46 protein-coding genes and 1 tRNA gene (2 of these 47 cut by a window edge) are annotated in these 56799 nt (G+C 72.0%); 25 read left to right on the top strand and 22 right to left on the bottom strand.

Annotation, left to right across the window (positions count from 1 at the left end; genetic code table 11):
* On the bottom strand, window positions 1-836 hold the 5' portion of the coding sequence (locus ACZ4Z4_RS14025; protein ID WP_468326634.1) for a penicillin-binding transpeptidase domain-containing protein. 916 nt of this gene lie to the left of the window's left edge; only the first 836 of its 1752 coding nucleotides appear in the window; it begins with the start codon at window positions 834-836; its stop codon lies beyond the left edge, outside the window.
* Between the two features lie 296 nt (window positions 837-1132).
* On the opposite strand from ACZ4Z4_RS14025, the gene ACZ4Z4_RS14030 reads away from it, so the two are divergent.
* Entirely contained in the window at window positions 1133-2524 is a 1392-nt protein-coding gene (locus ACZ4Z4_RS14030) for an erythromycin esterase family protein (protein ID WP_468326636.1), read from the top strand.
* Window positions 2525-2597: 73 nt separating this feature from the next.
* Here the strand turns inward: ACZ4Z4_RS14030 and ACZ4Z4_RS14035 are convergent, their stop codons facing one another.
* Window positions 2598-4238, bottom strand: coding sequence for a penicillin-binding transpeptidase domain-containing protein (locus ACZ4Z4_RS14035; RefSeq protein ID WP_468326637.1), 1641 nt, complete (start codon window positions 4236-4238; stop codon window positions 2598-2600).
* An 82-nt stretch (window positions 4239-4320) separates the two neighbouring features.
* Window positions 4321-6060: a dolichyl-phosphate-mannose--protein mannosyltransferase gene (locus ACZ4Z4_RS14040; RefSeq protein ID WP_468326639.1), complete on the bottom strand. Its 1740-nt coding sequence runs from the start codon at window positions 6058-6060 to the stop codon at window positions 4321-4323.
* 62 nt (window positions 6061-6122) lie between these two features.
* Between ACZ4Z4_RS14040 and rsmI the strand changes: the two genes are divergently transcribed.
* The 7 genes from rsmI to ACZ4Z4_RS14075 all read left to right on the top strand — a co-directional run bounded on the left by rsmI (window position 6123) and on the right by ACZ4Z4_RS14075 (window position 13887).
* Window positions 6123-7019 carry a 16S rRNA (cytidine(1402)-2'-O)-methyltransferase gene (gene rsmI, locus ACZ4Z4_RS14045; protein WP_468326641.1) on the top strand — a complete coding sequence of 299 codons (897 nt, stop codon included), beginning with the start codon at window positions 6123-6125 and terminating at the stop codon, window positions 7017-7019.
* 166 nt (window positions 7020-7185) lie between these two features.
* Window positions 7186-7659 (top strand): hypothetical protein, encoded by a 474-nt coding sequence (locus tag ACZ4Z4_RS14050; protein WP_468326642.1) that lies wholly within the window; start codon window positions 7186-7188, stop codon window positions 7657-7659.
* Between the two features lie 78 nt (window positions 7660-7737).
* Window positions 7738-8613 (top strand): TatD family hydrolase, encoded by an 876-nt coding sequence (locus tag ACZ4Z4_RS14055; RefSeq protein ID WP_468326644.1) that lies wholly within the window; start codon window positions 7738-7740, stop codon window positions 8611-8613.
* 151 nt (window positions 8614-8764) lie between these two features.
* A complete protein-coding gene (locus tag ACZ4Z4_RS14060; protein WP_468326646.1) occupies window positions 8765-10159 on the top strand; it encodes a ubiquitin-like domain-containing protein in 1395 nt (464 codons plus the stop codon).
* A 565-nt stretch (window positions 10160-10724) separates the two neighbouring features.
* Complete coding sequence (gene rsmA, locus ACZ4Z4_RS14065; protein WP_468326648.1) at window positions 10725-11591, top strand: 16S rRNA (adenine(1518)-N(6)/adenine(1519)-N(6))-dimethyltransferase RsmA; 867 nt, start codon at window positions 10725-10727, stop codon at window positions 11589-11591.
* On the top strand, window positions 11588-12475 hold the full coding sequence (locus tag ACZ4Z4_RS14070; RefSeq protein ID WP_468326650.1) for a 4-(cytidine 5'-diphospho)-2-C-methyl-D-erythritol kinase: 888 nt from the start codon (window positions 11588-11590) through the stop codon (window positions 12473-12475). The genes rsmA and ACZ4Z4_RS14070 overlap by 4 nt, the downstream gene beginning before the upstream one ends.
* A 68-nt stretch (window positions 12476-12543) precedes the next feature.
* Complete coding sequence (locus tag ACZ4Z4_RS14075; protein WP_468326652.1) at window positions 12544-13887, top strand: acyltransferase family protein; 1344 nt, start codon at window positions 12544-12546, stop codon at window positions 13885-13887.
* Here the strand turns inward: ACZ4Z4_RS14075 and ACZ4Z4_RS14080 are convergent.
* A complete protein-coding gene (locus ACZ4Z4_RS14080) occupies window positions 13865-14470 on the bottom strand; it encodes a Uma2 family endonuclease (RefSeq protein WP_468326654.1) in 606 nt (201 codons plus the stop codon). The genes ACZ4Z4_RS14075 and ACZ4Z4_RS14080 overlap by 23 nt on opposite strands.
* Window positions 14471-14627: 157 nt before the next feature.
* Between ACZ4Z4_RS14080 and ACZ4Z4_RS14085 the strand changes: the two genes are divergently transcribed.
* From ACZ4Z4_RS14085 to ACZ4Z4_RS14100, 4 genes are all read left to right on the top strand, one after another.
* Complete coding sequence (locus ACZ4Z4_RS14085) at window positions 14628-16442, top strand: ABC-F family ATP-binding cassette domain-containing protein (RefSeq protein WP_468326656.1); 1815 nt, start codon at window positions 14628-14630, stop codon at window positions 16440-16442.
* A gap of 156 nt (window positions 16443-16598) precedes the next feature.
* On the top strand, window positions 16599-18392 hold the full coding sequence (locus ACZ4Z4_RS14090) for an outer membrane protein assembly factor BamB family protein (RefSeq protein ID WP_468326657.1): 1794 nt from the start codon (window positions 16599-16601) through the stop codon (window positions 18390-18392).
* 85 nt (window positions 18393-18477) lie between these two features.
* Window positions 18478-20325 (top strand): outer membrane protein assembly factor BamB family protein, encoded by a 1848-nt coding sequence (locus tag ACZ4Z4_RS14095; RefSeq protein ID WP_468326659.1) that lies wholly within the window; start codon window positions 18478-18480, stop codon window positions 20323-20325.
* A 223-nt stretch (window positions 20326-20548) separates the two neighbouring features.
* Window positions 20549-21271: a helix-turn-helix transcriptional regulator gene (locus tag ACZ4Z4_RS14100; protein WP_468326661.1), complete on the top strand. Its 723-nt coding sequence runs from the start codon at window positions 20549-20551 to the stop codon at window positions 21269-21271.
* 21 nt (window positions 21272-21292) lie between these two features.
* Here ACZ4Z4_RS14100 and ACZ4Z4_RS14105 read toward each other — a convergent pair whose 3' ends face one another.
* Both ACZ4Z4_RS14105 and ACZ4Z4_RS14110 read right to left on the bottom strand, forming a co-directional pair.
* The gene (locus ACZ4Z4_RS14105) at window positions 21293-21574 is read right to left on the bottom strand and encodes a hypothetical protein (RefSeq protein ID WP_468326663.1); all 282 of its coding nucleotides are present in this window, start codon (window positions 21572-21574) and stop codon (window positions 21293-21295) included.
* A 23-nt stretch (window positions 21575-21597) separates the two neighbouring features.
* Window positions 21598-23292, bottom strand: coding sequence for a sodium:solute symporter family protein (locus tag ACZ4Z4_RS14110; RefSeq protein ID WP_468326665.1), 1695 nt, complete (start codon window positions 23290-23292; stop codon window positions 21598-21600).
* Window positions 23293-23466: 174 nt separating this feature from the next.
* On the opposite strand from ACZ4Z4_RS14110, the gene galT reads away from it, so the two are divergent.
* The 3 genes from galT to galK are packed head-to-tail and all read left to right on the top strand — an operon-like array spanning window position 23467 to window position 26700.
* Entirely contained in the window at window positions 23467-24528 is a 1062-nt protein-coding gene (gene galT, locus ACZ4Z4_RS14115; RefSeq protein WP_468326667.1) for a galactose-1-phosphate uridylyltransferase, read from the top strand.
* On the top strand, window positions 24525-25478 hold the full coding sequence (galE, locus tag ACZ4Z4_RS14120) for a UDP-glucose 4-epimerase GalE (RefSeq protein WP_468326669.1): 954 nt from the start codon (window positions 24525-24527) through the stop codon (window positions 25476-25478). The genes galT and galE overlap by 4 nt, the downstream gene beginning before the upstream one ends.
* Window positions 25479-25503: 25 nt before the next feature.
* A complete protein-coding gene (galK, locus tag ACZ4Z4_RS14125) occupies window positions 25504-26700 on the top strand; it encodes a galactokinase (protein ID WP_468326671.1) in 1197 nt (398 codons plus the stop codon).
* On the opposite strand, the gene ACZ4Z4_RS14130 is transcribed toward galK, so the two are convergent.
* Window positions 26681-27136, bottom strand: a complete 456-nt coding sequence (locus ACZ4Z4_RS14130) for a GNAT family N-acetyltransferase (protein ID WP_468326673.1) — start codon at window positions 27134-27136, stop codon at window positions 26681-26683. The genes galK and ACZ4Z4_RS14130 overlap by 20 nt on opposite strands.
* A gap of 263 nt (window positions 27137-27399) precedes the next feature.
* On the opposite strand from ACZ4Z4_RS14130, the gene ACZ4Z4_RS14135 reads away from it, so the two are divergent.
* On the top strand, window positions 27400-28215 hold the full coding sequence (locus ACZ4Z4_RS14135; RefSeq protein WP_468326675.1) for a LuxR C-terminal-related transcriptional regulator: 816 nt from the start codon (window positions 27400-27402) through the stop codon (window positions 28213-28215).
* Here ACZ4Z4_RS14135 and tamR read toward each other — a convergent pair.
* Window positions 28174-28671 (bottom strand): MarR family transcriptional regulator TamR, encoded by a 498-nt coding sequence (tamR, locus tag ACZ4Z4_RS14140; RefSeq protein WP_358579554.1) that lies wholly within the window; start codon window positions 28669-28671, stop codon window positions 28174-28176. The genes ACZ4Z4_RS14135 and tamR overlap by 42 nt on opposite strands.
* A gap of 102 nt (window positions 28672-28773) precedes the next feature.
* Between tamR and ACZ4Z4_RS14145 the strand changes: the two genes are divergently transcribed.
* On the top strand, window positions 28774-29604 hold the full coding sequence (locus ACZ4Z4_RS14145; protein WP_468326677.1) for a trans-aconitate 2-methyltransferase: 831 nt from the start codon (window positions 28774-28776) through the stop codon (window positions 29602-29604).
* Entirely contained in the window at window positions 29604-29969 is a 366-nt protein-coding gene (locus ACZ4Z4_RS14150; protein ID WP_468326679.1) for a VOC family protein, read from the top strand. Before ACZ4Z4_RS14145 ends, ACZ4Z4_RS14150 begins: the two co-directional genes overlap by 1 nt.
* A 79-nt stretch (window positions 29970-30048) precedes the next feature.
* On the opposite strand, the gene ACZ4Z4_RS14155 is transcribed toward ACZ4Z4_RS14150, so the two are convergent.
* Both ACZ4Z4_RS14155 and ACZ4Z4_RS14160 read right to left on the bottom strand, forming a co-directional pair.
* Window positions 30049-30735: a TetR/AcrR family transcriptional regulator gene (locus ACZ4Z4_RS14155; protein WP_398303459.1), complete on the bottom strand. Its 687-nt coding sequence runs from the start codon at window positions 30733-30735 to the stop codon at window positions 30049-30051.
* A complete protein-coding gene (locus ACZ4Z4_RS14160) occupies window positions 30732-31745 on the bottom strand; it encodes an acyl-CoA desaturase (RefSeq protein ID WP_468326681.1) in 1014 nt (337 codons plus the stop codon). The genes ACZ4Z4_RS14155 and ACZ4Z4_RS14160 overlap by 4 nt, the downstream gene beginning before the upstream one ends.
* A 278-nt stretch (window positions 31746-32023) precedes the next feature.
* Here ACZ4Z4_RS14160 and ppc point away from each other — a divergent pair, with 278 nt between their 5' ends.
* Complete coding sequence (ppc, locus tag ACZ4Z4_RS14165) at window positions 32024-34768, top strand: phosphoenolpyruvate carboxylase (protein ID WP_468326683.1); 2745 nt, start codon at window positions 32024-32026, stop codon at window positions 34766-34768.
* Window positions 34769-34923: 155 nt separating this feature from the next.
* Here ppc and pth read toward each other — a convergent pair whose 3' ends face one another.
* The 5 genes from pth to ACZ4Z4_RS14190 all read right to left on the bottom strand — a co-directional run bounded on the left by pth (window position 34924) and on the right by ACZ4Z4_RS14190 (window position 39151).
* Window positions 34924-35526 carry an aminoacyl-tRNA hydrolase gene (gene pth, locus ACZ4Z4_RS14170; protein WP_468326685.1) on the bottom strand — a complete coding sequence of 201 codons (603 nt, stop codon included), beginning with the start codon at window positions 35524-35526 and terminating at the stop codon, window positions 34924-34926.
* Window positions 35527-35630: 104 nt separating this feature from the next.
* The gene (locus ACZ4Z4_RS14175) at window positions 35631-36224 is read right to left on the bottom strand and encodes a 50S ribosomal protein L25/general stress protein Ctc (protein WP_468326686.1); all 594 of its coding nucleotides are present in this window, start codon (window positions 36222-36224) and stop codon (window positions 35631-35633) included.
* Window positions 36225-36404: 180 nt separating this feature from the next.
* The gene (locus tag ACZ4Z4_RS14180) at window positions 36405-37379 is read right to left on the bottom strand and encodes a ribose-phosphate diphosphokinase (protein ID WP_150168841.1); all 975 of its coding nucleotides are present in this window, start codon (window positions 37377-37379) and stop codon (window positions 36405-36407) included.
* A 113-nt stretch (window positions 37380-37492) separates the two neighbouring features.
* Window positions 37493-38941 carry a bifunctional UDP-N-acetylglucosamine diphosphorylase/glucosamine-1-phosphate N-acetyltransferase GlmU gene (gene glmU / locus ACZ4Z4_RS14185; RefSeq protein WP_468326688.1) on the bottom strand — a complete coding sequence of 483 codons (1449 nt, stop codon included), beginning with the start codon at window positions 38939-38941 and terminating at the stop codon, window positions 37493-37495.
* Window positions 38942-39078: 137 nt separating this feature from the next.
* Window positions 39079-39151 (bottom strand) — tRNA-Gln (locus tag ACZ4Z4_RS14190).
* Window positions 39152-39411: 260 nt separating this feature from the next.
* On the opposite strand from ACZ4Z4_RS14190, the gene ACZ4Z4_RS14195 reads away from it, so the two are divergent.
* Window positions 39412-40734: a sensor histidine kinase gene (locus tag ACZ4Z4_RS14195; protein WP_468326689.1), complete on the top strand. Its 1323-nt coding sequence runs from the start codon at window positions 39412-39414 to the stop codon at window positions 40732-40734.
* Window positions 40735-40776: 42 nt separating this feature from the next.
* Here ACZ4Z4_RS14195 and ACZ4Z4_RS14200 read toward each other — a convergent pair whose 3' ends face one another.
* Together ACZ4Z4_RS14200 and ACZ4Z4_RS14205 are read right to left on the bottom strand one after the other, a co-directional pair.
* Complete coding sequence (locus ACZ4Z4_RS14200) at window positions 40777-41307, bottom strand: SUKH-3 domain-containing protein (RefSeq protein ID WP_468326691.1); 531 nt, start codon at window positions 41305-41307, stop codon at window positions 40777-40779.
* 58 nt (window positions 41308-41365) lie between these two features.
* Window positions 41366-42028: a YwqJ-related putative deaminase gene (locus tag ACZ4Z4_RS14205; protein ID WP_468326693.1), complete on the bottom strand. Its 663-nt coding sequence runs from the start codon at window positions 42026-42028 to the stop codon at window positions 41366-41368.
* Window positions 42029-42301: 273 nt separating this feature from the next.
* Here ACZ4Z4_RS14205 and ACZ4Z4_RS14210 point away from each other — a divergent pair, with 273 nt between their 5' ends.
* The 3 genes from ACZ4Z4_RS14210 (at window position 42302) to ACZ4Z4_RS14220 (ending at window position 47471) form a co-directional block, all read left to right on the top strand.
* Window positions 42302-43294, top strand: coding sequence for an SMI1/KNR4 family protein (locus ACZ4Z4_RS14210; protein ID WP_468326694.1), 993 nt, complete (start codon window positions 42302-42304; stop codon window positions 43292-43294).
* A 7-nt stretch (window positions 43295-43301) separates the two neighbouring features.
* Window positions 43302-46412, top strand: coding sequence for an SUKH-4 family immunity protein (locus ACZ4Z4_RS14215; protein WP_468326696.1), 3111 nt, complete (start codon window positions 43302-43304; stop codon window positions 46410-46412).
* 159 nt (window positions 46413-46571) lie between these two features.
* Window positions 46572-47471, top strand: a complete 900-nt coding sequence (locus ACZ4Z4_RS14220; RefSeq protein WP_468326697.1) for a cellulose-binding protein — start codon at window positions 46572-46574, stop codon at window positions 47469-47471.
* On the opposite strand, the gene ACZ4Z4_RS14225 is transcribed toward ACZ4Z4_RS14220, so the two are convergent.
* The 3 genes from ACZ4Z4_RS14225 to ACZ4Z4_RS14235 all read right to left on the bottom strand — a co-directional run bounded on the left by ACZ4Z4_RS14225 (window position 47468) and on the right by ACZ4Z4_RS14235 (window position 51103).
* Window positions 47468-49078, bottom strand: a complete 1611-nt coding sequence (locus tag ACZ4Z4_RS14225; RefSeq protein ID WP_468326699.1) for a sodium/solute symporter — start codon at window positions 49076-49078, stop codon at window positions 47468-47470. The genes ACZ4Z4_RS14220 and ACZ4Z4_RS14225 overlap by 4 nt on opposite strands.
* Window positions 49075-49521 (bottom strand): DUF485 domain-containing protein, encoded by a 447-nt coding sequence (locus tag ACZ4Z4_RS14230; RefSeq protein WP_468326701.1) that lies wholly within the window; start codon window positions 49519-49521, stop codon window positions 49075-49077. The genes ACZ4Z4_RS14225 and ACZ4Z4_RS14230 overlap by 4 nt, the downstream gene beginning before the upstream one ends.
* Window positions 49522-49630: 109 nt before the next feature.
* A complete protein-coding gene (locus ACZ4Z4_RS14235) occupies window positions 49631-51103 on the bottom strand; it encodes an MDR family MFS transporter (protein WP_468326890.1) in 1473 nt (490 codons plus the stop codon).
* A gap of 416 nt (window positions 51104-51519) precedes the next feature.
* Here ACZ4Z4_RS14235 and ACZ4Z4_RS14240 point away from each other — a divergent pair, with 416 nt between their 5' ends.
* Window positions 51520-52338 (top strand): ABC transporter ATP-binding protein, encoded by an 819-nt coding sequence (locus ACZ4Z4_RS14240; protein ID WP_468326703.1) that lies wholly within the window; start codon window positions 51520-51522, stop codon window positions 52336-52338.
* On the top strand, window positions 52335-54917 hold the full coding sequence (locus ACZ4Z4_RS14245) for an ABC transporter permease (protein ID WP_468326705.1): 2583 nt from the start codon (window positions 52335-52337) through the stop codon (window positions 54915-54917). The genes ACZ4Z4_RS14240 and ACZ4Z4_RS14245 overlap by 4 nt, the downstream gene beginning before the upstream one ends.
* Before the next feature lie 100 nt (window positions 54918-55017).
* Here the strand turns inward: ACZ4Z4_RS14245 and ACZ4Z4_RS14250 are convergent, their stop codons facing one another.
* Both ACZ4Z4_RS14250 and ACZ4Z4_RS14255 read right to left on the bottom strand, forming a co-directional pair.
* Window positions 55018-56502 carry a DUF2079 domain-containing protein gene (locus ACZ4Z4_RS14250; protein WP_468326707.1) on the bottom strand — a complete coding sequence of 495 codons (1485 nt, stop codon included), beginning with the start codon at window positions 56500-56502 and terminating at the stop codon, window positions 55018-55020.
* A gap of 7 nt (window positions 56503-56509) precedes the next feature.
* Window positions 56510-56799, bottom strand: partial view of a hypothetical protein gene (locus ACZ4Z4_RS14255; protein ID WP_468326709.1) — the 3' portion only. Its footprint extends 130 nt past the window's final position; the window shows 290 of its 420 coding nt (coding positions 131-420); the start codon falls outside the window, past its right edge; its stop codon occupies window positions 56510-56512.

Below are 56799 nucleotides of genomic sequence, written 5' to 3' on the forward strand. Positions count from 1 at the left end.
GTGCCGGGGGAGAGCGTGAGCAGCGTCTTGTCGGGCACCGACTTCGCGTCGTCCCCCTTCGAGGAGACCACTGAGGACTTCGACGACTTGGAGGGCTTTGTGCCGTCCGCCCGTACCACCCGCAGCTCCACCCCCGCCTTGCCGCCCGCCTCCTTGCCGTACTTCTCCCGCAGTCCGTCGAGAACCGTGCCCAGCGACGGGTACTTCGCCGCGGTCAGCTCCGCGCCGTCCCGGTCCACCGCCTTGATCGGCGGGTCGCCCGCCTCACCGGTGACCAGCCGGTCGCCCGGCTGCTTCAGCTCCGGGTGCAGCACCGAGGGGCGCCAGCCGACCAGCGTCCTGCCGTCGCTCTTCCTGCGGACGACGGTGAGTTCGGACTCGTACGACAAGGGCTTGCTCTTTCCCTTGTACGAGACGGTGGTGGCCGCCTTGAAGGGCACCTCGGCGCCCGACCGCTTGCCGGGCGTCAGGCGGGTCTCCGTGAGGTGGCCATCCTCGCGGTAGGACGTCAGGGCCTTCTTCGCCGCCGCGCGGTCGTCCGTGAGCGCCGCCGCCCGCGCCGCGTCGCCCTTCGCCCACGCGGTGAGGAAGGCCCGCGCGGTGGTGCGGACTTCGGCGGCCGTCGGCGGTCCCGAGGCCACCGGCTTCTCGTCCACGGTCGAGCCGTCACCACCGGAACCGGAGCCGCCGGACAGCGCGAACGCGGCGGCCCCCACGCCGCACACGACCACGGCCGCCGCTCCACCGAGCACACCCGGGTGCAGCTTCGTGCCGCCGATGCGCACGTTTCCGACGCCGACGCTCTTGCGCTCGGTGGCGCGCCTTCGCTTGCCCACAAACCCTCCGCAGTTCCCCAGAACCCCCGGCTCTTCACCAGAACCCCCGGCTCGTCACCGGAAGGCCACCATAGAGGCGTACGGAGACGCCCTTGACCACTTCCTCGCCCGACCGGGCGACTCGACCCGCCACCCACCACCCGACGCGTACTGGTACCGGGAGCGGCGTCGGTACCGGCGTCGGTACCAGTACCAGGGTCCCGGGTCCGCGCCCCGACAGGTGTAGCTAACTCCCGGGCCGATCAGGGGGCGCACCGGATGGTCCGGGGCACCCCCGCACGGCGAGAGTGAGGCCCATGAACACGCACAAGGCCCTGCTCGCCGCCCTCCTCGTCCCGCTCGGCGCCACCCTGGCCGTCGCCCCGGCCGCCTCCGCCGCAACCCCGCCCGCCCCCGCCGCACAGCTCTCCGCCGACGCCGCGCACACCGCGCCCGCCGCGTTCCGCTCCCCCGAAGCGGCCCTCAACCGCATGGCCCACCCGCTGCGCACCACCGAGCCCCGCGGCGGCCTGGCCGACCTGCGTCCGTTCGGCCGGATGGTCGGCGACGCCCGGGTGGTGGGGCTGGGCGAGGCCACCCACAATTCGCACGAGTTCTTCACCCTCAAGCACCGGACCTTCCAGTACCTGGTCGAGAAGAAGGGGTTCCGGGCCTTCGCCCTCGAAGCCTCCTGGAGCACCGGACTGCGGCTCGACGCCTATGTCCTGCGCGGCGAGGGCGACTTGAAGCAGATCATGGACGAGGAGTTCCAGGGCAGCTACCAGTTCTGGAACACCGCCGAGTACCGCGACCTGATCCAGTGGATGCGCGCGTACAACATCAAGCACCCGCACGACCCGGTCCGCTTCGTCGGCGACGACAACGGATTCGCCGGTGCCGAGCTGTACGACAAGGTGAGCGCCTACGCGGCCGCGGAACGTCCCGAACTCAGCGCGCGCCTCACCGAGCTGTACCGGGGCCTGCGGCCCACCACCGACTCCGGGAAGTACGTCGACGAATATTTGGCGAAGCCGCTGGCCGAGCGCAAGGAGCTCGCCGAGCGGACCGGCCGGGCCGTGGAGCTGCTCAAGCAGCGGACCGGCAGGGGCGGCGACACCGACGCGCACGCCTGGGCCGTCCAGCACGCCACCGCGATCCACCAGATGACCACGCTGTACGCCTTCGACTGGGACGACCCGAAGGCCGTCGCCGAAGGCATGCGGTACCGCGACAAGGTCATGGCGGAGAACGTCGCCTGGTGGCAGCGGCAGACCGGCGACAAGATCCTGCTCTCGGCCCACAACAGCCACGTCGCCCTCAAGACCTACGTCCCCAACACGCACCCCAAGGCCCAGGGCGACTTCCTCCGCGAGCAGCTGGGCCGCGACTACCTGAGCGTCGGCCTCACCTTCGACCAGGGCTCGTTCAACGCCTTCGGCCAGGACGGCGGCGTCCACCGCTTCAGCGTCGGCCCGGCCGCGCCCGGCACCACCGAGCACACCCTCGACCGGGTGCGGTACCGGGACTTCGTGGTCGACCTGCGCAACGCCCCGGACCCGGCCGGCGCCTGGCTCGCCGCGCCGCGCACCGTCAAGAACATCGGCGCCACCTACCCCTGGAACGGCAACGCCGCGAAGGTCCGGCTCGCGAAGACGCACGACGTCGTGATCCACCTCCAGCGGGTGAAGGCGGCGGACATGCTCAAGTAGCCCGGCATGTTCACGCAGCCCGGCATGTTCGAGTAGCGCCGCCACAGGCGCTCATCCCGCGCTCATCCCGCGCTCATCCCGCGCCCAGCACCGCCGCCACGATCGGCCCGGCCGCGTCTCCGCCGTGCCCGCCTCCCTGCGCCATCGCGGCGGCCGCGACATCGCCCCGGTAGCCGGTGAACCAGCTGTCCGACTTCTCCTGGCCGTCGACCTCGGCCGACCCGGTCTTCGCGCCGATGTCGCTGCCGAGGCCCGCCATGGCCCGCGCGCCGGTGCCGCTGACCGCCGTGCGGTGCATCATCTGGCGCAGCTGCTGGACGGTGGAGGCGCGCAGCCCCTGGGCGGTGGCCAGTTCGCGGTCGTCGAGGGACTTCGGCACGATCACCGGCTGCCGGAAGGCGCCGGTCATCGCCGTCGCCGTGACCGACGCCATGTTCAGGGGGTTCATCTCGACCTTGCCCTGGCCGATGGCGTTCGCCGCGCGGTCGGGTCCTGCCGACGCCGGGACGGAGCCGTCGAAGGAGGTGACACCGACCTGCCAGTCGTCCCCGCCGAGGCCGAAGTTGTTCCGCGCCTCCTCGGTGAGGGAGGAGTCGGTGATGCCGTCCTCGTCGATGAGCTTCACGAACGCCGTGTTGCAGGAGCGCGCGAAGCTCTCCGAGAACGTCGCGGACTCGTTCGGGACCATGCCCTTCAGGTTGCTGATGGTCTGGCTCTGCCAGGTCGCGGTGGCCGGGCACGGCGCGGGGCCGTTCGCCTTGGTGACGCCCTTGTCGAGGAACATCGCCGCCGTGAGGATCTTCATCGTCGAGCCGGGCATCACCCGGCCCTCGAACGCCGCGTTGAACGCGTCCTTACGGTTGTTGGCGACCGCGAGGATCTCACCGGTGCTCGGCTTCACCGCCACCACCGACGACTCGTCACTGCGCAGCACCGCCTGCTCGGCCGCCTTCTGCACGCCCGCGCTGAGCGTCGTGCGCAGCTTGCCCGGTCTGCCCTTGGCGAGGGTGAGCAGCGTGCGGGCCCCCGCGTCCGTGTCGCCGGGGTCCGCGTGCCGGACATACAGCTCCACGCCCGGCTTGCCGCCCGCGCTGTCGCCGTACTTCGCGCGCAGCTTGTCCAGGATCGGACCGAGCGAGGGGTAGTCCTTCGGGCGCAGCACGGTGCCCGCGCGGTCCACGGCCTGGATGGGCGGGGTCTTGGCCTCACCCGTCACGAGCGTGTCGCCCCTCTCCAGGGACGGGTGGACGACGGCCGCCGACCAGTCGACGAGGGCGCGCCCGGTGGTTTTGCCGCGGACGACGGTGAGCTGCGAGTCGTACGCGAAGGGCTTGCTCTTTCCCTTGTACGACACCGTTGTCGACACGGAGAACGGGACGCGGGCGCCCGACGCCCGCTTGGGCGTCAGCTTCACCTTCGTCAGGTGCGCGTCCTCACGGAAACCGGTCAGCGCGGCCGCGGCCGCCTCTCTGTTGTTCGTGTAGTCCGCGGCCTCCCGGGCGTCGCCGTCGGCCCACGCCGCGAGGAACTTCCGGGTGGTCTCCTTGACCTCGTCGCTCGTCGGCGGGCCGGTCTTCACCGCCACCGGACCGGATCCCGGCGAGCCGCCGTCCCCGGTGACGCCGGTGACGAGGTTGTACGCGCCATATCCGGCGCCCCCCACCATGGCGGTGAATACCCCGCCGACCAATGCGATCTTGACCCCTTTGCGCACGGTGCGCTCCCCTCCCCAGGTTCGCCATGAACCTTAAGCGGACGGAGTGGTGAAAGGGACTGCCGTTATCCGAAGGTGTCCATTACACCCAGGTATCCAGCCACATTCGGGAACGCCAGGAATCGATCGGGATCGCGGTGCCGGTGTAGATCGGCCAGAAGTAGATGAAATTCCAGAGAATGAGCAGGACGACGACTCCCGACGCGGCCGCCCCCACCGTCCGGCGCCGTTCGCTCGACCCCGTGGGGCCCAGCAGCGCGCCGATCATCATCGCCACCGCGAGACACAGGAACGGCACGAAGACGACCGCGTAGAAGTAGAAGATCGTCCGCTCCTGGTAGAAGAACCAGGGCAGATAGCCCGCGAGGACCCCGCAGAGGATCGCGCCCGCCCGCCAGTCGCGGCGGAACGCCCACCGCCACAGGACGTACACCAGCGCGAAGGCCGCCACCCACCACAGCATCGGCGTGCCGAGCGCGAGGACCTCGCGGGCGCACTTCTCCGTGGTGTCGGCCGGACAGCCGTCCTTGCCGGGCAGCGGCGACTCGTAGAAGTACGAGACGGGGCGGCCGTCGACGATCCAGCTCCACGGGTTGGACTGGTAGGTGTGCGGCGAGGAGAGCCCCACGTGGAACTCGTACACCGCGTGCTCGTAGTGCCACAGGCTGCGCACCCAGTCCGGCAGCCACGTCCAGTCGCCGCCCTTGCCCGCCGTCGCCGCCCAGTTGCGGTAGTAGCCGCCGGTGCCGTCCGTCGGCGAAAGGATCCAGCCGAGCCACGACACGACGTACGTGGCGAGCGCCACCGGCACCGTCGACACGAACGCCGGCAGCACGTCCCGCCGCAGCACCGCGCGGTAGGGCCGCGCCGCCCCCGCCACCCGGCGCGCGCCCACGTCCCAGAACACGGTCATCAGGCAGAGGAAGACCATGACGTACAGGCCGTTCCACTTCGTGCCGAAGGCGAGGCCCAGGCAGAGCCCGGCCGCCCACCGCCACGGCCGCCATCCCAGGCGCAGGGTTTCGGCGATGTGCGCGTCAGGGCGTACGACGCCGTCCTCGTCCGGAGGCAGCGCCGCCACCAGCCTCGCCCGCGCCTTGTCCCGGTCGATCAGGAAGCACCCGAACGCGGCGAGCACGAAGAACATCAGGACCTGGTCGAGCAGCGCGGTCCTGCTCATCACGTAGTGCAGGCCGTCGACCGCGAGCAGCGCGCCCGCCAGACACCCCAGGAACGTCGAGCGGAACAGCCGCCGCCCGATGCGGCAGAGCATCAGCACCGACAGCGTGCCGAGCACCGCCGTCATGAACCGCCAGCCGAACGGGTCGAAGCCGAACAGCCATTCGCCGGCCCCGATCACGTACTTGCCGACCGGCGGATGCACCACATACGCCGCGTCGTGCGGGATCGCGATGTCACCGCCCTGCCGCAGGACGTCGTCGTTGATCTTCTCCGGCCAGTTGACCTCGAAGCCGCGGTGGATGAGCGCCCAGGCGTCCTTCGCGTAGTACGTCTCGTCGAATATCACGGCCTTCGGGCTGCCGAGGTTCCAGAACCGGGTCACCCCGGCGACGAGTGTGATCAGCAGCGGACCGACCCAGCCGGACCAGCGCACCACCTGGTCGGCGGCCGTCCGCGACAGACCGAGCGTCAGCCACAGACGGGGGCTCGGCTCCGCGTACGGCGGCACGAGGCGCGCCCTGACGTCCGCTCTGGGCCGCGCCGCATGGCCGAATCTGCGCAGCCGCCGCTGCCACGGGGGCTGCTGCTCCTCGGCTGCCTGGCCCCCGCGGGTGTCCGGGGAAGACGCGGTACTGGTCACCGCGCCATCGTAGGGAACCAGACTGTGCGAGTCCCGTCCGTGGGCCCTGCGAGGATGGATCCGTGACAGGAAGCGCAGATTCCCCCGGAACCCTGGTCCTCGCGGGCACCCCCATCGGCGATGTCGCCGACGCCCCGCCGCGGCTCGCCGCCGAACTGGAGGCGGCCGACGTCGTCGCCGCCGAGGACACCCGGCGCCTCCGCAGGCTCACCCAGGCGCTCGGCGTGCAGGTCGGCGGCCGCGTCGTCTCGTACTTCGAGGGCAACGAGACCGCGCGCACGCCCGAGCTGGTCGAGGCGCTGACGGGCGGCGCGCGGGTGCTGCTCGTGACGGACGCGGGCATGCCGTCCGTCTCCGACCCCGGCTACCGCCTCGTCGCCGCGGCCGTGGAGCACGACGTGCGGGTGACGGCCGTGCCGGGCCCCTCCGCCGTGCTCACGGCACTCGCCCTGTCCGGGCTGCCCGTGGACCGCTTCTGCTTCGAGGGCTTCCTGCCGCGCAAGGCGGGCGAGCGCCTCTCGCGGCTGCGGGAGGTGGCCGAGGACCGGCGCACGCTCGTCTACTTCGAGGCCCCGCACCGCATCGACGACACGCTCGCCGCGATGGCCGAGGCGTTCGGCGAGGAGCGCAGGGCCGCGGTCTGCCGCGAGCTGACCAAGACGTACGAAGAGGTGAAGCGCGGCTCCCTGAAGGAGCTCGCCGAGTGGGCGGCGGACGGCGTGCGCGGCGAGATCACCGTCGTCGTCGAGGGCGCCCCGGAGAAGAGCGCCGCCGAACTCACCCCCGACGAGCTGGTGCGCAGGGTGCGGGTGCGCGAGGAGGCGGGCGAGCGGCGCAAGGAGGCGATCGCCGCGGTCGCCGCCGAAGCGGGCCTGCCCAAACGCGAGGTCTTCGATGCCGTCGTCGCGGCAAAGAATGCGGATCGGGGCAGCCCATCGGCAGGCAAAGGACTATCGTGAAAAGCAAAGCGCGGACCGCGCACCAGGCTGCTTTCGGGCCTCTTTCCTAAGAGGAGGCCAAATCGGCTCCAATGCTCGACAGGTCTGATGCGCTCGCTCCGGGAAAGGCGTCCACTGGTCGAAGGGACGCACAGTGCTTGTCCCTCGGGCAAGAGGAGCAGCTGGCATGAGTGAGATCGCAGACACCGGCCACCCGACGACCGCGACGAATGTCGCGCCCACGGCGACGAATGCCCCGCCCACGGCGATGAATGTGTCGCCGACGGCGTTGAACGTCGTGCACGAGTCCTACGCATTCGCCTGCATGCGCTGCGGACACGGCTGGGAGCAGTCCTACGAGATCGAGCACCACGTCGACGGCGCGGGCCAGGAGTTCGTGACGTACCGGGCGGACGGCGCCCGCGTGCCCTCGCCGCTGACCCGGCCCACCTGCCTGAACTGCGGTGGGCACGTCGTGCGGATCATGCGGGCGGGGCAGGTGTCGTCCGTCCTCGACATGATGCGGCGGCAGCGCGAGGACGCCGCCAGGGGCGTGGGGAAGCCGGCCGGGCCGGTGGATCCGGTCGCCCCCGGGCCCGAGCGGCACCACTGGCACCTCGCCGACCTGCTGCACCCCTTCCAGCACCGCAAGGGGCAGTAGTACCCGCAAGGGACAGGCTCAAGGGGCCGAGGTGCACCGGAGGGGCGGTTCGCCGGAGCGGATTCGTAGGATCGGAGCATGCCTTCGAAGAACGCCGACGTACCGCCGCCCCTGCCCGCACCGCTCCGGGTGGCGGTCGCCGACTCCCACACCCACCTCGACATGCAGTCGGGCACGGTGGAGGAGGGCCTCGCCAAGGCCGCGTCCGTCGGCGTCACGACGGTCGTGCAGGTCGGCTGCGACGTACGCGGGTCCCAGTGGGCGGCCGACATCGCCGCCGCCCACGACAGCGTGCACGCCGCCGTCGCCCTCCACCCCAACGAAGCGCCCCGCATCGTCCTCGGCGACCCCGACGGCTGGTCCCGGCAGGGCGCCCGCGAGCCCGGCGGCGACGCGGCCCTCGACGAGGCGCTCGCCGAGATCGACCGGCTCGCCGCGCTGCCGCACGTGCTCGGCGTCGGCGAGACCGGCCTCGACCACTTCCGCACCGGGCCCGAGGGCATGGCCGCCCAGGAGCGGTCCTTCCGCGCGCACATCGAGATCGCCAAGCGGCACGGCAAGGCGCTCGTCATCCACGACCGCGAGGCCCACGCGGATGTGCTGCGCGTCCTGAAGGAGGAGGGCGCCCCCGAGCGCACCGTCTTCCACTGCTACTCCGGTGACGCCGAGATGGCCCGGATCTGCGCCGAGCACGGCTACTTCATGTCCTTCGCCGGCAACGTCACCTTCAAGAACGCGCAGGGGCTGCGGGACGCGCTGGCCGTCGCCCCCCTCGACCTGGTCCTCGTCGAGACCGACGCGCCGTTCCTGACGCCCGCGCCGTACCGCGGACGGCCCAACGCGCCGTATCTCGTTCCGGTCACGCTGCGGGCCATGGCCGAGGTCCGCGGCATCGACGAGGACGCCATGGCCACGGCGATCGCCTCGAACACGGCGCGCGCGTTCGGCTACTGACGCCTGTTCGGGCTTTCTCGGGCCTGCTCGTGCTTGCTCGTGCTTGCTCGGATTTGTCAACGCCGCGACGCGGAGTAGTCGCGCTGCTTTGGAGAGTGACGGTCGCTCCGCTAGGTTCTGTGCGCCCGGTACGTATCCCTGGAGCGTCGGCGTGAGCAACTCGCAGTACGAGACGTATGCGCCATACGAGCCGTATGGCCAGCCGCAGATCGATGGGTGGCAGTGGCAGGACGCGTCGTACGACGTGGCGCAGGTGGCACAGGTGGCGCAGGTGGCGTACGCGGAGGCCGCCACGTTGCCGCGGCAGGTGGCCGCGTCCCCATCGGCCCCGTCGGCCCCGTCGGTCCCGTCGGCCCCCTCGGTGCCCGCGGGTGGCGGAGGGCGGGCGAGGGCGCGGCGGGCCGGGCGCGGCAAGAGGGGGTTCAGGGCATCCAGGTCCGGGGCCGCCGAGCAGCCCGAGGTGATCCGGCGGCTGCTGCCGCAGGCCCTCGTCGTCGCCTGCCTCGCGGGCGGCACCTCCGCGTTCGTCGCCAACGACAAGGCCGTGCAGCTCATCGTCGACGGCAAGCCCCGCACGCTGCACACCTTCGCGGACGACGTCGGTGAACTCCTCGCCGACGAAGGCGTGGACGTCGGCGCCCACGACATCGTCGCGCCCGCGTCCGGAACCGCCCTCGCCAGCGGCGACGAGGTCGCCGTCCGCTACGGCAGGCCCGTCCACCTCACCCTCGACGGGCAGCGCCGCCGGGTGTGGACCACGGCGCGGACCGTGGACGGGGCGCTGCGGCAGCTCGGGGTGCGGGCGGAGGGCGCGCATCTGTCGGCCTCGCGCGGCAGCCGCATCGGCCGGGACGGGCTCGCGCTCGACGTCCGTACGGAACGCACCGTCACGATCATGGCGGACGGGCGGGAGCGGACCCTCCGCACGAACGCGGCGACCGTGCGGGAGGCCGTCGCCGAGTCCGGGGTGACGCTGCGGGGGCAGGACACGACGTCGGTCGATCCCGACAGCTTTCCGCGCGACGGGCAGACCGTGACCGTCATGCGGGTCACGGGGACGAAGGAGGTGCGGGAGGAGGCGATCCCCTTCGAGGTGGAGCGGACGGAGGACCCGTCGCTGTTCCGCGGCACGGAGGTCGTGGCGCAGGCGGGGCAGCAGGGGGTCAGGCGGGTCACATACACGGTGCGGAGCGTCAACGGCGTCAGGCAGCGGCCGCGGCGGGTCGGGTCCGAGGTGGTGCGGGAGCCGCAGAAGCGGATCGTGAGGGTCGGCACGAAGCAGCGGCCCACGGCGGTGGCCGGGGCGGAGGGTCTCGACTGGGGTTCGCTCGCGCGGTGCGAGTCGGGCGGGCGGCCCGGGGCGGTGGACTCCTCCGGTACGTACGGAGGGCTCTACCAGTTCGACACGCGGACCTGGCAGGGGCTGGGCGGCTCGGGACGCCCGCAGGACGCGCCGGCGGCGGAACAGACGTACCGCGCAAAAAAGCTGTACGTCCAACGCGGCGCCGCCCCGTGGCCCCACTGCGGCCGCCACCTCCACGACTGAGCGCGCGGGGTCCGCGCCTTTGGCCCGTCTGTGGGGCGGGGCGCGGTGGGTGGGGTGCGGGTTGCCGTCTCCGCGCCTCCTGCTCGTCTGTGGGGCGGGGCCGCGGGGGTATGTGCGTACTCGCCATCCCTGCGCCGCGCCTCAAGTCCAAAGGCGCTATTGCTGGCTCGGTGCTCCGTTCGCACATACCCCCACGTCCCCTCGGGAGCGCGTGCGCCTGCCCGGCCGGTGGGGGCCGCGCCCCCATACCCCCGCAGGACGTCCCGGGCCACACCCACCCACCCGCCCCTACCCCCGCACACCGTCCGTCGCGGTGCGGTCCCACCCGCCCGCCCCTACCCCCGCAGAACATCGTGGGGCAGTCCCACCCACCCCGCCCCTACCCCCGCTGGACGTCGCGGGGCAAACGGGTGGGTGGGTGGGAGGTATCCGCCGCGGAGCGGCGGGGTTGTTTGGAGGGGCGCGGGGAGACGGGGGCACCCCGGCCCCACCCACCCCCCGCCCCGGGGCCGGGCAACGGGTGGACCGTGCGGGGCCCAGGGGCCAGGGACCGTAACCTGGGGGCGTGAGCACTGAGCACGGCGCCCTCCTCGGCCCCGCCGACATCCGCGAACTGGCCGCTGCCCTGGGCGTACGCCCCACCAAGCAGCGCGGCCAGAACTTCGTCATCGACGCCAACACCGTACGGCGCATCGTCCGCACCGCGGAGGTCCGCCCGGACGACGTCGTCGTGGAGGTGGGACCGGGCCTCGGGTCGCTGACCCTGGCGCTCCTGGAGACCGCCGCCCACGTCACCGCGGTCGAGATCGACGACGTGCTCGCCGCGGCCCTGCCCGCGACGGTGGAGGCCCGCCTTCCGCGGAAGGCCGGCTCCTTCGGGCTCGTGCACAGCGACGCCATGCTCGTGCGGGAGCTGCCGGGCCCCGCGCCCACCGCCCTCGTCGCCAACCTCCCGTACAACGTGGCCGTGCCCGTCCTCCTGCACATGCTCGACACCTTCCCGACCATCGAGCGCACGCTCGTGATGGTGCAGGCCGAGGTCGCCGACCGGCTCGCCTCCGGGCCGGGCTCGCGCGTCTACGGCGTGCCGTCCGTGAAGGCCAACTGGTACGCGGAGGTGAAGCGCGCCGGATCCATCGGGCGCAACGTCTTCTGGCCCGCGCCCAATGTCGACTCGGGTCTCGTCTCGCTGGTGCGCCGCGCCGAACCGATCAAGACCAGCGCCTCGAAGCGTGAGGTCTTCGCCGTCGTCGACGCCGCCTTCGCGCAGCGCAGGAAGACGCTGCGGGCCGCCCTCGCGGGCTGGGCCGGATCCGCCGCCGCCGCGGAGGCGGCCCTGGTCGCCGCCGGGGTCTCGCCGCAGGCCCGCGGCGAGGCGCTGACCGTGGAGGAGTTCGCCCGGATCGCCGAGCACAAGGAGGCCGCCGCGTGAGTGTGACCGTCCGGGTACCCGCCAAGGTCAACGTCCAGCTCGCCGTGGGCGCCGCCCGCGCCGACGGCTTCCACGACCTCGCCAACGTCTTCCTCGCCGTGGGCCTCTACGACGACGTCACCGTCACGCCCGCCGACACACTGCGGGTGACCTGCTCGGGACCCGGCTCCGACCAGGTGCCGCTCGACCGTACGAACCTGGCGGCCAGGGCGGCGGAACTGCTCGCCGCGCGGTACGGCATCGCCCCCGACGTGCACCTGCACATCGACAAGGACATCCCCGTGGCGGGCGGCATGGCGGGCGGCAGCGCCGACGCCGCCGGCGCGCTCGTGGCCTGCGACGCGCTGTGGGGGACCGGAGCCGACCGCGCCGAACTGCTCGACCTCTGCGCCGAGCTCGGCAGCGACGTGCCGTTCAGCCTCGTGGGCGGCGCCGCGCTCGGCACCGGGCGCGGCGAGAAGCTGGAGCCGCTGGAGGTGGGCGGCGGCTTCTGGTGGGTGTTCGCCGTCGCCGACGGAGGGCTGTCCACGCCTGCCGTGTACCGGGAGTTCGACCGGCTCACCCCTGTCGCGCCCGCCCCCGAGGCCTCGCCCGCACTGCTCGCCGCCCTGCGGGACGGTGACGTCCGGGCGCTCGCCGACAGCGTCAGCAACGACCTGCAATCCGCCGCGCTCTCCCTCTTCCCCTCGCTCCGCGACACCCTCGCCACGGGCACCGACGCGGGGGCTCTCGCCGCGCTGGTATCCGGGTCGGGTCCGACCACGGCGTTCCTTGCGGCGGACGCCGAGTCGGCGCGGCGCGTGGCGGACGCGCTGCTCACGTCCGGTACGTGCCGTGCGGCGCGGGTCGCCGAATCGCCCGCTCCGGGAGCCACCCTGCTCTAGGTACTCAGGTACGGATCTGAGTACGGGCGCGCTGACCCCGGCGTACGACGGCACGCGACCGTACGTACATGGGATCAAGCGTTCGCGAACTCGCCGAGCAGACGCCCGCCGGGCGTGACCGGTACGTCGACCTGCTGCGCGTCGCCTCGCTCGGCACGGTCGTCGTCGGGCACTGGCTGATGGCCGCCGTGACCGTCGGCGACGACGGCCGTGCCGAGGTCGGCAACCTCCTCGCCGTCGTGCCCGAGCTCCAGCTCCTCACGTGGGCGTTGCAGGTCATGCCCGTCTTCTTCTTCGTCGGCGGGTTCTCGCACGCGCTGTCGTACCGCTCCCTGAGCCGACGGTCAAAGGGGCGGTCCGTCTACTCGGCGTTCGTACGGGCCAGGCTCCAGCGGCTGCTGCGGCCCACCATGGTGTTCATAGGGGTGTGGGGCGCGGGCGCGCTGCTGCTGCAACTGGGCGGCCGGGGCGGGGGGCTGCTCGATGTCGCGCTGCGGCTCGTCGCGCAGCCGCTGTGGTTCATCGGCGTCTACCTCGCGATGGTCGCCTTCACCCCGCCGCTGCTGCGGCTGCACGAGCGGTGGGGGTGGGGCGCGTTCGGCGCGCTCGTGGCGGCGGCCGGCGCGGTGGACGTGGCGCGCTTCGCGCTCGGCGTGCCGTATCTGGAGTTCCTGAACTTCGCCGTCGTCTGGCTCGCCGTGCACCAGCTGGGGTTCCTGCGCGCGGACGGCAGGCTGCGGATGCCGTACGTCCTGGCGGGCGCGGGTCTCACAGGCGCGTGTCTGCTCGTGGCCCTCGGCCCCTATCCGCTCTCCATGGTCGGCATGCCCGGCGAACGCGTCTCGAACATGGCGCCGCCCACCTTCGCCCTCCTCTGCCACGGCATGTGGCTGGTCGGCGCCGTGGAACTGCTGCGCGCACCCGCGACGCGGTGGCTGGCGAGGCCGCGCGTGTGGCGCGGGGTGGTCGCGGCCAACGGCGTCTCCATGACGGCGTTCCTCTGGCATCTGACGGCGATGCTCGGCGTGTACGGGGCGCTGCTCGCCCTCGACGTCCCGCTGCCGGAGCCCGCGAGCGCGGGGTGGTGGGCGCAGGTGCCGCTGCGGATGGGGGCGGCCGCGGCGCTGACGGCGGCGCTGGTGGCCCTCTTCCGCCGCTTCGAGCGTCCGGGGCCGGCGGGACCGGCCGCTCCGGGCAAGGCCTCGGGCCCGGCCGCGGCACTCGGCGTGACGCTCTGCCTCTTCGGGGTCCTGGGCCTGTCGATGGTCGGCTTCGGGGGCCTGCTGGAAGGGCGTACGGCGATGCTGATCGCCGTCCAGGTGACGGCGCCGGCGGCGGTGGCGATGGCGCTGGCGGGGTGGCTGCTGGTGGAGCGGGCGGGAGGACGGGTCAGAGCACGTCGATGGCGGTGAGGTCGATGTCGATGTCGTAGGGCTTGCCGACCTTGATCTGGTCGCGGTGGACGCCCATGTGGATGTAGGCGTTGGTCATCTGGTCGAGTTCGTAGACGTGGATGAGGAGCCTACGGCCGGTCCCGGTCTGTTCGACGCGCCAGAAGTTCGGGATCCCGGCCGCGGCGTACTTCTGGGGCTTGGTCGTGCGGTCGCGGGACTCCGATTCCGGGGACACGACCTCGACGGCCAACAGCACGTCCTGCACCGGGAAGCGGCTCAGACGGTCATCGGTGACAGCGGAAGCCCGGACAACGCTGAGGTCGGGCTCAGGGACGTTGTGCTTGTCGATCACTACGCTCATCTCGCGTACGACCTTCAGCTCCGACGGCAGAGTCTGCTCGAGACCGCGTTCCAGGAGCTTGATCGACAGGAGATGGAGGTAGCTCTGCGGACTCATGAAGATCAGGCTCCCGTCGATGAGCTCAGTGTGCGGCGGGAGATCAGGCAGCGTGAACAGGTCGTCCACGGTGAAGCCGGTCGGCGGCGGCACCGGCCAGCGCCCGTGCTGCTGAACGGACTCGGCGGTCATGGTTCCTCCCATGGGCGGGATTCTTCGGCCTGTGCCTCAACGGTAGCCGGGGGTTCCTTGATCCGTCATCACAAAGAGTGAGCGAGCCGGTACCCGCAGGCAGGCCGGAGGCACGCCCCCGTGGGCGACTACGCTGGAGGATCGATCGATCCCCCCTGTCAGGAGAGAAATGGCCGTCAATCTGGTCAATGTCGAGGCAGTCAGCAAGGTGTACGGCACCCGTGCCCTGCTCGACGGCGTCTCACTCGGCGTGTCCGAGGGGGACAGGATCGGCGTCGTCGGGCGCAACGGCGACGGGAAGACCACCCTGATCCGGATGCTCGCCAAGCTGGAGGAGGCCGACACCGGCCGCGTCACGCACAACGGCGGGCTGCGGCTCGGCGTGCTGACGCAGCACGACTCGCTGGATCCCGCCGCCACCGTCCGGCACGAGGTCATCGGGGACCTCGCCGACCACGAGTGGGCGGGCAGCGCCAAGATCAGGGACGTGCTGACCGGGCTGTTCGGCGGGCTCGACATGCCGGGGTTCCCGCAGGGGCTCGACACCGTCATCGGCCCGCTCTCCGGCGGCGAGCGGCGCCGCATCGCGCTGGCCAAGCTGCTCATCGCCGAGCAGGACCTGATCGTGCTCGACGAGCCGACCAACCACCTCGACGTCGAGGGCATCTCGTGGCTGGCCGGGCATCTGCGGGCGCGTCGCTCGGCGCTCGTCTGCGTCACGCACGACCGCTGGTTCCTCGACCAGGTGTGCACCCGCATGTGGGACGTGCAGCGCGGCTCCGTCTTCGAGTACGAGGGCGGCTACTCCGACTACGTCTTCGCGCGGGCGGAGCGCGAGCGCATCGCGGCGACCGAGGAGACCAAGCGGCAGAACCTGATGCGCAAGGAGCTGGCCTGGCTGCGGCGCGGCGCCCCGGCCCGCACCAGCAAGCCGAAGTTCCGCATCGAGGCGGCCAACGAGCTGATCGCGGACGTGCCGCCGCCGCGGGACACCAGCGAGCTGATGAAGTTCGCGACGACGCGGCTCGGCAAGACCGTCTTCGACCTGGAGGACGTGTCCGTCCAGGCGGGGCCCAAGATGCTGCTCAAGCATCTGACCTGGCAGCTCGGTCCCGGCGACCGCGTCGGTCTGGTCGGGGTGAACGGCGCGGGCAAGACCTCGCTGCTGCGGGCCATGGCGGACGCGGCGCGCAGCGCGGGCGACGTGCAGCCCGCGGGCGGGAAGATCGTCGTCGGCAAGACCGTGAAGCTCGCCTACCTCTCGCAGGAGGTCGCCGAACTGAAGCCGACGCTGCGGGTGTTGGAGGCCGTGCAGCAGGTGCGTGAGCGCGTCGACCTCGGCAAGGGTCGGGAGATGACCGCGGGGCAGCTCTGCGAGACCTTCGGGTTCAGCAAGGAGAAGCAGTGGACGCCGGTCGGCGACCTCTCCGGCGGTGAGCGGCGCAGGCTTCAGCTGCTGCGGCTGCTCATGGACGAGCCGAACGTCCTCTTCCTCGACGAGCCGACCAACGACCTCGACATCGAGACGCTGACGCAGCTCGAAGACGTCCTGGACGGCTGGCCCGGCTCCATGGTGGTCATCTCGCACGACCGGTTCTTCGTCGAGCGCACCACGGACAAGGTGTTCGCGCTGCTCGGTGACGCCACGATGCGGATGCTGCCGCGCGGCATCGACGAGTACCTGGAGCGCAGGCAGCGGATGGCGGAGACCGCGAGCGCACAGCCGCCCGCCCAGACCGCGCCCGCGCAGGCCGCGGCGAAGACCGTCTCCTCCGCCGACGCCCGCGCCGCCAAGAAGGAATTGCAGAAGATCGAGCGGCAGCTGGACAAGATCTCCGAGAAGGAGAGCAAGCTGCACGCCCAAATCGCCGATAACGCCACGGACTTCGAAAAGGTGGCCAAACTGGACGGTGAGCTCCGCGAACTGATCGGCGAGCGCGAAGAGTTGGAAATGCGCTGGCTGGAGCTGGCGGAGGACGCGTAGAGCTCCCGTGGAGCTCGCGTAACGGACGCATCACGGGCCGGTCCTCCCTTGGGAACAGGGGCTGGACCGGCCCCGTGTGGTACGGGGACAGGGTGATAGAAAGGCTGCCCTGAGCACCACTTGGCGTGCCGAAAATCAGTGAAGGGGGAAGCGCTGATGACTCAGCCGCCCAACCAGCCGCCGTCCGGCGGCTTCGGAGCTCCGCAGGATCCGCGGCAGGGCGGAGCGCCGCAACCACCGGGGCAGCCACCGCAGCCCCAGCCCGGTTACGGCTACCCGCAGACCCCGCCGGCCGGGGCCGACAACCCGTACTCGCAGCCGACCCAGCCCGCCCGGCCCGGCCCCTACGGCCAGCCGCAGCAGCCGGGCCCGTACGGCAACCAGCCGCAGCAGCCAGGACCGTACGGCCAGCCGCAGCAGGCAGGGCCCTACGGAAGCCAGCCGCAGTACGGGTACCCGCAGCCGCCGACGCAGCCCCAGTTTCCCGCGGGCCCCGGCGCACCCGGCACCCCGCCCGGCGGCAGCGGCGGCGGCAAGCGCAACAAGCTCGTGGTGGTCGGCGCCGCGGCCGTGGCCGCGCTGCTCGTCGCGGGCGGTGTCACCTGGGCCGTCGTCAGCGGTGACGACGAGGGCGGGAAGAAGTCCGAGGCGAAGAACAAGGACCCGAAGCCCACCGTCTCCGCACCGGTCAACCCGGGCACCGGCGACGGCGACGGCCACGAGGGCAAGGAAGACCTCAACGAAGGCCGGCAGGCCGGCGAGGCGAAGGTCCTCTGGTACAAGGAGGCGCCGAAGGTGCCCGGTTCCGGAGGCGACGCCCCCGGCATGTGGGTGTACGGCGACACCGTGGTCAAGGCCGCGTACAAGCAGCTCCTCGCCTACAAGGTGGGGACCGGCAAGACCGCCTGGAAGGCCATCGAGTTCCCGCAGAAGATCTGCGCGGCGACCCAGACGGCCACCGACGACGGCAGGATCGTCGTGGCGTACAAGGAAGGCACCAAGAGCGACGCCAAGTGCAACCAGCTCCAGGTCATCGACCTGAAGAACGGCGAGAAGGGCTGGGGCAAGCCGGTCAAGGAGGAAGGTCTCTTCGACTTCGCCCTCAAGAGCCACCTGGTCCTCGTCGGTGACGTCCTGATGGTCGGCCGCGACCAGTCCGGCACCGCGCTGCGGATGAGCGACGGCAAGAAGCTCTACGTCGCGGACAAGAAGGACGAGGGCACCTGCTTCCCCAACGGCTTCGTCGGCGGCGAGAAGCTCCTCATGGCCCTGTCCTGCGGCGCGAGCACGCCCAGCGCGCACGACGAGCTCCAGCAGCTCGACCCGAAGACCGGCCGCGCCCTGTGGACGAAGAAGTTCCCCAAGGGCTGGCGCATCGGCAAGGTCTTCTCGGCCAGCCCGACGATCGTGTACCTCAGCAACGAGGACAAGAAGCAGTTCAACATCACGGTGCTGAAGGAGAACAGCGACAAGACGCGCTCCGAGGTCATCACCAAGGACAGCTTCGCGCCGGAGTGCGACACCTCGGTCCTCAGCCGTCAGCTGGGCGGCTGCCTGGGCGTGGCCGTCGACGACCGGCACCTCTACCTGCCGACGAGCGCGAAGAGCGGCGCGAACGACGTCGTCGCGATCAGCCTGGCCACCGGCAAGGAGTCCTGGCGCGCCAAGTCGCCGCTGGACGAAACGATGCTCCCGCTGAAGATGGAGAACGGCGAGCTGATCGCTTACGTCACTCCGTCGTACGACTCCGGCGGCCGCGTCGTCTCCATCGCGACGTCCGGTTCGCACAAGCCCAAGACCCTTCTCCAGCACCCGAAGGGCACCTCGCGGATCGAGAGCGGCTTCTACTCGAAGGACGTCGACTACGTGGACGGGCGCTTCTACATCTCGACCACCAGCATCATGCGCTCCTCCGGCCAGGCGAAGCTGATGCTCGCCTACGGCAAGTGACGCGCCCTCATACGCAGCTCCACCCAGTCATCCGCTCCACCGCTCTCGTCCCCACCGCTCTCGTCCCCAAGGAATAGACGACGTCATGACCCAGCCGCCCCAGCCACCGCAGCAGCCGCCGAACGAGCCCCCGCAGGGCGGCTTCGGCGCCCCGCAGGACCCTCCGCCCGGAGGCTTCGGCAAGGCCCCCGACCCGTCGTACGGCTATCCCCAGACGACGCCGCCGCCGCCCCCGCCCGCGGCTCCGCCGACGGCACCCCTGGCACCCCCGGCTCCCCCGACGGGCCAGCCCACCTACGGCTACCCGCAGGCGCCCCAGGCCCCCCAGCCCCCGCAGAGCTACAACTACCCGACGCAGCCCGCCACGCCGCAGTACCAGCAGCAGGGCTACCAGCAGCCGTACCAGCAGGGCTACCAGCAGCCGCCGACCATGCCGGCGCAGCCGCAGCCCGGTGGTTCCGGCCCCGGCGGCGGCAAGAAGTTCAACAGCCAGCTGACGATCATCGTCGCGGCGGCCGCCGCGATCGCGCTGATCGTCGGCGGCGGGGTCTACTACGCCTCGACGAAGGACGACGACTCCAAGAACACCGCGCAGGAGTCCGGCGGCAAGGACGGCAAGGGCGGCAAGGGTTCGGAGAAGGGCGGGCAGGGCGGCACCACGCCGGACCAGGGCCCGGCCAAGGAGAAGGCGCCGGCCAACACCTCCGCCAAGGTCCTCATGCAGCTGCCCCAGCCCGAGGTCCCCAAGGACCAGATCTGGAACGCCACGGGCTCCGTGCTGACCGACGACGTCTACGCCAAGGCGGGCGTCAACGAGCTCAACGGCTACGACCCGGACACCGGCAAGAAGAAGTGGACGGTCCCGCTCTCCGGCATGACCTGCGCCATGTCGCCCGAGGTCACCGAGGACGGCGTCGTCGCGGTCGTCACCGAGGAGGCCAAGCGGAACAAGAAGGGCGACTACGAGCAGTGCTCCAACGTCTCCGCGATTGACCTGAACTCCGGGAAAAAGCTCTGGACCGAGAGCGTCGAGACCAACGGCGTGAAGGCGACCTTCAAGGAGGTCACCATCTCGGGCACGACGATCGCCGCGGGCGCGGGCACCTCCAGCGGCGGCGCCGCCTGGGACGTCGAGGGCAAGTCCCTGTGGAAGCCGAAGGTCGGCAAGTGCGAGGACGTCGGCTACGCGGGCGGTGACCAGCTGGTCGCGGTCCGCAAGTGCGGCACGTACGGCGACGAGCGGCTGAAGGTCCAGCTCCTCGACCCGAAGACCGGCGACGACAAGTGGACGTATCCGCTCGCCGACGGCATCGACAACGCCAAGATCATCTCGACGAACCCGGTCGTCTTCGGCCAGGACACCACCGAGATCACCGCGTCCGGTGTCACGGACGTCTTCGCCATCGGCAGCAACGGCAAGCTGCGCTCCAAGATCTCCCTGGAGGACGGCAAGTACGACCACGACTGCGGCGTCAACATGGTGAACGACTGCAAGGCGATCACCGTGGGCAACGACCGGCTGTACGTCCCGACGCGCCAGCACGACGGCGCCGGCGAGAGCTACAACCGCACCAACGAGATCGTCTCCTTCTCGCTGGCCACCGGAAAGCCCACCAGCGACCGCGCGGTCGCCGGTGAGAACGGCGAGATCTTCCCGATCCGCATGGACGGCGGCAACGTCCTCGCGTACAAGGCGCACGGCTACCAGAAGGGCGCCCAGGTCGTGTCCCTCGACGGCAAGACGATGAAGGAGACCAAGCTCCTGGAGACCCCGGGCTCCGAAGCGGTCACCGACGCGATCAGCGGCATGGTCCCGAAGTCGAACGAACTCCTCTACGCCAACGGACACTTGTTCCTCGGCAAGAAGCTGCTGAGCAAGCCCTACTCGAAGGACGAGAAGGAGTTCGTGGCGCTCGGCTTCGTCGCGAAGTAGCCCGCGACGGGTCATTCAGGACGGCGGCGGCCGCCCCCTCGCACCAGGCGGGGGGCGGCCGCCGCCGTCCGTATACCCCTCCGTACTTCCCCGCGCCCCCGAAGGGCAGGGATTTCGGCATTCCGGGCCGCTTCTGACGGGTAGGGGGCGCGCAACGTCGAACAAGCGTGTAGCTTCCGGGGGATGAAGGGTCGGGGGGCCCGCGGGGAAGTGGGGGGTTGCTATGGGTGTGCGGCTCATGGTGGTCGACGATCACCGACTGCTCGCCGAGGCACTCGCCTCGGCGCTGAAGTTGCGCGGGCACCGGGTGCTCGCCGCCGCCGCGCCCGCCGCCGGTGCGGCGGAACTGGTCATCAGCAGGGCCCCGGAGGTCTGTCTCCTGGGCACGGCCACGCCGGCCGAGCCGGGCATGTTCGACCCGGTCGTGAAGATCAAGCGGGACCGTCCGCAGGTGGCGGTCGTGGTGCTCGGCCCGGTGCCGAACCCGCGCGGCATAGCCGCCGCCTTCGCCTCCGGCGCCTCCGGTTACGTACGCCATGACGAGCGCATCGAAGGAGTGGAGCGCGCCATCATGAAGGCGCGCGCCGGGGAGGCCGCCGTCGCGCCCCAGCTGCTGCAAGGCGCCTTCAGTGAGCTGCTCAACCCGGCAGCCCAGCCCGACGACGAGGGCCAGCGGCTGCTCCAGATGCTGACGCCCCGCGAGGTCGAGGTCCTGGTGCGGGTCGCGGACGGCGAGGACACGCGGCTGATCGCCGCCGGGATGGGGATAGCGCCCAGCACGGCGCGTACGCATGTGCAGCGGGTCCTGATGAAACTCGGCGTCGGCTCACGCCTGGAGGCCGCCGCGCTCGCCGCGCGCACGGGTCTCCTGGAGCGCGCCGAGCGTCCCGCCACGATGTACGCGAACAGCGCGGACACGCCGAAGGGGCCCGAACCACCGCAGTGAACCCGGGCCCCGCACGGGACGTCAGTCGCTCTCCGGCTCCTGGGCGGGCGCCACCGTCGGGCGCAGCCAAAGCCACCCGAGGAAGAAGAGGCCGAGGGCGAGCATGCCGAGGCCCGTCCAGAGGTTGATGTTGATGTCCTCGGCCTTCTTCAGATCGGCGTCGGACGCGGTGATCCCGGCGATCGTCACGATGATCCCGTAGACGACGAACAGGCCGCCGATGATCCGCCGGATGTCGAAGAGGCGGGCCGCCGTCGCGGACTTCGCCTCCAGGTCGGAGACGTGCTTGTGCAGGTCGGACACGGTATTCGGTCCTCCGATCGGGGCTAGAGCGAGTACGGCAGGTAGCAGGCGGCGGCGAGGACGACGGCGCCCCAGCCGAGCAGGGCCGGCTTGCGGTACCAGGCGTCGTCGCCCGCCGCGGCGTCCTCGTCGTCCGCGCCCTCCAGGCCCGGCGAGGCCGTGCCGTAGACGAGCCCGGCCAGTTCGGCCTCCGGCTTGGGGGCGGTGAAGAGCGTGACGACGATCATCACGACGGCGCCCGCGACGAAGCCGACGATCGCCGAGACGAAGTTGGCGCCCTGGTCGGTCGGGATGTCGACGACGCCCTGCTTGTAGATCCAGAAGTAGTTGACCATCGCCGCGGTGGTGCCCGCGACCAGGCCCCACACACCGGACTTCATCGAGGCCCGCTTCCAGAACATGCCGATGATGAAGACCACGAACATCGGGACGTTGAAGAAGGAGAAGAGGGTCTGGAGGTACCCCATGATGTTCGAGAACGACGAGGCGATGAAGGCCGTGCCGATCGAGGCGAGCACGCCGATCGCGGTGATCAGGCGCCCGAAGCGCAGGTAGTAGCCGTCCTCGCGGCCCTTGACCACGTACTTCGCCCAGATGTCGTACGTGAACACGGTGTTGAAGGACGAGACGTTCGCCGCCATGCCCGCCATGAACGCGGCGAGCAGACCGGTGACCGCGATGCCGAGGACGCCGTTGGGCAGCAGCTCCTGCATCAGATAGGGGATCGCGTCGTTGTACGTCAGGTCCGAGCCCGGCGTGCCTATCTTCGGCACGAGGACGGCGGCGACCAGGCCCGGGATCATCACCAGGAAGACGATGAAGATCTTCGGGAAGGCGGCGATCAGCGGGGTGCGCCGGGCCGCGGAGAGGTTCTTCGCGGAGAGCGCCCGCTGCACCTCGGCGAAGTTGGTCGTCCAGTAGCCGAAGGAGAGCACGAAGCCGAGGCCGAGGACGATCGTCAGCCAGTTGGCGCCGAGCGGGTTGGCGTCCCCGATGCCCGTGCCGCCCCACGCGGTCATGAAGTTGCCGCCGTGCTGCTGCTCGATGGAGCCCGTGAGCCCGTCCCAGCCGCCGACCTTCTTCAGGCCGATGACACAGATCGGGATGAGCGCGGCGAGGATCACGAAGAACTGGAGGACTTCGTTGTAGATCGCCGAGGAGAGCCCGCCGATCGTGATGTACGCGAGCACGAAGAGGCCCGCGACGACGATCGCCACCCACTGCGGCCAGCCGAGCAGCGCCTCCACGACGATCGACAGGGCGTAGAGGTTGACGCCCGCGATGAGGATCGCCGCGAAGGCGAAGAGCGCCGAGCTGAGCAGGTGCGCCGACCTGTCGAAGCGCTGGAGCAGGAACTCGGGGACGGACCTGACCTTGCTGCGGTAGTAGAACGGCATCATGACCAGGCCGAGGAAGACCATGGCGGGGATGGCGCCGATCCAGTACCAGTGGACGACCGCGACGCCGTACTGCGCGCCGGTGGCGGCCATGCCCAGGATCTCGGTGGCGCCCAGGTTCGCGGCGACGAAGGCGAGACCGGTGACCCAGGCGGGCAGGGAGCGGCCCGAGAGGAAGAAGTCGAGGCTGGTCTTCACGGAGCGCCGGGCGGCGAAGCCGATGCCGAGGACCACGGCGAAGTAGATCGCCAGGATCGCGTAGTCGAGGCCGTTGGTGGGCAGCCGAAGCCCCTCGGCCAGGGTTGTTGTGGGGGACTGCATGTGAACTCGCTTCGTTGCGCGAACGGATCAGACGGGAACCTACGCCGCTCACCGCAAGAACTGAACAGTTCTGTTGATGTTCTTTGTTTGATTGTGATCGAGCGTTGACGGTCCTGTCGTGGTGTGGTTTGTTTGTGTTCGGTTCTGTTGGATGGGTGGTGAGGAGCCCCGGACGTGAAGAAGACCTCGACCCGTCTCGCCGACGGTCGTGAGCTCATCTACTACGACCTGCGCGACGACGCGGTCCGCGAGGCGGCCGACCGGCGCCCGCTCGGGCCCGTCGCCACGACGTCGGAGATCCGCCGGGACCCCCTTCTCGGCGACGCGGTGGCCATCGCCTCGCACCGCCAGGGCCGCACCTACCACCCGCCGGCCGACGAGTGCCCCCTGTGCCCCTCGGCCGGGGACCGGCTCAGCGAGATCCCCGACTCCTCGTACGACGTCGTCGTCTTCGAGAACCGCTTCCCCTCGCTCGCGGGCGACGCGGGCCGCTGCGAGGTCGTCTGCTTCACCTCCGACCACGCCGCGTCCTTCGCCGACCTCACCCCCGAGCAGGCCGGTCTCGTCCTGGAGGCCTGGACCGACCGCACCGCCGAGCTCTCCCACCTGCCCTCCGTCGAGCAGGTCTTCTGCTTCGAGAACCGCGGCGCCGAGATCGGCGTGACCCTCGGCCATCCGCACGGGCAGATCTACGCGTACCCCTTCGTCACCCCGCGCACGGCTCTGATGCTCCGCTCGCTCGCCGCGTTCAAGGAGACGTCCGGCGGCCTGAACCTCTTCGACGACATCGTCGCCGAGGAGAGCGCGGGGGAGCGGGTCGTCCTGGCGGGCGAGCACTGGATCGCCTTCGTGCCGTACGCCGCGCACTGGCCCTACGAGGTGCACCTCTACCCCAGGCGCCGGGTGCCCGACCTGCTCGGGCTCGACGAAGCCGCGCGCGCGGAGTTCCCCCAGGTGTACCTGGAACTCCTGAAGCGCTTCGACCGGATCTTCGGCACCGGGCAGACCCCGACCCCCTACATCTCCGCCTGGCACCAGGCACCCTTCAGCACGCTCGACGGATATGAGGGGATCAATCGTGATGACTTCGCCCTGCACCTCGAACTTTTCACGATTCGCCGCACTTCGGGCAAGCTGAAGTTCCTCGCGGGTTCCGAATCCGGCATGAGCGTGTTCATCAACGACGTGCCGCCGGAAGCCGCGGCCCAGCGACTGCGAGAGGTAGCGAGTTCATGAGCGGTAAGTACCTGGTCACCGGTGGAGCGGGCTACGTGGGAAGCGTGGTGGCCCAGCACCTGATCGAGGCCGGGCACGAGGTGACGGTCCTCGACAACCTCTCGACCGGCTTCCGCGAGGGCGTCCCCTCGGGCGCGGCCTTCATCGAGGGCGACATCCGCGACGCCGCCAAGTGGCTGGACTCCTCCTACGACGCCGTGCTGCACTTCGCCGCCTTCTCACAGGTCGGCGAGTCCGTCGTCAAGCCCGAGAAGTACTGGGACAACAACGTCGGCGGCACCATGGCCCTGCTCGCCGCCATGCGCGACGCCGACGTGCGCAGGCTCGTCTTCTCCTCCACGGCCGCGACGTACGGCGAGCCCGTGAACACCCCCATCACGGAGACCGACCCCACCGCCCCCACCTCGCCCTACGGCGCCTCCAAGCTCGCCGTCGACCACATGATCTCCGGCGAGGCGGCCGCGCACGGCCTGGCCGCCGTCTCCCTGCGCTACTTCAACGTCGCGGGCGCCTACGGCGACTGCGGCGAGCGCCACGACCCCGAGTCGCACCTCATCCCCCTCGTCCTCCAGGTCGCGCAGGGCAGGCGCGAGGCGATCAGCGTCTTCGGCGACGACTACCCGACCCCCGACGGGACCTGCGTCCGCGACTACATCCACGTCGCCGACCTCGCCGAGGCGCACCTCCTCGCCGTCGAGGCCGCCACCCCCGGCGAGCACCTCATCTGCAACCTCGGCAACGGCAACGGCTTCTCCGTCCGCGAGGTCATCGAGACCGTCCGCCAGGTCACCGGGCACCCGATCCCCGAGGTGCTCGCCCCGCGCCGCGGCGGCGACCCGGCGGTCCTCGTCGCCTCCGCCGCCACCGCACACGAGAAGCTCGGCTGGCAGCCGTCCCGCGCGGACCTCGCGGGCATCGTCGCCGACGCCTGGGCGTTCGCCCGGCGCTGACCCGACCGGGATCGAGGGGTAACTGATGGATGTGGCGCGGAAGTTCGCCGAACTGTACGGGTACGAGCCGGAGGGTGTCTGGTCGGCACCGGGCCGGGTCAACCTCATCGGCGAGTACACCGACTTCAACGAGGGCTTCGTGCTGCCGCTCGCGTTGCCGCACACCGCGGTCGCGGCGGTGGCGCGCCGCACCGACGGCGTCCTGCGGCTCCACTCGGCCGACATCGACGCCCCGGTCGCCGAGCTGCGCGTGGCCGGGCTGACCCCCTTGTCCCGGTACGGCCAGGGCGGCTGGGCCGCCTACCCGGCGGGCGTGGCGTGGGCGCTGCGGGACGCGGGCCACGACGTCTCGGGCGGCGCCGACATCCACCTCGCCTCGACCGTGCCGACCGGGGCGGGCCTGTCCTCGTCCGCCGCCCTGGAGGTCGTCACGGCCCTCGCCCTGAACGACCTGTACGAACTCGGCCTGGACGCACCGAGGTTGGCGGTCCTCGCCCAGCGTGCCGAGAACGCCTTCGTCGGCGTGCCGTGCGGCGTGATGGACCAGATGGCCTCCGCGTGCGCCACCGAGGGCCACGCCCTGCACCTGGACTGCCGCGACCTCTCCCTACGCCAGGTCCCCTTCGACCTGGCGGCACAGGGGCTGCGGCTCCTGGTCGTCGACTCGCGCGTGAAGCACGCCCTCGGGGACGGCGCCTACGCGGAGCGGCGCGCCGGGTGCGAGGCGGGCGCGCGGGCGCTCGGAGTCACGCACCTGCGCGACGTCCCCTACGCCGAACTCCCCGCCGTCCTCGGCAAACTGACGGACGACAAGGTCCGCCGCTACGTCCGGCACGTCGTGTCGGACGACCACCGGGTCGAGCAGGTCATCGCGCTCCTGGCCGCCGGCGACGTCCGCGCGATCGGGCCCGTCCTCACCGACGGGCACGCCTCGCTCCGCGACGACCTGCGCATCTCCTGCCCGGAGCTGGACCTGGTGGTGTCCACCGCGAACGCGGCGGGCGCGCTCGGCGCCCGGATGACCGGCGGCGGCTTCGGCGGCTCGGCGGTCGTCCTGGTGGAGTCGGCGGACGAGGAAACGGTGACGAAGGCGGTCCTGGACGCCTTCGCCGCGGCGGGCCACACGGCACCGCGGATCTTCCCGGCGGTGGCCTCGGCGGGGGCGCGCCGGGAAGCCTGGGGCCCTGTGCGGCCGGAAGTCCCTAGGCGAGCCGCTTGGTGAGCGTGAACTCCTTGACGCCCTCGGGGTAGTCGGGGATCACGCTCACCAGCTCGTACCCCCGGTTCCGGTAGAAGCCGGGGGCCTGGAAGTCCCAGGTCTCCACACGGGAGTTGAGGCAGCCGCGGTCCTCGCGGGCCTCCCGCTCCGCCTCCGCGAGGAGGCGCGAGCCGAGGCCCGCGCCGCGGTGGCGTTCGTCGACCCAGAGGTGGTTCACATGCAGCCAGCGCGCCCAGGTGTGCGCGGCGAGCCCCGCCGCCAGTTCGCCGCCCTCGTCCAACGCCCAGAGGGCCAGGGGGAGTTCGAGGTCGTCGCGGGTCTCGCGCAGGGCGCGGAGCTCGGGAGATGCCGCCGTGTTCGTCTCGCGCAGCCGTGAATGGAGCAGACCCAGCCGCTCTTTGTCGACTCCCGTCTCAATACGAAACATACGGCTCACCATAAACGCGTCGGCCAATCAGTTCTGCAAATCGCCTTCCGCTCCGGGCGTCCGGCCCTACTCTGAAGGGCAGTGCCGGTGGGGGCCGGCACTGATCAGGGGGCGAGACAGTCGGGTACGACGCCCGGCGTGGGGGTGGCGGTCACAGCACGGCGGCGGCCGTGCGACTGCGTCGATCCCCGTACCGGGCGCCGTACCCGCACCAGCCGTTCTCCGATGACGGGGTATCCCCAGCTCCTTGCGGGAGCGCGGGGAAGGGGGTTTCTGTGGTTCGCATTCGAGTCCTGGTCGTCGACGACCACCGCATCTTCGCCGAGTCGCTGGCCGCCGCGCTCGCGGCCGAGCCCGACGTCGACGTCTCCGCGGCCGGCAGCGGTCCCGCCGCGCTGCGCTGCCTGGAGCGGGCGGTCACCGAGGGCCGCAGATACGACGTGCTGCTCGTCGACGCCGACCTCGGCAGCACCGCGAACGCGATGCAGGGCGCACTCCCCCAGACCCTCGGCTTCGCCAGGGCCGGGGGGACCCCCGTCGCCGCCCCCGTCCAGGAGGGCGGCGCCGACGGGCTCGTCGACGGCATCTCCCTGGTCGCCGGCGTCCGCTCCGGCCAGCCCGCCGTGCGCACCGTCGTCCTCGCCGAGAAGGACGACCCGCGCCGCGCGGCCCTCGCGCTCCAGGCCGGCGCGTCGGGATGGGTGGCCAAGGACTGCTCCCTGTCCCGGCTGCTCACGGTCATACGCGGCGTCCTGCGGGACGAGACCCATCTGCCGCCCGCCCTGCTCACCGGCGTCCTGCGCGAGCTGACGGCCGCCCGCAAGCACCGCACCGAGTCCGAGCGCCTCGTGGAGTCCCTGACCCCGCGCGAGCGCGAGGTGCTGCGCTGCATGGTGGCGGGGCTCGGCCGCAAGGCCGTCGCCGAGCGCCTCTTCCTCTCCCCGCACACGGTGCGCACCCACATGCAGAACGTGCTGGGGAAACTGGGCGTGCACTCCACCCTCGCCGCGGTGGCTCTTGCCCGGCGCGCGGGCGTCGGCCCGGCCGACCTAGCCGGGGATGTTGTCGAACGGGGCGGTCAACTGGCGTAGCAGCCCGGCCAGCTCGCCGCGCTGGGCGCGGGAGAGCTCGGCGAGGATCGCCCGCTCCTGCGCCAGGAGGCCGGCGAGGGCCTGGTCCGCGCGGTCCCGGCCCTCGGCGGTGAGGCGCACGAGGACGCCGCGCCGGTCGCTCGGGTCGGGCAGGCGCTCCACGAGGCCCTTCTTCGCGAGGCGGTCGATGCGGTTCGTCATGGTGCCGGACGTCACGAGCGTCTGGGTCAGGAGCTGGCCGGGGGAGAGCTGGTAGGGCGCGCCCGCCCGCCGCAGCGACGTCAGGACGTCGAACTCCCAGGGCTCCAGATTGTGCTCGGCGAACGCGAGCCTGCGGGCCCGGTCGAGGTGGCGCGCGAGCCTGCTCACGCGGCTGAGCACCTCGAGCGGTTCCACGTCGAGGTCCGGGCGCTCCCGGCGCCACGCTGCGACCAGCCGATCGACCTCGTCCTCCATGACGATCAGTGTAGGGGGTCTGTCGACGTGAAGTCTCTTGACGTCAAGATACCTGGGGTTCAGGATGACGTCAGACCCCCGTCACCCGAGGAGGCCCGCTCCATGACCGCAGCCGCCCCGACCTGGGACCCGCAGCAGTACCTCCGCCACGCCGACCACCGGTCCCGCCCCTTCGCCGACCTCCTCGCCCGCGTGCCCGAGCTCCCCGCCGAAGGCCGGCCGCCCCGCGTCGCCGACCTCGGCTGCGGGCCGGGCAACGCCACCCGGCTCCTCGCCGAGCGGTGGCCCACCGCGCACATCACCGGCCTCGACAACTCACCGGAGATGCTGGCCCGCGCCGCCCGGCTCGCCGGTCCCACCGCCGGGGGCGGCCGCCTCGACTTCGCCCCGGCCGACGCCACGGAGTGGGCCCCGGCCCCCGGCACGTACGACCTGATCCTCTCCAACGCGACCCTTCAGTGGGTGCCGGGCCACGCCGACTCGTTCCCCGTGTGGATCGAGGCGCTGACGCCCGGCGGCACGTTCGCCTTCCAGGTTCCGGGCAACTTCGACGCCCCGAGCCACGTCCTGATGCGCGACCTCGCCTCGTCCGCCCGCTGGCGCGGTCGCCTCGGCGACGTCCTGCGCCACGGGGACGCGGTGCTCCCGCCGGGGGCGTATCTGACCCGCCTCGCCGACCTCGGCTGCGAGGTCGACGCCTGGGAGACGACGTACCAGCACCTCCTCACGGGCGACGACCCGGTCCTCGACTGGGTCAAGGGCACGGGCCTGCGCCCGGTCCTGACCGCCCTGGCGGACGACCCGGCGGCGACGGAGGCGTTCCTCGCGGACTACCGCGAGCTGCTGCGTACGGCGTACCCGGCGACGGGGCACGGCACGGTCTTCCCGTTCCGGCGGGTGTTCGCGGTGGCCCGCAGGGCCGGTGACGCCTGATGCTCACGGCGATCGACCACGTCCAGCTGGCGGCCCCACCGGGCAGCGAGGCGCGGCTGCGGGAGTACTACTGCGGGGTGCTCGGCATGCGGGAGGTGCCGAAGCCGCCGGCGCTCGCGGCGCGCGGCGGCTGCTGGTTCGAGGCGGGGGCCGTGCGGCTGCACCTCGGCATCGAGGAGGACTTCCGGCCCGCGCGGAAGGCGCACCCCGGGCTGCGGGTGACCGGCATCGAGGCGTACGCGGAACGCCTCGATGCCCGGGGCGCCCAGGTGGCCTGGGACGACAACCGCCCCGGCCACCGCCGCTTCTACTCGCAGGACCCGGTGGGCAACCGCTTGGAGTTTTTGGAGCCGGACGAGGAGTGAGGGCGGGCGGGTGGGGAAACCCGCCGCGGAGCGGCGGGGCCCTGCGGACGCGAGGCGCAGGCCCAGCAGGGCGACGACGTCAGCTCTTCCGGTGACCTATCAGACGGGGCTTCGGCTCAAGCCCGTCCAACCCGTGCCACGCCAGGTTGACCAGGTGCGCCGCCACCTCCGCCTTCTTCGGCTTGCGCGCGTCCAGCCACCACTGGCCCGTCAGCGCGACCATGCCGACCAGCGCCTGCGCGTACAGCGGCGCCAGCTTCTGGTCGAAGCCGCGGCCCTTGAACTCCTGGCCGAGGATGTCCTCGACCTGCGTCGCGATGTCGGAGATGAGAGAGGCGAAGGTGCCCGTCGACTGCGCCACCGGCGAGTCGCGGACCAGGATGCGGAAGCCGTCCGTGTACGTCTCGATGTAGTCGAGCAGGGCGAACGCGGCCTGTTCGAGGAGCTCGCGCGGGTGTCCCGCCGTGAGCGCCCCCGTCACCATGTCCAGGAGCTGCCGCATCTCGCGGTCCACCACGACCGCGTACAACCCCTCCTTGCCGCCGAAGTGCTCGTACACGACGGGCTTGGAGACGCCGGCCTTCGCGGCGATCTCCTCCACCGACGTGCCCTCGAACCCCTTGGCGGCGAAGAGCGTGCGACCGATGTCGAGAAGCTGCTCCCGGCGCTCGGCACCCGTCATCCGGGTCCGGCGGGTACGCCGGGGCTGCTTCTCTTTGCCGGCAGGGCTTGAATTGCTGGAGTCGGTCGCCACGTCGTCCATCATGCCGCGTCAGTGGCCTGCGGCTGGCGGCGGGAGTCGATGCGCGCCTGCGACGGCCACCGCACGTCGTACGCCCAGCCGAGCCGCTCGCACCAGCGGATGATCCGCGCCGACGAATCGATCTGGCCCTTCATCACGCCGTGCCGCGCCGACGTCGGGTCGGCGTGGTGGAGGTTGTGCCAGGACTCGCCGCAGGAGAGCACCGCGAGCCACCACACGTTGCCCGAGCGGTCACGCGACTTGAAGGGCCGCTTGCCCACCGCGTGGCAGATCGAGTTGATCGACCACGTGACGTGGTGCAGCAGCGAGACGCGGACCAGCGAACCCCAGAAGAACGCCGTGAACGCGCCCCACCACGACATCGTCACCAGGCCGCCCACCACCGGCGGGATGGCCAGCGACACGACCGTCCACATCAGGAACTGCCGCGAGATCCGGCGGATCGCCGGGTCCTTGACCAGATCCGGCGCGTACTTCTCCTGCGACGTCCGCTCCTCGTCGAACATCCAGCCGATGTGCGCCCACCACAGCCCCTTCATCAGGGCCGGGATGGTCTCGCCGAAGCGCCACGGGGAGTGCGGGTCGCCCTCCGCGTCGGAGAACTTGTGGTGTTTGCGGTGGTCGGCCACCCAGCGCACCACGGGGCCCTCCACCGCCATCGACCCGGCCACCGCGAGCGCGATCCGCAGCGGCCGCTTCGCCTTGAAGGAGCCGTGCGTGAAGTAGCGGTGGAAGCCGATGGTGATGCCGTGGCACCCCAGGAAGTACATGAAGACGAGCAGGCCGAGGTCCAGCCAGCTCACTCCCCAGCCCCAGGCCAGCGGCACCGCCGCGACCAGGGCCAGGAACGGGACGGTGATGAAGAGGAGCAGGGCGATCTGTTCGAGTGAACGCTTCCGCTCGCCGCCCAGCGTCGCCGGGGGCGGCGGAGCGGCCGAACCGGCAGGGCCGGCCGCCCGCGGAGCGTCTTCGATCACATCGGCGTCGGAGTACGCATCGGAGGTTGTCGTCATGGGCACGTCCCCTATGGGGTCGAGGGATGGGGGTGGGAGAGTGCACGGGCACGGTTCCCGCAGCGGCTGCGACACCACGTTACCTACGGTTCCGTAACCTACGGCGACGTAAGTATGGCAGTGCGGGGCTCCGCGGCAAGAGGCCGCGAGCTTCGTGCCCGAAGTGACACCTATCCTTGGAGACGGTCGGACAGCGCGGTCCGCTCTGTATCTCCCCGGTTCCCCACCGGAACCCCTCCCAGTCTTGAAGCGCTTCAACACTGCAAGGAGCCGCACCTGTGAGCAGTGCCGACGACCAGGGCCAGCAGGCCACAAGCACCGCCAGCGCCGAGCTGCGCGCCGACATCCGCCGCCTCGGCGACCTGCTCGGCGAGACCCTCGTACGCCAGGAGGGTCCCGAACTCCTCGAACTGGTCGAAAAGGTCCGCCGTCTGACGCGCGAGGACGGCGAGGCCGCCGCCAAGCTCCTCGGCGGCACGGAGTTGGAGACCGCGGCCAAGCTGGTCCGCGCCTTCTCCACGTACTTCCATCTGGCGAACGTCACCGAGCAGGTCCACCGCGGCCGCGAGCTGCGCGCCCGGCGCGCCGCCGAGGGCGGCCTCCTCGCCCGCACCGCGGACCGCCTCAAGGACGCCGACCCCGAGCACCTGCGCCAGACCGTGCAGCACCTCAACGTGCGCCCCGTCTTCACCGCGCACCCCACCGAGGCAGCCCGCCGCTCCGTGCTCAACAAGCTCCGGCGCGTCGCCGAGCTCCTGGAGACCCCGGTCATCGAGTCCGACCGGCGCCGCCACGACACCCGACTGGCCGAGAACATCGACCTCGTCTGGCAGACCGACGAGCTCCGCGTCGTCCGCCCCGAACCCGCCGACGAGGCCCGCAACGCCATCTACTACCTCGACGAGCTGCACGCCGGCGCCGTCGGGGACGTACTGGAAGACCTCACCGCCGAACTGGAGCGCGTCGGCGTCCAGCTGCCCGAGGGCACCCGGCCCCTCAGCTTCGGCACCTGGATCGGCGGCGACCGCGACGGCAACCCGAACGTGACGCCCCAGGTCACCTGGGACGTCCTGATCCTCCAGCACGAGCACGGCATCAACGACGCGCTCGACATGATCGACGAGCTGCGCGGCTTCCTCTCCAACTCGATCCGCTACACCGGAGCCACCGACGAGCTCAAGGCCTCCCTCCAGGGCGACCTGGAGCGGCTGCCCGAGATCAGCCCCCGCTACAAGCGCCTCAACGCCGAGGAGCCCTACCGCCTCAAGGCCACCTGCATCCGGCAGAAGCTGGAGAACACCAAGCAGCGCCTGGCCAAGGGCACCCCGCACGAGCCGGGCCGCGACTACCTCGGCACCAGCGAACTCCTCGAAGACCTCACCCTCATCCAGACCTCGCTGCGCGAGCACAAGGGCGCCCTCTTCGCCGACGGCCGGATGAACCGCACCATCCGCACGCTGGCCGCCTTCGGCCTCCAGCTCGCCACCATGGACGTACGCGAGCACGCGGACGCCCACCACCACGCGCTCGGCCAGCTCTTCGACCGCCTCGGCGAGGAGTCCTGGCGGTACGCGGACATGCCCCGCGAGTACCGCCAGAAGCTCCTCGCCAAGGAGCTCAGGTCCCGGCGCCCGCTCGGCCCGTCCCCCGCGCCCGTGGACGCCGCGGGCGAGAAGACCCTCGGCGTCTTCCTCACCGTCAAGAAGGCCCTCGAAGTCTTCGGACCCGAGGTCGTCGAGTCGTACATCATCTCGATGTGCCAGGGCGCGGACGACGTCTTCGCCGCCGCCGTCCTCGCCCGCGAGGCCGGCCTCATCGACCTGCACGCCGGCTGGGCGAAGATCGGCATCGTGCCGCTCCTGGAGACCACCGACGAGCTGCGCGCCGCCGACGTCATCCTCGACGAGATGCTCGCCGACCCGTCGTACCGCAGGCTGGTCGCCCTGCGCGGTGACGTGCAGGAGGTCATGCTCGGCTACTCGGACTCCTCCAAGTTCGGCGGCATCACCACCTCCCAGTGGGAGATCCACCGCGCCCAGCGGCGTCTGCGCGACGTCGCCCACCGCTACGGCGTCCGGCTGCGCCTCTTCCACGGCCGCGGCGGCACCGTCGGCCGCGGCGGCGGCCCCTCGCACGACGCGATCCTCGCCCAGCCCTGGGGCACCCTGGAGGGCGAGATCAAGGTGACCGAGCAGGGCGAGGTCATCTCCGACAAGTACCTCGTGCCGTCACTGGCCCGCGAGAACCTCGAACTGACCGTCGCGGCGACGCTCCAGGCGTCCGCCCTGCACACCGCCCCCCGCCAGTCCGACGAGGCCCTCGCCCGCTGGGACGCCGCCATGGACGTCGTCTCCGACGCCGCGCACTCCGCGTACCGGCGCCTCGTCGAGGACCCCGACCTGCCGACGTACTTCCTCGCGTCGACGCCGGTCGACCAGCTCGCCGACCTGCACCTCGGCTCCCGGCCGTCGCGACGTCCCGGCTCTGGCGTCTCGCTGGACGGCCTGCGCGCCATCCCGTGGGTCTTCGGCTGGACCCAGTCCCGGCAGATCGTGCCCGGCTGGTTCGGCGTCGGCTCCGGCCTCAAGGCGCTGCGCGAGGCGGGCCTGGACACCGTCCTCGACGAGATGCACGAGCACTGGCACTTCTTCCGCAACTTCATCTCCAACGTCGAGATGACGCTCGCGAAGACGGACCTGCGGATCGCCAGGCACTACGTGGACACGCTCGTGCCGGACGAGCTCAAGCACGTCTTCGACACGATCGAGGAGGAGCACGAGCTGACGGTGCGGGAGGTGCTGCGCGTCACGGGGGAGAGTGAACTGCTCGGGTCGCACCCGGCGTTGCGGCAGACGTTCGCGATCCGCGACGCGTATCTCGACCCGATCTCGTATCTTCAGGTCGCGCTGTTGAAGCGGCAGCGCGATGCGGCTGCCGCTGGCGCGGAGCCTGATCCGTTGCTCGGGCGGGCCTTGTTGCTCACCGTCAACGGTGTGGCGGCGGGGCTGCGCAACACGGGCTGAGTTGCCCTCGGCCGAATGTGACAGGGCCCCGCATCGCTTCGGCGGTGCGGGGTCCTGTTCGTGGTGTGTCGGGTGCGGGTTCGTTGTGGCTTGTCGCGCAGTTCCCCGCGCCCCTGAGCGGCACCAGCTCGCCCGGCGACGCAGCCTGAGCGGGGTCAGGAGTTGTATGTGCTCTGGGCGCGTTCCAAGCCGTCCGTGAGCAAGGATTCGACCGCGTCCGCCGCTCGGTCCACGAAGTAGTCGAGTTCCTTGCGTTCCGTCGAGGAGAAGTCCTTCAGGACGAAGTCCGCGACCTGCATGCGGCCCGGCGGGCGTCCGATGCCGAAGCGCACCCGGTGGTAGTCGGGGCCCATCGCCTTCGTCATCGACTTGAGGCCGTTGTGGCCGTTGTCGCCGCCGCCCAGCTTCAGGCGCAGCGTGCCGTAGTCGATGTCCAGCTCGTCGTGGACCGCGACGATGTGCTCCGTCGGGACCTTGTAGAAGTCGCGGAGCGCCGTCACCGGGCCGCCGGAGACGTTCATGTACGACATCGGCTTCACGAGGATCACCCGGCGGCTCGCGGGGCCGGGCGGGCCGACGCGGCCCTCGACCACCTGCGCCTGGGCCTTCCCGGCCCGCTTGAACTTGCTGCCCATGCGGTGCGCGAGCAGGTCGGCCACCATGAAGCCCACGTTGTGCCGGTTCATGGCGTACTCGGGGCCCGGGTTGCCGAGGCCCGCGATCAGCCAGGGGGCGCTGGCGTCGGTCGTCACGTGCATGTCTCCTTCATACGCGGTCCTGCGCGCGTCTTATGACCTCATACGCGGCAGCCGCCGCCCCCCGAGGGAGCGGCGGCTGCCGTGCCGAACGTGCGTCGCGAGGCTCAGGCCTCGGCGGCCGCGTCGCCCTCGGCGGACTCGGCCGGGGCCTCCTCGGCCTGCGCGGCCAGGACCTGGAGGACGACGGTGTCCTCCTCGACGGCCAGCGTGGAGCCGGAGGGCAGCGGGATGTCCTTGGCGAGGACCGAGGCGCCGGCGTCCAGACCCGCGATGGAGACGGTGACCGACTCCGGGATGTGGGTGGCCTCGGCCTCGACCGGCAGGGTGTTCAGGACGTGCTCGAGCAGGTTGTTGCCCGGCGCCAGGTCGCCCTCGGTGTGGACGGGGATCTCGACGGTGACCTTCTCGCCGCGCTTCACGATGAGCAGGTCGACGTGCTCGAGGATGCCGATGCGGAGGGCGTCGCGCTGGACGGCCTTCGGGATGACGAGCTCGCTGCGGCCGTCGATGTCCAGGTTGATCAGGACGTTCGAGGTCTTCAGCGCCATGAGGGTGTCGTGGTGCGGAAGGGCGATGTGGACCGGCTCGGTGCCGTGGCCGTAGACGACGGCGGGCAGCTTGTCGGCGCGACGCAGACGGCGGGCGGCACCCTTGCCGAACTCGGTACGGGTCTCGGCGGTGATCTTCACCTCGGACATGTGCACTCCTCGTATATGCAGTGACGGGAAAGAATCGGTCACCCGGCCACGAACGGCCTGCTACGAAGAGCGCGTCGATAACGGACAGCCACACAGAAAAGTGCGGCCTCCCTCGCCGAGCAACTTCAGCAGTCTACTCGGCGACGGAGGCCGCACCAAAAGGATCTTCTACCGGGCGCTCTACTGCTCGTCGAAGAGGCTCGTCACCGAACCGTCCTCGAAGACCTCGCGCACCGCGTTCGCGATCGTCGGCGCGATGGAGAGCACCGTGATCTTGTCGAGCTCCAGCTCGCTCGGCGTGGGCAGCGTGTCCGTGAAGACGAACTCGCTGACCTTCGAGTTCTTCAGGCGGTCCGCGGCGGGGCCGGAGAGCACACCGTGCGTGGCCGTCACGATGACGTCCTCGGCGCCGTGCGCGAAGAGGGCGTCGGCGGCGGCGCAGATCGTGCCGCCCGTGTCGATCATGTCGTCGACCAGGACGCAGACGCGGCCCTTCACCTCACCGACGACCTCGTGCACGGTGACCTGGTTCGCGACGTCCTTGTCGCGGCGCTTGTGCACGATCGCCAGCGGCGCGCCGAGGCGGTCGCACCAGCGGTCGGCGACGCGCACGCGGCCGGCGTCGGGGGAGACCACGGTCAGCTTCGAGCGGTCGACCTTCGCGCCCACGTAGTCCGCGAGGATCGGCAGCGCGAAGAGGTGGTCGACCGGGCCGTCGAAGAAGCCCTGGATCTGGTCGGTGTGCAGGTCGACCGTGAGGATGCGGTCGGCACCCGCCGTCTTCATGAGGTCCGCGATCAGACGTGCCGAGATCGGTTCACGCCCGCGGTGCTTCTTGTCCTGCCGCGCGTAACCGTAGAACGGCACGATGACCGTGATGGAGCGGGCCGACGCGCGCTTCAGCGCGTCGATCATGATCAGCTGCTCCATGATCCACTTGTTGATCGGAGCGGTGTGGCTCTGGATCAAGAAGCAGTCGGCGCCGCGTGCCGACTCCTGGTAGCGGACGTAGATCTCGCCGTTGGCGAAATCGAAGGCCTTCGTCGGCACGATGCCGACACCCAGCTTGTGTGCGACCTCCTCGGCCAACTCGGGGTGGGCGCGGCCGGAGAAGAGCATCAGCTTCTTCTCGCCGGTCGTCTTGATCCCGGTCACAGCACTGTCTCCTCAGAGAGTTCTTCCCGCTGCCGTACTCACGCGTCCCGGTGCGTCGAGTCGGCCGAATGTGCACTATCACGGTACGCCGTGTCAGGCGCACCTGTTTCCGGTCAGCTTTCGCCGGCCGGCTCCCGGGACGCCGCCTCCGCCGCCTTCGCGGCCGCGCTCCCCGGACGCTTACGGGCCACCCAGCCCTCGATATTCCGCTGCTGGCCCCGGGCGACGGCCAGCGAACCGGCCGGCACGTCCTTCGTGATCACGGAGCCCGCGGCGGTGTACGCGCCGTCCCCGACCGTGACAGGAGCCACAAACATGTTGTCCGAACCCGTACGACAGTGGGACCCCACCGTCGTGTGGTGCTTCGCCTCGCCGTCGTAGTTCACGAAGACGCTCGCGGCGCCGATGTTGGAGTACTCGCCGATGGTCGCGTCCCCCACGTACGACAGGTGGGGCACCTTCGCGCCCTCGCCGATCGTCGCGTTCTTCATCTCCACATACGTACCCGCCTTGGACTTGGTCCCAAGCCGGGTGCCGGGCCGCAGATACGCGAACGGGCCGACGGTCGCCCGCTCGCCGATCTCGGCGTGGTCCGCCACGCTGTTGTCGACCCGGGCGCCCGCGCCCACCGTGGTGTCCTTCAGCCGCGTGTTGGGGCCCACCTCGGCGCCCTTGCCCACGTGCGTGGCGCCGTGCAGCTGCGTCCCCGGGTGCACGACGGCGTCCCGCTCGAAGGTGACCGTGGCGTCCACCCAGGTCGACGCCGGGTCGATGACGGTGACGCCGGCCAGCATCGCCTCCGTCAGCAGCCGGTCGTTGAACGTCCGCCGGGCCTGGGCCAGTTGCACGCGGTTGTTGATGCCCGCGATCTCCTCGTGGTCGTCCGCCACGGCCGCGCCCACCCGGTGCCCGGCCTCGCGCAGGATGCCGAGGACGTCCGTCAGGTACTCCTCGCCCTGGCTGTTGTCCGTGCGCACCTTGCCGAGCGCCTCGGCGAGGAGGCGGCCGTCGAAGGCGAAGACGCCGGAGTTGATCTCGCGGATGGCGTGCTGGGACTCGGTGGCGTCCTTGTGCTCCACGATCGCCGTGACGGCGCCGTTCGCGGCGTCGCGGACGATGCGGCCGTAGCCCGTCGCGTCCGGCACCTCGGCGGTCAGCACGGTCACGGCGTTGCCGTCGTCGCTGTGGACTGCGGCGAGCTTGCGCAGCGTCGCGCCCGTCAGGAGCGGGGTGTCGCCGCAGACCACCACGACGGTGCCGTCGACCGGGCCGCCGAGCTCCTCCAGGGCGATGCGGACGGCGTGCCCCGTGCCGTTCTGCTCGGCCTGGTAGGCGGTGCGGACCTGCGGTGCGACGGCGCCCAGGTGCTCCCTGACCTGCTCGCTCTGGAAACCGACGACGGTGACGAGCTGCTCGGGCGAGAGCGCGGAGGCGGCGTGGAGCACGTGCCCGATGAGGGAACGGCCACAGATCTCGTGCAGGACCTTGGGCAGGTCCGACTTCATACGGGTGCCCTCACCCGCTGCGAGGACGACGACGGCTGCCGGGCAGGTTGCGCTCACGGGGGATGCCCTTCGGCTTCGGATGGGTTGGGGTTCCTCTGGGGAGGACAACCGCAGGATACCGGGGCGTTGTGGGGTGGAAATGAGGGCGGGTCCCGACCTCGGCGGTCAGGACCCGGCAAAAACTGCGAAAACTGCTCCCCCATCAGGATTCGAACCTGAACAGACGGTACCAAAAACCGCAGTGCTGCCTGATTACACCATGGGGGATAAAACTCGACTAAACCGGACAGTTCGTCAGGCCGCCGAGTCGGCACCCCACACTATGCCGTACCGACCCCCTTTGACGCGACGGTGGAGATCGATGCCCCGGCGGTCCGGAACGGGGCATTCCGGGGTGGAACCGTAAAGCCTTCAACAGTTCTAGGGATAACGGTGCGTTTCGCTTTCGGTCGAGCGGGGCGTGTGCTGGATCACCGAGCGGGAAACTCACCGGAAAACCGGGGCGGAACGCCCGTACGCTGGAAGACATGACCACGACGGGGGACGACCGCACCACGGCCATGACCGGGCCGTGGTGGTGGGAGCGGTGGCGCGGGGCCGCGCTGGACGCGGGGCTCGCGGCGCTGTCCGCGGCGGAGTGCGGAGCGGAGGGAGTCGCCTTCGCGCGGGACGCGGGGCTGCCCGTGCCGGTGGGAATCGCCTTCGGCGTGCTCGCGGGTGCCGCGCTGCTGATCCGGCGGCGCTGGCCCGTCGCCGTCGTACTGATATCGATCGCGATCACGCCCGCGCAGATGGGCGTCCTGCTGACGGTCGTCGGCCTCTACACCCTGGCCGCCTCCGAGCTGCCGCGCCGCATCACGGGCGCCCTCGCCGGCATGTCGATGGCCGGGACGCTGATCGTCGCGCTGGTGCGGGCCAACCAGGACATGGCGGAGGGCAGCCCGTCGATCGGCAGCGAGTTCATTCCGTTCTTCGCGGTGACCGCCGCGATAGGGGTGACCGCGCCGCCGGTGCTGCTCGGGCTGTACGTCGGCGCGCGGCGCCGTCTCGTGGAGGGCATGCGGGAGCGGGCCGACAGCCTGGAGCGGGAGCTGCAACTGCTCGCCGAGCGGGCCGAGGAGCGGGCCGAGTGGGCAAGGAACGAGGAGCGGACCCGGATCGCCCGCGAGATGCACGACGTGGTCGCGCACCGGGTGAGCCTGATGGTGGTGCACGCGGCGGCGCTCCAGGCGGTGGCCCGCAAGGACCCGGAGAAGGCCGTGCGGAACGCGGCACTCGTGGGTGACATGGGCCGGCAGGCGCTGACGGAGCTGCGGCAGATGCTCGGCGTGCTGCGGACCAGCGACGGCGCGCAGGGCGCGAAGCCCGCCGAGCCGCTGCCGCTGGCCGCCGTGGGGTTCGCGGCGGCCGCGGCGGCGTCCCGCGCGGTCGACGAGGACGGCCCGTGCCTGGCGGAGCTGGACGAGCTGGTGGGCCAGTCGCGGGCGGCGGGCATGGCGGTGGACCTGTCGGTGCAGGGCGAGCCGCGCGACTGCTCGGCCGACGTGGAGCAGACCGCTTACCGGGTGGTGCAGGAGGCGCTGACCAACGTCCACAAGCACGCGGCGGGCGCGAAGACGTATGTGCGGCTCGCCTACCGCGGCGCGGAGATCGCGATGCAGGTGGAGAACGAGCCGCCGCCGGAGCCGGACGGCTCGGCGGACGCCCGCCTGCCGAGCGGCGGCAACGGCCTGGTGGGGATGAAGGAGCGGGTCACGGGCCTGGGCGGGGTCTTCGTCTCGGGCCCGACGGACGGCGGCGGCTTCCGCGTCTCGGCGGTGCTGCCTGCGGCGGCTGCGGTCGCGGGATAGGGGACCGCGGCGGCGCCGACGAGTGTTCGTACGGGGTAGTCCCTACAGACCCGCGGTCGCCGAGAGGCGGGTGGGCTGGGCGCCGGTGACGAGGGTGGCGAGGGCCTGGTCGATGTGGGCGCCGAGGAACCAGTCGCCACTGTGGTCGAGGCTGTAGACGCGGCCCTCGACGTCGATCGCCAGGAGCGCCTGGTTCTCCGGCTCCTCGCCGATGGGGCACAGCTCCGTGCCGAGGGCGCGGCCGAGGTCGCCGAGGGTGCGGGCGAGGTGCAGGCCGTACATGGGGTCGAGGTGCACCGTGGCGGGAGCTATCTGCCGGCCGGGCCCCTGCGGCGTGATGTGCAGGCCGCCGAATTCGGCCCAGGCCTCGACGGCCGCGGGGAAGACGGTGTGCCGGTGGCCGGCCGGTGAGGTGTGGCGGCGCAGGGCGTCGGCCCAGATCTCGGCCTGCTTTATGTCCCAGCGGCCGGGGCGCCAGCCGGCCGCGCGGAGGGCGGCATCGACGGGGACGGGGAAGCGGGTGCTGCCGCCGGCGGCGGGTGACGTGGCCGTGGCGGGGTGTTCGGGGTGCATCGGGTGGCCCTCGTTCGGTCGTGCGGGCGGTCGTGGGGGGTGGCCGGCCGGGCGCCGGTCAGGCGTCGCTCGTCGTGGGGTCGACGACCCGGACGCCGAAGTGCGCGGTGAGGGCGGTGCAGGAGCGGCAGGGCTGGGCGAAGGCGCCGTGCAGCGGGTCGCCGTCCTCACGGATGCGGCGGGTGGTGAGCTTGGCGTGTTTGAGGGCCTTGCGGGCCTCGCCGTTGGTCATGGGCTTGCGCGAGGCGCGTTTGGAGCGGCTCGCGTCGGCCGCCGTGAGGTGGCGGGAGATCAGGATGGCCTCGGCGCAGCGGCCGGTGAAGCGCTCGCGCTGGCCGCTGGTGAGGGCGTCGAGGAAGTCCTGGACGAGCGGGTGGAGCGCGGGCGGCTCGTCGCCGCGGCGGGCGGTGCAGGTGAGCGTGGTCTGACCGCGTACGGAGAGGGCGGCGGCGACGGTGGGCAGGATGCCGTCGCGGCGCTGGCGCAGGATGGGCGCGTGGGCGGCGGTGGCGCTCCAGCCGACGCGGGGGTCGCCCGCCCGCGGGTCTCCCGCGCGTACGTCACCCGCACGTGTGTCACTTGCCCGCGAGCCGCCCGCCCGTGGGTCCCCCGCGGTCGGGCGGCTCGCCGGAGCGTGCCCCCGTGCGGTGGTGTCGTGCGTCGTGGTGCCCGCCGTCGTGGACAGCGTGTGGCCGGACATGCCGCTCTGTGCCGTCTGCATCGTGCTCTTCCCTCCCCCTGCTCGCGGCGGTCACCGCGTGTGCCACGCCCCCGCGTTGCGGGGGACAGCCTGCCAAATGGGGCGGGTGGTGCGGAAGCTGGGGCACTGCGACACGCCTGGCTTTCCGTCGGGATTCGTCGCACGGTGACCGTCCGGTGGCTGGTGGTCATGGAACCGGAGGCCCGGTGACCGGTGCCGTTCTTGCGCATAGGCTGTGTCGACATCGCAGGACCAGAACCAGAACCTTCCACAGTGCCGCAGGGGGCAACCGCCATGACGACAGGTCGGCTGGGGCAGCAGTCCGCGCCGCCGAACGCGGCCTACGCCGGGCAGGTCGTGCACTTTCCGGACCCGGTCCGCGCCGCCCGCCACCCCAGAGGGGTGCGGGTGGACGAGCACGGGTTCCCGGACTTCTCGTCGTACGCGCGCGCCGCGGCGGAGATCGCCGAGCCCCCCGAGGGCTTCGGCGTCGACGAACTCCGCCTGACGGACTACGTGTCGGCGAACGCGGCGATGGCCGCGGCCGGCCACGAACTGTGGGACACGATCCCCGCGGTGGCGACCCCGCACGGCTGGACCTGGCACCACGCGGCGCACAGCCGCCGGCTCGAACTGGTGCCCGTCGAGGTGAAGGCGCTGCTGCGGCACCACGGCGGGATCGCGACGACGGCCGTGGACCAGGAGAAGAGGGGCACGCGTCCGTTGCAGGAGACGCGGCCCGCGCACTTCGGCCTGCCGAAGGCCTCGGTCGCGGTGACCGAGCAGCAGGTGCAGGGCGTCGAGGAGGACCTGGGCTACCGGCTGCCGGGCGCCTACCGCTCCTTCCTGAAGGCGGCGGGCGGCTGCGCGCCGGTCGGCGCGGCCCTCGACGCCGAGCTGGGGCTGCTGGTGGACCAGCCGTTCTTCACGGTGCGGGACCAGGCCGCGGTCAACGACCTGGTGTACGTGAACAAGTGTCTGCGCGACCACCTGACCAAGGACTACCTGGGCGTCGCTTTCGTGCAGGGCGGTCTGCTCGCCGTGAAGGTCAAGGGTGACCGGGTCGGTTCCGTGTGGTTCTGCGCGTACGACGACGCGCGCGACGTCTCGGAGGCGGCGGGGTGGCCGCCGGCCGAGCGGGTGCGGCGGCTGCTGCTGCCGTGCGGCGACGACTTCGACGTGTTCCTGTCCCGGCTCGCGGGCAACCCGCCCGAGCTGGAGACCGTGGCGAACCTGATGGTGGACGGCGGCTTCGCGCACGCCGTCCCCGTGCCGGGTGAGGAGTGACGCAACAGTGGTGACCTTCGCGCAGGCGCAGGAGCGCGCCGAGGAGTGGATCAACGGCGACGTGCCGGGCTATCAGCACCGCGAGGTGCGGGTCCGGGAGTTCGACCTCGGGTTCGTCGTGTGGGCCGAGGACCGCGAGCACGGTCCGGTGTCGGACGGCGGCGGGCAGCGGCTCGTCATCGCACGGGACAGCGGCGACGCCACGCTCTGGCCCGCGTTGCCGGTGGGTGAGGTGATTCGCCGGTACGAGGAGGAGTACGGCCTGCCGGACGCGGCGCCGCAGGACGCGGTGCCGGCGCCCCCCCAGCGGGTCGACCTGAACCAGACGTCGTTCCTGCTCACGCCTCCGGAGTGGCTCCAGGAGGCGGCGGACAAGATGGGCATCCCGGACCGCCGTTCGGCGGCGGGGAGTTCGGCTTCGGGCGAGGCAGGGGGAACCGGTCGGGCCGGGGAATCCGGGGGGCCCGGGGAGTCGTCGGCGGCCGAGGAACTTCCGGTTTCCGGGCCCGGGTTGCCCGAGGCGCCTGCCGCTCCCGCCGCTCCCGCCGCACCTGCCGCTCCCGCCGCGCCCGTAGCGCCGGGTGGTGGTACGCCGTGGCCCGCGGCCGCCGCCTCCGACGAGGACGACGTGCCCGAGCGCGACGACAGCCTGCCCGCCACGTCGCCGGGCGTGCCCGCGGGGGCGACCCCGTGGGCCGGTACGGACACCAACTCCGACGCGGGCGAGGACCATTCGGTGCCGCTGCCCGCGACGGTGTTCGCGCCGCCGCTGGCCGGCCTCGACGAGCACGACACCCCGCCGGGTGTCGCCCCGGAGGCCAAGACGGCCCTGATGCACGGGGGCAGTCACCTTCCGGCGACGGCCATCGCCCCGGCACTGGACGCACCGACGCCGGGTGACCCTGCGGGTCCGGGGGCGGGTGCGGCCATCGCCCCGGCACTGGACGCACCGACGCCGGGTGACCCTGCGGGTCCGGGGGCGGGTGCTCCGGCTCCGGGTGGCCCGGGTGCCGGTGCCGACTCGGCTTCGGATGCGGGTGCTGCGGCTCCTGGTGCTCCGGCGGACTCGGCTTCGGCGCCGGGTGGTTTCGTGGCTCCGGGTGCTCCGGGTGCTCCGGGTGCTCCGGGTGCCGGGGCTGGCTCGGTTCCTGGTGCCCCGGCCGCTTCGGCCCCTGGTGCTCCTGCCGGTCCGCCGGCCGCCCCGCCGCAGCCGCCCGCCGGTTCGCCGCCGCCTCCGCCGCCGAGCGCCCCCGAGGCCCCCGGCGCCTCCGCCTACGGATACCCGCAGGCCCCCGGCGCCCCGGGCGCCGAGAACATCGCGGACGCCGCCACCAGCAAGGCGGAGGCGCCGCCGCACGGCCCCCGCGGGGGCGGGGCGAGCACGCCGCCGCCTCCCGCCCCGCCGGGTGCGCCCGGCGCGCCCGCCGGTAGTACGCCGCCGCCCTCGGGGCCCGGCGCCCCCGGCACTCCCGCAGGCGGTTACGTTCCGACGCAGCTCGTCTCCTCGCTCGGCCCGGACGGCCCGCAGCCACCGGCCGCTCCCGCCGCCCCCGGCGCTCCGGGTACGCCCCCGGGCGGTGTGCACCACGCGGCGACGATGCTGGCCGACCCGAGCATGGGCGGCCCCGGCGGGCTCAAGCCGCCGGCTCCCCCCGCCGCTCCGGGCGCTCCGGGTGCCCCTGGCGCGCCCCAGCCTCCCGGTCCCCCCGGTGCTCCGGGTACGCCCCCGGGCGGTGTGCACCACGCGGCCACGATGCTGGCCGACCCGAGCATGGGCGGCCCCGGCGGGCTCAAGCCGCCCGCTCCCCCCGGAGCCCCGGGCGCCCCGCAGCCTCCGGGTCCCCCCGGCGCCCCAGGTGCCCCGCAGCCCCCGGGTCCCCCCGGCCCGCCCGGAGCTCCCGGCGCCCCGGGCGCCCCGGGCGCTCCCGGCGCGCCCGCCGGCCCCGGCACCCCGCCGCCCCCCGGCGGCGGCGTCCACCACGCCGCGACGATGCTGGCCGGTCCCGCGGTCGGCGGCCCGGGTGTGCCCGGCATGCCTCCGCCGCCCGCGCCGGGCCACCCCGGCCCCGGCGCTCGGGGGATGCACGGCGCGCCCGGCATGCCGGGCGGCCAGCCGTACGGCTACCCGCAGCAGCCCACCGGGCAGCCGACCGTCGGCCCCGGCTACCAGGCCGTACTGCGGTACCGCGCGGCCGACGGCTCCGAGCAGCAGCTCATCCGGCGCTCGGCGCCCGGCACCCCGCACCCGGAGTGGCAGATCCTGCACGAGCTGCGCGGCATGAACGTGCCGCCGCAGCAGGTGCTCGAACTCCACACGGAGCTGGAGTCCTGCGAGCTGCCGGGTGCGTACTGCGCCCGCATGATCCGCGAGACCTGGCCGCAGGCGCGGATCACGTCGATCGCCCCGTACGGCAGGGACCACGCGTCCCGTCGCCAGGGCATGCAGCAGCTCCTTGCCCACCAGGGCGAGCTGCACCAGGTCGCGGACGGGCCCGCCAGGCCGGCGCCGGTGCGCGCGCCGTTGCAGCAGATGCCGCCCGCTCCGCCGATCCCGCCGGAGGGCGTCGCGCAGGAGCTGGCCGCGGCCTTCGGGCCCGGCATCTTCCGGTTCGACCAGCGGGCCGTGTCGCGGCAGGGCGTGCCGGACATCGTGGCGCACACCCTCGTGGTGGCGGGCCTGCCCGTCGACTTCGGGCCGTTCTTCTGGGCGCAGGCCCAGCCGGGGCGCCCGGTGCCGACGCTGGCGGAGCTGGCGCAGGAGCGGGGTGTGCAGCCAGCGTCCGACGCGGGCTCGTACCTGGTGATGGGCAGCGACTTCGGGCGCGCGCTGTGCGTGCAGTACGGCACGGCGAACATCGTGGCGGTGCCGGTGGAGGCCGGCCCCGGCGGCGCGCCCGTGCCGCCGCAGTTCGTGAACACGGGGCTGCCCGAGTTCGCGCGCTGCATGGCGTTGCTCGGCCGGATGTGGCGGCTGCGCTTCGGGCTCAACCAGGAGCAGGCGGGCCGCTGGACCGTCGACTTCCAGAACCAGCTGGCCGCGCTCGACGGGGCGGCGCTCGCGTCGCCGGAGAGCTGGTGGTCGGTGCTCCTGGAACAGATGTGGGACGGCCTGCTGTAGCGCTCCGCGCGCGAGGCGCCCGCTCCGGAGTCCGGGGCGGGCGCCTCACCCATTCGGGGCGTGGGCGGCGGGGAATGTCGCCCCGATTCCGACTTCTGGCGTCATTTGCCGCATCCTTGACAGGGTGGGGTGAGTGGGCGTCGGAGAGGTGGTCCAAGGATGAGCAGCAGTGCACCGTCGTCGCCGCACGGCTTCGTCACTGTGCGGGGGCGCGGCTACCGTCCCGAGCAGGTGGAGGCGTACGCCGCGGGTCTTTCCCGGGCGCGGGACGAGGCGTGGGAGCGGGCCGCGCGGCTGACCGTCCTCGCCAAGGACATGGAGGCGCAGGCCGAGCACCTGCGGGACGCGGTGTCGCGGCTGGCCCCTCAGACGTACGAGACGCTGGGTGAGCGCGCCCGACAGATCCTGGCCCTCGCCGAGGCGGAGGCCGCCGACCTGCGCGAGGCCGCGGAGGCCGAGGCGCGGCGTGTGACGGAGACGGCCGAGGCCGGGGCGCGGGAGGTGCGGGAGGCCGCGCGCGCCCACGCCGAGCAGGTGGGCGCCGAGACGGACGAGCGGGTGCGGCAGCGGCTCCTCGCCGACCGGGCGACGGCCGACGAGGCCCGGATCTCCGCCCGGCAGGACGTGAAGGCGTGGCGCGGCGAGGCGCTGGCCGTGCTGCGCGAGATGCGGGAGCGGTGCGAGGCGCTCTTCGCCGAGCAGGAGAAGGAGCAGGGCGAGCGGTGGGAGGCCGCCGAGCGGGAGATCGCGGAGCGGGAGTCGGCGTCGGACGCGCGGGACGCCGAGCGGCTCGCCGCCGCGGAGGCCGAACTCGCCGCGGCCAAGCGGGCGTTCGCCGAGGCGGAGGAGTCCGCGCGGCACCGGCAGGAGGACGCGGAGGCGCACGGCGCGGAGCTGGTCGCGGAGGCCGTCCTGGTCGAGGAGCGGCTGGCCCGCGACACGGAGCGGGTGCTGCGCGAGCACGGCGAGCAGTGGGACGAGGTGCGGGCGCACATGGATCACGTACGCAGCAGCCTCGCCGCCCTGACGGGCCGGGCGCCGGCGGAGGAGACCCCTTAGACGTCCCCTCCTTCGTTCCTCTCTCTCCGCCCGGCCAGGATCCGGCCCTCCACCGCCTCGTACCGCCTGCGGTGCTCTTGCGCCTCGTCGCGGTCCGAGAGGCGGGTGCCGAGCCAGCCGAGGAGGAAGCCGAGCGGGATGGAGGCGATGCCGGTCGTCGTGAAGGGGAACCACGTGAAGTCGTGGTGCGGGAAGGCGGCGCCGGGGCTGCCGGAGACCAGGTTGGTGCCCGTCATCAGGACCGTCGCGCCGAGGGTGCCGCCGAGCAGGGTGCAGAGCAGGCCCGTGCGCGTGTAGCGGCGCCAGAAGAGGCTGTAGACGAGGGCCGGGGCGAGGGCCGAGGCGCCCAGGCAGAACGAGAGGGTGGCCAGGGGCTGCAAGCTGTGGTCCTTGACGAGGACCGCGAGGGCGATCGCGAGGGCGCCGGTGGCGAGCGCGCAGGCGCGGGCCAGTGTCATCTCGCGGCGGGGCGAGCAGGCGCGGCCGTGGGCGAGGACGTCGTGGGCGAGGGAGTTGGCGCAGGCGAGGATCATGCCGGCGACGGAGGCGAGCAGCGTCAGGAACAGCGCGGTGGTGACCGTCGTGAAGACCAGTGTCTCGGCCGTCGAGGTGTGGGCGCCGAACGCCGCGCGGGCGCCGAGCAGGAAGGCGGTGTTGCCCTGCGGGTCGTCCTCCGCGATGGCCGCGCCGCCGATGAGCGCGGTCGCGCCGAACCCGACGACGGTGATGATCAGGACGAAGAGGGAGACCGACGAGACCGCCCAGGACATGGAGCGGCGTATCTCGCGGGCGCTGCGGGCCGTGTACATGCGCATGGTGACGTGTGGGAGCGCCGCGGCGCCGAACACCACCGTCAGCTCCGAACCGATCATGTCCAGGCGGGGGTTGGGGCTGTCGGCGAACTGAAGGCCGGACCGGAGGAAGGCCGGGCCCGCCCCGCTGCCGCGCTGTGCGGCGGCCAGCAGGGCGCCCGCGTCCCAGTCGAAGCGGCGCAGGACGAGTACGGCGATCACCGCGCCGGAGCCGAGCAGCATCACCATCTTGAGGATCTGGATGAGGGCGGTGCCCTTCATGCCGCCGATCGCCGCGTAGCTGATCATGAGGGCGCCGAGCGCGACGATGCAGCCGGTCTTCAGGCCGTCGTCGGAGAAGCCGAGCAGGAAGGCGAGGAGGTCGCCCGCGCCGGCCAGCTGGACCAGCATGAGCGGGAGCAGGGCGGCCAGGGTGGCCGCGCACACGGCGACGCGGGCGGCGCGGCCCGGCATGCGGCGTGCCACGACGTCGCCCATGGTGAACCGGCCCGCGTTGCGCAGGGGTTCGGCGAGCAGGAACATCAGGAGGGTGAGGGAGAGCGCCGTGCCGAGGGCGAGGACCACGCCGTCGTGGCCGAGGAGGGCGATGACGCCGGTGGTGCCGAGGACGGTGGCGGCGGAGATGTAGTCGCCGGCGATGGCGAGGCCGTTGCGCATCGGGGAGAGCGCGCCGAAGCCGGTGTAGAACTCGTCGAGGTCGTCGCGGTCGGGTCCGGTCAGGACGCAGAGCAGCAGCGTGAGGGTGACCACGACGGTGAAGGCGACCAGGGACATGGTCTGCGCCTGGTCGCTCATGCGGGTTCTCCGCCCGTCGGTGCGGGCGCCGGCTCGCGCTGTCTGCGCAGCCGTTGGGCCAGCGGGTCGATGTGCCTGCGGGCCGTGTGCTCGTACAGGACGAGGGCGAGGCAGATGACGGGGAGCTGGCCGAGGCCGAGCAGCAGCCCGGTGGTGAGGCCGCCGGAGACGGCGCGGGCCATCAGGGACGGGGCGAAGGCGGACAGGGCGAGGAAGAGCGTGAAGTAGCCGAGCGCGGTGAGGGTGGCGAGCCTGCGCCGGCGCCGGTAGGCGCCGCGCAGCTTGCGCAGGTCGCTGTGGCGGCCGGGAGCGGGGTGGCGGGGGCGGCGGGGTGCGGGTGGCGGTGGGGGCGGTGGCTGCCAGGGGTAGGTGAGGTGGGGCTGCGGGTGGTGGGGCTCGGGCCGTGGGGGCGGGACGGGGGCGTCGTACGGGGGGTGGGTCATCCCGGTTCTCCTTGCGCGGCTTGCGGTCCGTGGTGCGGGCCGCAGGGAGCGAGGGGAGCGAGACGTTACTTGTAGGTAGGGGTGGCGTGCGGGGTTTTCGGGGATCCGGTCAGTCGGTCTGTTGCGTGGGGGACAACTGCTCCTGCTGAGGGACGAGTTGCGCGTCCTTGAGGACGGGGAAGCGCCGCGGTGCCAGGAAGAGCAGGACGAGCAGGGCGAGCACGGCGGCGCAGCCCGCCCCGAGGTAGACCGCGTCGACGGCGGAGTCGACGGCCCGCCGCAGCGGCTCGGGGTCGGCCACCGACCCCGGGTCGTCCAGGATGCGCGCCACCGAGTCGAGCGAGCCGGCTCCGTCGAGGCGCGCACTCAGCACTCCGTTGGCGACCGCGCCGAAGAGGGCCGCCCCGAGCGTCTGGCCGATCTGGCGGCAGAACAGGACGGAGGCGGTGGCCGTGCCGCGCTCGGCCCAGCCGACGGTGGACTGGACGCCGACGATCAGGGGGAGCTGGAAGAGCCCGAGCGCGGCGCCGAGGAGCAGCATGAGCAGGGCGGGCTGCCAGGCGGAGCCGGGGTAGGGCAGCAGCGGGAAGGTGAAGAGGATCAGCGCGGCCGCACAGATGCCGGTGACCGCGGTGTTGCGGAAGCCGATCCTGCGGTACACGTGCTGGCTGAGCGCGGCGGAGACCGGCCAGCTCAGCGTCATCACGGAGAGCACGAATCCGGCGGCGACGGGGGCGAGTCCGAGCACGGACTGCGCGTACGTGGGAAGGAAGACGGTCGGCGCGACCATCAGCAGGCCGAGTGCGCCGAGGGCGAGGTTGACGGCGGCGATGGTGCGCCTGCGCCAGACCCAGCCGGGGATGATCGGCTCCTCGGCCCGGCGCTCGACGAGGACGACGACGCCGATCAGGGCGAGACCGGCGGCGAAGAGGGCGAGGGAGGGCGCCGACAGCCAGTCCCAGGCGACCCCGCCCTGCACGAGCGCGGTCAGGAGCGTGCCCCCGCAGGCGAAGACGGCGAGCGCGCCCGGCCAGTCGACGCGGCCGCGCGGCACGCTCTCCCGCTCGGGTTCGTGCAGGTGGCGCGCGATCAGCCAGAGCGCGACCGCGCCGATGGGCAGATTGATCAGGAAGATCCAGCGCCAGTCCGTGTACGCGGTGATGAGACCGCCGAGCGCGGGCCCCGCGACGGCCGAAGTGGCCCACACGGTGGACAGCTTGGCCTGGATCCTGGGGCGTTCCTTGAGCGGGTAGAGGTCGGCGGCGAGGGTCTGCACGGTGCCCTGTATGGCGCCGCCGCCGAGGCCCTGGACGACGCGGAAGGCGATGAGCGACTCCATGTTCCAGGCGAGCGCGCAGAGCGCGGAGCCGAGGAGGAACAGCACGCAGCCCGCGATGAGCACGGGCTTGCGGCCGAAGGTGTCGGAGAGCTTGCCGTAGACGGGCAGGGTCACCGTGGCCGCGAGGAGGTAGCCGGAGAAGAGCCAGGAGAAGATCGAGAAGCCGCCGAGCGTGCCCACGATCTGCGGGACGGCGGTCGACACGATGGTGGAGTCGACGGCGGCCAGCGCCATGGCGAGCATGAGCGCGGCGACGACCGCGCCCCTGCCCCGTATCGCTTCCTGGGTGCCCACGGAACTTCCTTCCCCCTGCACGCGGTTGCTGCGGGCCACTTTCTCACCCGGGGAGCATGCGGGGCAGGGGGCGGCGACCCTGAGGCGATCTCCACCGACGGGTGGAGATCCCCTAGGGGAACCTCCGTACAACGGACCGGGGAGCGTTCGTCCCGCCGGAGGATGAGCGGGCCCCGGCCGGTCCTTAGATTGGCTTTACGGCGCACCGCACCGGCGCTCTACGGCGCACCGCACCGGCGGGGGTGGGGTTTTCCCCCGGAGAAGACTGCGCTGAGCACCAGCGCGCCGGACCGCCCAGTGACACCAGACTTGTTCGCACGGCGAACGCGCCCGACCCACCGCATGACCGACATAGGAGACGTACCGTGACAACGGCTGTTACCACACCCAGGCACGGGGGCACTGGAGGGCGTACGGCCGTGGCGGCACGGGCGCGCCAGGTCGTGAAGGCGTACGGCAGCGGGGAGACCCGCGTCGTCGCGCTCGACCGCATCGACGTGGACATCGCCCGCGGGCAGTTCACCGCGATCATGGGCCCCTCCGGCTCCGGCAAGTCCACCCTCATGCACTGCCTCGCGGGCCTCGACACGGTCAGCGAAGGGCAGATCTACCTCGACGAGACCGAGATCACCGGCCTCAAGGACAAGAAGCTCACGCAGCTGCGCCGGGACCGCATCGGCTTCATCTTCCAGGCGTTCAACCTCCTCCCGACGCTGAACGCCATCGAGAACATCACGCTCCCGATGGACATAGCGGGCCGCAAGCCCGACCGCGCCTGGCTCGACCAGGTCGTGGAGACCGTGGGCCTCGCCGGGCGCCTCAAGCACCGCCCCACCGAGCTCTCCGGCGGCCAGCAGCAGCGCGTCGCCGTGGCCCGCGCCCTCGCCTCCCGGCCCGAGATCATCTTCGGCGACGAGCCGACCGGAAACCTTGACTCCCGCGCCGGCGCCGAAGTGCTCGGCTTCCTGCGCCGCTCGGTGACCGACCTCGGCCAGACCATCGTGATGGTCACGCACGACCCGGTCGCCGCCTCGTACGCGGACCGCGTCCTGTACCTCGCCGACGGCCGGATCGTCGACGAGATGCACCACCCCACCGCCGACCAGGTCCTCGACCGCATGCTGCGCTTTTCTGGGGGACACCCCCAGACCCCCTCCTCCGACGCCCGGGGTCGTACGTCATGACCGTCCTCAAGACCTCGATGCGCAACTTCTTCGCGCACAAGGGCCGCATGGCGCTCTCCGCCGTGGCCGTGGTCCTGTCGGTGGCGTTCGTCTGCGGCACGCTCGTCTTCTCCGACACGATGAGCACCACCTTCGACAAGCTCTTCGCCGCGACCTCCGCCGACGTCACCGTCACCCCCAAGTCCGCGAAGGACGAGGGCGAGACGCCGCGCAGCGGCAGGCCCGAGTCGCTGCCCGCCTCCGTCGTCCGGGAGGCCGGGAAGGTCGCGGGCGTCAAGTCCGCCGAAGGCGCCGTCAGCAGCCAGAGCGTGACCGTCGTCGACGACAGGAACAAGAACATGGGGCCGACCAACGGCGGCCCGACCATCGCGGGCAACTGGACGCGCAACGACCTGCGTTCCATGGACATCACCTCCGGCCACGCCCCGCGCGGCCCCACCGAGGTGATGGTCGACGCCGACACCGCGGACAAGCACGACCTCAAGATCGGTGACGAGCTGCGCACCATCGCCGCCACCGGCGACCACACCGCGAAGATCTCCGGCATCGCCACCTTCAAGGTGACCAACCCCGGTGCCGCGGTCTTCTACTTCGACACCCCGACCTCCCAGCGCGAACTCCTCGGCGCCACCGGCCGCTTCACCCAGGTCAACCTCACCGCCGACGCGGGCGTCAGCGACGCCGCGCTGAAGGCGAAGGTCGCCACCGCCCTCGACGGGGCCGCGTACGACATCAGGACGCAGAAGGAGACCGCGGACGAGAACCGCAAGGACGTCGGCAGCTTCCTCGACGTCATGAAGTACGCGATGCTCGGCTTCGCCGGAATCGCCTTCCTCGTCGGCATCTTCCTCATCATCAACACCTTCTCGATGCTGGTCGCCCAGCGCACCCGCGAGATCGGCCTGATGCGCGCCATCGGCTCCAGCCGCAAGCAGGTCAACCGCTCGGTGCTCGTCGAGGCGCTGCTGCTCGGCGTGTTCGGCTCGGTCCTCGGCGTCGGCGCGGGCATCGGCCTCGCCGTCGGCCTCATGAAGCTCATGGCCGGCATGGGCATGGAGCTCTCCACCAGCGACCTCACCATCGCCTGGACGACACCCGTCGTCGGCCTCGTCCTCGGCATCGTCGTCACCGTCCTCGCCGCCTACCTCCCCGCACGACGGGCCGGCAAGGTCTCGCCGATGGCCGCGCTGCGCGACGCGGGCACCCCCGCCGACGGCCGGGCGAGCGCACTGCGCGCCGTCATCGGTCTGGTCCTCACCGGCGCCGGTGTCTTCGCCCTCTACGCCGCGGCGCAGGCCGACAAGGCCAAGGAAGGCTCCCTCTACCTGGGCGGCGGTGTCGTCCTCACCCTCATCGGCTTCGTCGTCATCGGCCCCGTGCTCGCCTCCGGCGTCGTCCGCGTCATCAGCGCGGTGCTGCTGCGGGCGTTCGGCCCGGTCGGCCGGATGGCCGAGCGCAACGCCCTGCGCAACCCGCGCCGCACCGGCGCCACCGGCGCGGCCCTGATGATCGGCCTCGCCCTGGTCGCCTGCCTCTCCGTCGTCGGCTCCTCGATGGTCGCGTCGGCCACGGAGGAGCTCGACAAGTCGGTCGGCGCGGATTTCATCGTGCAGCCCACCCAGCCCGGCATCTCCATCACGCCGAAGGCCGAGAAGGCCCTGGAGAAGGCCGACCACATCGGCCACATCACGCGCTACAAGCAGATCAAGGCGGACATGACCACGCCCGACGGCAAGGTCGTGGACGACGTCGGCCTGAGCGCCGCCGACCCGACGTACGCCAAGGACCTGCGCCGCGAGACGGTCGCCGGTGAACTGTCCGCCGCGTACGGGAAGAACGCCATGTCGGTCGGCGACGAGTTCGCCGACAAGCACGGCCTGAAGGTCGGCGACGAGCTGAAGATCGCCTTCGAGCGCGGGAAGACGGCGAAGCTGCGGCTCGCGGCCGTCACCAAGGACGACGGCACCGTCGACAACGGCGCGATGTACCTGAACATCACGACCCTGGAGAGTTACGTCCCCGCGGACCGGATGCCGCAGAACGACATCATGTTCGCCACGGCCGACAAGGGCCACGAGGACGCCGCGTACACCTCGCTGAAGGCCTCCCTGGAGGCGTACCCGCAGTACAAGGTGATGGACCAGACCGACTTCAAGCAGACCCTGAAGGACCAGGTCGGCCAGCTCCTGAACATGGTCTACGGCCTGCTCGGCCTCGCGATCATCGTCGCGATCCTCGGCGTGGTGAACACCCTGGCCCTCTCCGTGGTGGAACGGACCCGCGAGATCGGCCTGATGCGGGCCATCGGCCTCTCGCGCCGCCAGCTGCGCCGCATGATCCGCCTGGAGTCCGTGGTCATCGCGCTCTTCGGCGCCCTCCTCGGCCTCGGCCTGGGGATGGGCTGGGGCGCGACGGCCCAGCAGCTCCTCGCCCTGGAGGGCCTGAAGGTCCTGGAGATCCCGTGGCCGACGATCATCGCGGTCTTCGTCGGATCGGCGTTCGTGGGCCTCTTCGCGGCCCTGGTCCCGGCCTTCCGGGCCGGCCGGATGAACGTCCTCAACGCCATCGCCACCGAATAGCCACCGCCACGGGGGTGCGGGGGAGACCGGCCCCGGCGGGCGCGCACACAGCGCACCCGCCGGGGCCGGTGGTGTTCCCGCGGCTCTCGAATACGGGCGCTCACTCCCTGCGCAGCAGCACGTACCCGTACGCGACGTCCTCCGCGACGTACCGCGCGTCCGGGTGCAGCTTGCGGGCGTACCCCACCGGGTCCTTCGTCCAGCCGGAGCGGACGTCGAGAGCGATGTACTGGGGGACGACCGGTTCGGCCGCGCCCACCCAGAAGACGCGGGTCCGCGAGGTCAGCCTGCTGATCGGGCCGATGTTCGCCTCGACGGTGGCGCCGTCCGGGACGCGGTCGAGGAGCCGCTCCACGGCGGTGACCCGCTCGCTCTTCTCGTACGTCCACGACTCGGTGAGGCCCGCGAGGGGCAGGGACGTGGTGAGGGCGAGCGCGGCCGCGGCGACGCAGGCCGGCAGCCGGTCCGCGTACCGGCGCAGCCACGGCCGCCGGTCGCGGCGCGCGGTGGCGGCGGCGTCGGCGAAGGCGAGCAGCACGACGGGCATCAGGACGGCGCTGTAGTGCCAGTCGGTGCCCCAGTAGTGGTCGTCGCCGGAGAGGAACCGCCAGCCGAGCGTGGGGAGCGCCACCAGGAGCAGCGGCGAGCGCAGCGCGAGCAGCCCGGAGGTGGGGACAAGGAGCCAGGCGAGGGTGCGAAGCTTGGTGTCCGCGCCGTCGAGGACCCCGGCGCCGCCCGCCTCCCCGACCTTGTCCCAGTAGTCGTACGCGCCGACCGAGTTGAAGGCGGGAATGACCAGGGTGAGGGTGACGAGGGTGGCGACCGCGCCGAACGCGGCGACACCGACGGCGAACCGCAGGGCCTTCGGGTCCGTGCGGCGGCACCGAATGGCCACGACCACGGCGATCGCCGCGAGGGTCGCGCCCAGGTCCTCCTTCACGAGGACGAGCGGCAGCGCCCAGAGCAGGGCGGCCCGCCACCGCTGCCGCAGCAGCGCTTCGAGGGAGAAGGCGATCAGCGGCAGGGCGAAGCAGATCTCGTGGAAGTCGAAGTCGACGGCGCGCTGGACGCCCCACGACAGGCCGTACGCGACGCCGACGGCGAGCCCCTGGCCGCGCCCGAGGAGCCGGGTCGCCGCCCGCGTCACCGGCACGACGGAGACGGCGACGAGCAGCGCCTGCGCGACGAGCAGCGTGACGGGCGAGGGGAAGAGCCGGTAGGCGGGCGCGAGGAGGGCGGTGACCGGGCTGAAGTGGTCGCCGAGGATGTTCGCGCCGGGCCCCTTGAGGTCGGCCACCGGCACCTGGAGGTGCGCGTATGCGCGGACGGCCTGCTCGAAGATGCCGAGGTCCCAGGAGCGCGTCTCCATCCGCCGGTACCGGCTGACGGACACGACGGCGTACGCGAGGAACAGGCCGGCGGCGAGCAGATGGGGGGCGCGGTCCCAGAGGCGTCCCGCCCGGTCGCGGGCGGGGGCGGTCCGGTCCCGCTCCGGTATGAGCCCGTCGAGGGCCGAATGATCCAGCCCCTCCGGCGTTTGAGGAGCGGGGTCCGGGGCGGAGCCCCGTGCGGTGGCGGCGTGCATGGACGACTCAGCCCTTCGTGGCGGTCGGCGGTGTGGTCGGCGTGGACGAGCCGGTCGGCGCCAGCGACGTCGACGGCATCCGGGACGGCGTCCCCGGCGGCGGGGTCGAATTCTGCCCGGGGGAGGGCGACCGGTCGGCGAAGGCGGACGACTCCGGCAGGGAGGCCGACTTCGTCGGGCTCGGCGGCACCGCGGGGCCCACCGGCCCGTCCCCGCGGCCCAGTTGCAGCGCGGCGACGGCAGCGCCCCCGGAGACCAGGCACACGGCGAGCACCGCGCCCACCGCGTAGCTCCGGC

The organism is Streptomyces sp. NPDC030245, from assembly GCF_055572995.1.

Excerpts from the sequence above, each read along its gene's own strand:
- ACZ4Z4_RS14055 (WP_468326644.1), top strand. The coding sequence starts at position 7,738 with ATGCCTTCGAAGAACGCCGACGTACCGCCGCCCCTGCCCGCACCGCTC.
- ACZ4Z4_RS14075 (WP_468326652.1), top strand. The coding sequence starts at position 12,544 with ATGGGATCAAGCGTTCGCGAACTCGCCGAGCAGACGCCCGCCGGGCGT.
- galK (WP_468326671.1), top strand. The coding sequence starts at position 25,504 with ATGGATGTGGCGCGGAAGTTCGCCGAACTGTACGGGTACGAGCCGGAG.
- ACZ4Z4_RS14095 (WP_468326659.1), top strand. The coding sequence starts at position 18,478 with ATGACCCAGCCGCCCCAGCCACCGCAGCAGCCGCCGAACGAGCCCCCG.
- ACZ4Z4_RS14235 (WP_468326890.1), bottom strand. The coding sequence starts at position 51,103 with ATGCTCGCCATGGCGCTGGCCGCCGTCGACTCCACCATCGTGTCGACC.
- ACZ4Z4_RS14030 (WP_468326636.1), top strand. The coding sequence starts at position 1,133 with ATGAACACGCACAAGGCCCTGCTCGCCGCCCTCCTCGTCCCGCTCGGC.
- ACZ4Z4_RS14110 (WP_468326665.1), bottom strand. The coding sequence starts at position 23,292 with ATGCAGTCCCCCACAACAACCCTGGCCGAGGGGCTTCGGCTGCCCACC.
- ACZ4Z4_RS14220 (WP_468326697.1), top strand. The coding sequence starts at position 46,572 with ATGAGCAGCAGTGCACCGTCGTCGCCGCACGGCTTCGTCACTGTGCGG.
- ACZ4Z4_RS14200 (WP_468326691.1), bottom strand. The coding sequence starts at position 41,307 with ATGCACCCCGAACACCCCGCCACGGCCACGTCACCCGCCGCCGGCGGC.
- ACZ4Z4_RS14090 (WP_468326657.1), top strand. The coding sequence starts at position 16,599 with ATGACTCAGCCGCCCAACCAGCCGCCGTCCGGCGGCTTCGGAGCTCCG.
- ACZ4Z4_RS14205 (WP_468326693.1), bottom strand. The coding sequence starts at position 42,028 with ATGCAGACGGCACAGAGCGGCATGTCCGGCCACACGCTGTCCACGACG.
- ACZ4Z4_RS14250 (WP_468326707.1), bottom strand. The coding sequence starts at position 56,502 with ATGCACGCCGCCACCGCACGGGGCTCCGCCCCGGACCCCGCTCCTCAA.
- pth (WP_468326685.1), bottom strand. The coding sequence starts at position 35,526 with ATGCACGTGACGACCGACGCCAGCGCCCCCTGGCTGATCGCGGGCCTC.
- ACZ4Z4_RS14230 (WP_468326701.1), bottom strand. The coding sequence starts at position 49,521 with ATGACCCACCCCCCGTACGACGCCCCCGTCCCGCCCCCACGGCCCGAG.
- ACZ4Z4_RS14080 (WP_468326654.1), bottom strand. The coding sequence starts at position 14,470 with ATGGGAGGAACCATGACCGCCGAGTCCGTTCAGCAGCACGGGCGCTGG.
- ACZ4Z4_RS14225 (WP_468326699.1), bottom strand. The coding sequence starts at position 49,078 with ATGAGCGACCAGGCGCAGACCATGTCCCTGGTCGCCTTCACCGTCGTG.
- ACZ4Z4_RS14175 (WP_468326686.1), bottom strand. The coding sequence starts at position 36,224 with ATGTCCGAGGTGAAGATCACCGCCGAGACCCGTACCGAGTTCGGCAAG.
- ACZ4Z4_RS14130 (WP_468326673.1), bottom strand. The coding sequence starts at position 27,136 with ATGGTGAGCCGTATGTTTCGTATTGAGACGGGAGTCGACAAAGAGCGG.
- ACZ4Z4_RS14050 (WP_468326642.1), top strand. The coding sequence starts at position 7,186 with ATGAGTGAGATCGCAGACACCGGCCACCCGACGACCGCGACGAATGTC.
- ACZ4Z4_RS14245 (WP_468326705.1), top strand. The coding sequence starts at position 52,335 with ATGACCGTCCTCAAGACCTCGATGCGCAACTTCTTCGCGCACAAGGGC.
- tamR (WP_358579554.1), bottom strand. The coding sequence starts at position 28,671 with ATGGAGGACGAGGTCGATCGGCTGGTCGCAGCGTGGCGCCGGGAGCGC.
- ACZ4Z4_RS14100 (WP_468326661.1), top strand. The coding sequence starts at position 20,549 with ATGGGTGTGCGGCTCATGGTGGTCGACGATCACCGACTGCTCGCCGAG.
- ACZ4Z4_RS14160 (WP_468326681.1), bottom strand. The coding sequence starts at position 31,745 with ATGACGACAACCTCCGATGCGTACTCCGACGCCGATGTGATCGAAGAC.
- ACZ4Z4_RS14085 (WP_468326656.1), top strand. The coding sequence starts at position 14,628 with ATGGCCGTCAATCTGGTCAATGTCGAGGCAGTCAGCAAGGTGTACGGC.
- galE (WP_468326669.1), top strand. The coding sequence starts at position 24,525 with ATGAGCGGTAAGTACCTGGTCACCGGTGGAGCGGGCTACGTGGGAAGC.
- ACZ4Z4_RS14155 (WP_398303459.1), bottom strand. The coding sequence starts at position 30,735 with ATGATGGACGACGTGGCGACCGACTCCAGCAATTCAAGCCCTGCCGGC.
- ACZ4Z4_RS14195 (WP_468326689.1), top strand. The coding sequence starts at position 39,412 with ATGACCACGACGGGGGACGACCGCACCACGGCCATGACCGGGCCGTGG.
- ACZ4Z4_RS14210 (WP_468326694.1), top strand. The coding sequence starts at position 42,302 with ATGACGACAGGTCGGCTGGGGCAGCAGTCCGCGCCGCCGAACGCGGCC.
- ACZ4Z4_RS14150 (WP_468326679.1), top strand. The coding sequence starts at position 29,604 with ATGCTCACGGCGATCGACCACGTCCAGCTGGCGGCCCCACCGGGCAGC.
- ACZ4Z4_RS14145 (WP_468326677.1), top strand. The coding sequence starts at position 28,774 with ATGACCGCAGCCGCCCCGACCTGGGACCCGCAGCAGTACCTCCGCCAC.